Source organism: Luteimonas terrae, from assembly GCF_031457535.1.
Taxonomy (GTDB): domain Bacteria; phylum Pseudomonadota; class Gammaproteobacteria; order Xanthomonadales; family Xanthomonadaceae; genus Luteimonas; species Luteimonas terrae_A.
Map to the genome: position 1 here is coordinate 57,672 of NZ_JAVDWO010000006.1, position 57,671 is coordinate 115,342.

Here is a 57,671-nt window from a genome sequence, read left to right on the forward strand (position 1 = left end):
GCGCCGCCGCGCCCTACTACTCGCTGGTGCTGGAACTCGACCCGGCCGTCATCACCGATCTCATCGCGCAGATGGGGCCACCGCCCGCAGACGATTCCGGCCCGGTGCGCGTGCATCCCACCGAACCCGAAGTCGCCGACGCCGCACTGCGCCTCGTGCAATTGCTCGAGCAGCCCCACGCCCTGCCCGTGCTGCAGGCCCAGCGCGTCCGCGAGCTGCATTACTGGTTGCTCGCCGGCCGCCACGGACACGCGATTCGCCGTCTGGGCTGGCCCGACGGCCACGTGCAACGCATCGCCCGCGCGGTGAAACTGCTGCGCCGCGACTACACCCGGCGACTGCCCGTCGAAGCGCTCGCCACCGAAGCCGGCATGAGCGCCTCGTCCTTCCATCGTCATTTCAAGGCGATCACCTCGCTGTCGCCGCTGCAGTTCCAGAAGCGCCTGCGCCTGATCGAAGCGCGCCGACTGATGCAGTCGCAAAGCATGCCTGCGAGCAGCGCCGCCTACGCGGTGGGCTACGAGAGCGTGCCCCAGTTCACCCGCGAATACGGACGCATGTTCGGCCGCCCGCCTGTGACGGATGCGCGCGCTGCCCCCGGCTGACGACAGGCCGCGCACGCACCACTCACCAACCCGAACCTGCGTCGTGGCCGCCTGCTTCACCGCGCCTTGCGTATAGCTGGACGCTCTTTCGAACGGATGCGCCCGCATGGCCGACCCCTCGCCCGTCATCGCTCTGCCCGACGACATCGCAACCGCGATCTCCGACACCTGTGTCGAAAAAGCCACGCTTCCTGCGGGCAGGATGATCGGCCTTGGCCTGCTGGCAGGTTCCTACATCGGCTTCGGCAGCCTCGTCGCTGTATTGATCGGCGCAGGCGCCAGCGACCTGCCCTTTGGTCTGACCCAGATCGCCGCCGGCATCGGCTTCGCGCTCGGCCTGATCCTCGTCCTGTTGGCCGGCGCCGAGCTGTTCACCGGCAATACGCTGATGACCCTGCCGCTGGCGCAACAACGCATCGGCCCTGGCCAACTGCTGCGCGCATGGAGCCTGGTCTGGCTCGCCAACCTCGTCGGCGCCCTGCTGCTCGCGCTGCTCGCCATCGGCGCCGGTCTGCATCTCGCAGGCGACGGCGCTTTCGCCACATCCGCGATCGAACTCGCGGCAGAGAAGACGTCCAAGTCCGCCGGCAGCATCGTCGCCAGCGGCGCCCTCGCCAACATGCTGGTGTGCCTGGCCGTGTGGATGGCCGCCGGGGCGAAGTCCGCTGTCGACAAGGTCGCGGTGATCGTGCCGCCCGTCGCGGCGTTCGTCGCACTGGGCCTGGAGCACTCGATCGCGAACATGTCGCTGTTGCCGCTGGGCCTTCTGGTGCAGGCGACGACGGACGCAGCGATGCCGGCCGGACTGTCATGGGGGGCTGCAGGCGCCAATCTGCTGTGGTCGACGCTCGGCAACATCGTGGGAGGCGGCGTGATCGGGCTGGGGTATTGGGCCTTGTATCTGCGCGGCAAGTAATCGCTGACCGTCCGCCTACGGGCAATCGAGCTGCCCGCAATCGGGGCTTCGCTCAGCATGCAGCGGCATCGCGCTGACCGGGCTGTGGCCGCAGGCGCGTGCCCACCCAATCCCGCCCGATCGGCGCGTCTGGTCACCACCCGCTAACAGCGTAGCCACGCCCTTTGATGACGGCGGCGTCGCGCCGGCGCGTGCGCATGCACACATGACCGGGCCCCATTCGGCCGCCCGCCCGCATTTCGATTTCATCTGCAATCAACTCCGCGCTGGAGGACGAACGCACATCCCATTTCCGTCACTTTGTGACGGTCTGATGTTTTTTTTGTTGCCTGTCGAGTTAATAGCTGTTAACGATTGCTGCGGCGCAGCAAAGCTGCCCCGTCCACAAGTCGCAACAGGAAGTCCATTACCGACCCCACCAACACTCCAGGGATGCAGCATGCAGATCAATCAGGCACCACGTTCGCGATTCACGCAGGCGCCGTTGGCGTCGGCCGTTCGACTGGCGCTCGCCAGCGCAATCTTGATCAGCAGCAGTGCGGCTCTCGCCCAGACGGGCGCGCAGGAAGACCCCCCGGAGATCGAAGGCGCCGCCACGCTGGAGACGGTATCGGTGCTCGGCAGCCGCAGCCAGCCACGCTCGGTGTCGTCCTCGGCCGTGCCTATCGACATCTTCAGCAGCGAGGAATTCCGCAATCAGGGCGCGACCGATGCGCTCGACCAGCTGCGCGTGCTGGTGCCCTCGTTCAACGTCAGCACCATTCCCATCGACGATGCCGCCAGCCTGGTACGGCCCGCCAACCTGCGCGGCCTGCCGCCCGACAACACCCTGCTGCTGGTCAACGGCAAGCGCTTCCACCGCTCGGCGGTCATCACCTTCCTCGGCCACGGCCTGTCCGACGGCGCGCAGGGGCCGGACCTCTCGGTCTTCCCCTCGCTGGCGCTGGAGCAGGTGGAAGTGCTGCGCGACGGCGCGGCCGCGCAATACGGCTCCGATGCCATCGCCGGCGTCATCAACTTCGGCCTGAAGAAACTGCGCGAAGGCGGCACCGTCGAAGCCTTCGCCGGCCAGTTCTACGAAGGCGACGGTTTCACCACCACCTACAGCGCGCAGATCGGCCTGCCGTTGACCGAGCGCGGTTTTGCCACGCTGACCGCCGAATGGCGCCAGGCCGATGCGACCTCACGCAGCGTGCAGCGCGACGACGCCGCCGCGGCCGACGCCGCCGGCTATCCGGGCATCGCCAATCCCTCGCAGATCTGGGGCTCGCCGGAGATCAAGGACGACATCAAGTTCGTCGCCAACCTGGGCCTGGAAACCGACGCGCTGGAGTTCTACCTGTTCGGCAACTACGCCAAGCGCAGCATCGACGGCGGCTTCTACTACCGCGATGCGACCTCGCGCTCGGGCGTGTATTCCAACGATGGCGGCGAGACCCTGCTGGTGGGTGATCTCACCGGCGCCGGCGGCTGCCCCACCATCGCGCTGCGCGATGGCGCGGGCAACCTGCTGCCCTACAGCGTGGTCGGCGCGGCGGCGTCATCGATGCCCGCCAACTGCTTCAGCTTCCTGTCGATATTCCCCGGCGGCTTCACCCCGCGCTTTGGCGGCAAGCTGGAAGACAGCTCGGTGGTCGCGGGTGTCAAAGGCCTGTTCGGCGATGCCTGGCACTGGGATGCCAGTGTGACCTACGGCCGCAACGAGATCGACTTCCAGATCTACAACACCGTCAACGCCTCGCTCGGCCCGGACCAGCCGGCCGGTTTCCGCTTCAGCCCCGGCGGCAATGTGCAGACCGATTCCGGCGTCAACTTCGATGTCGGCCGCGATTTCGAAACCACGTTCACCGCGCAGCGGCTGCGCTTCTCGGCTGGCGCCGAGTGGCGCAAGGAAAGCTTCGAAATCATCGCAGGCGATGCCGCCTCGACCGGCATCGGGCCGCTCACGACCCAGGGCTTCGCGCTGGGCTCCAACGGCTTCAACGGGTTCAGCCCGCGCACCGCCGGCAAATTCGAACGCGAGAACTACGCCGTTTACGTCGACACAGAAGCCCAGTTCACCGAGCAACTGCTGCTGGCCGCTGCGGTGCGCTACGAAGACTTCCAGGATTTCGGCAACACCACCACCGGCAAGCTGACCGGCCGCTTCGACTTCACCGACAGCTTTGCGATCCGCGGCGCGGTCAATACCGGCTTCCGCGCCCCCACGCCCGGCCAGGCCAACATCAGCCAGATCACCACCGCCTTCGCCGGCACCGGCCTGACCGACATCGCTACCCTGCCGCCGACCAACCCCATCGCCGCGATCAAGGGCGCGCAGCCGCTGACGCCCGAAGAGTCGACCAACTTCTCGCTGGGCGCGGTGTGGAACAGCGGCAACTGGCTGGTCACCGCCGACGCCTACCGCATCGAAGTGGAAGACCGCATCGCCCTGAGTTCCAGCTTCGACCTCACCGACGCCGAACGCGCCCAGCTGGTCGCCTCCGGCAATCCGGAGGCCGCGTCGCTGACCTCCGTCACCTACTTCGGCAACGCCTTCGACACCACCACCACCGGCGTGGACCTGGTGACCAGCTTTGAAAGCGACCACTTCGGCGGCACCACCACGTATTCGCTGGCCGGCAACTGGAACCGCACCGAGGTCGACCGCTTCAACCCGGACTTCGTCGACGAGGCCCGCGTGTACAAGCTGGAAGAATCGCTGCCGCGCACCAAGGGCTATTTCAGCGTCAACCATCAGCGCGACGTCTTCCACGCCAATCTGCGTCTGAGCTACTACAGCTCGTGGTATGAGGACCACTTGGACAGCGCCGTGATCTCGATCGAAGACGGCGGCCTGCCGATCTACGACGACAGCGCAGTGATCGTCGATGCCGAGATCGGCTGGACTTTCGACTCCGGCCTCTACGTCAACCTAGGCGCGCAGAACCTGTTCGACAAGGTGCCCGACGACAACCCCTGGGGCGGCATCGCCGGCGCCCAGTACCCGGTGCATTCGCCGTACGGCTTCAACGGCGGGTTCTATTACGCGCGGGTGGGTTGGAAGTTCTAGCCGACAGCTGCATGCTGCAATGACGCATCGCTTCCACAATTTCCTGGGTGGATAGAGACTCAAAATGCCCGCAGCTGATGCTGCGGGCATTTCCAGTTCCGAGCTCAGCTTCGGTTGGATGCAATGGCAGTGCCCGCGTGCGCCTGCGGAAACACCCGCCTGACGCAGGCCTTCAACGAGCCTCATCGGCAAGCCAATCTCCATGGAGTTCCCTGCTCCTTGGACATCGGGAAGCCACGTGTAGACATACGTCAAGCCGTGATCCGCAGCCGAGACAACTCGCGTGAAGCACCCAGCCACGACTGGCAACTTGTCCCGCCAGCGACGGATGGCTCGGCACGAATCGCCCTGATTACGCGTCACTGAAATCAAAGGGTCGTACGACAAGCGCGCTGAAGGCGGGTATCGAACGATCCCAATCGATCAGAAAACGCGCCTTATATTTCTGGCCCTGTGCTGGAGATTTCTGGAGGCGCGATTGCTGGCGCCACCCGCGAAAGCCCCCTACTTCCCCACCATCTTCCGCAACCGCGGCGTCGCCATCGGAATCGTCAGCATCGTGCTCATCACCGCCATCAGCAGCAGCCCGGTGAACGTGGCGCTGGAGATGATGGCTTTGTCGAGCAGGATGTTGGCGAAGATGATCATGATCAGCGCCTTGGTCTGCAGCAGCCAGCCGATCAGCGAAGCTTCGCCGGGCTGCCATTTCAGGATGCGGCCGGCCATGTGCACGCCGGCCAGCTTGCCGGCCACCGAGGCCACCAGCAGCACGATGGCGGCGATGAAGACGGTGGCGCCGCCCACGTTCCATTCGGTGCGCAGGCCAGTGCTGAGGAAGAACACCGGCATCATCACCAGCAGCACGTTGTGGCGCAGGCGGTCCATGTCGTCCTGGTCGAACCAGTCCGCATCGATGACCACGCCGGCCAGGAACGCGCCCACCATGAAATGCAGGCCCGACCAGTCCGCGCCGAACGCGCAGACCGCCAGCCAGATCAGCATCACGTACCAGCGGTCGCGCTCCGGAATGGCGCGCATCAGGCGCCGGAACAGTACGCAGGCGACCGCGAACGCCAGCAGGAAGCCCACCTGACGACCGATGCGCTCCCAGTCCACCAGGACCAGGGCAAGCACACCCCAGATGGCGATGTCGTCGAGGCTGGCGTAACGCAGGATGCGCTGGCCGATCGGCTGGCGCAGGATGTCGAGCTTCTCCATCAGCAGGATCAGGATGGGCAACGCGGTCACCGCGCAGGCCATGCCCACGCCGACGATGAACTGCCAGTTGGCGCCCTCGGCGCCGATCCAGCCGGGAAAGCGCAGCATGCCGACCGCCGCCAGTGCGCCGAACACCAGCGGCACCCCAAGCGCGAGGCCCGCGGTAATGCCGCTCTCGCGGCGGTTGGTCCAGGCCTTGCTCAGGTCCAGCTCGATACCGGCGATCAGCACGAACAGCATCACCGCCCACGCGCCCAGGCCGTTGAGGATGGTCACCACGTCCGGAGTGAACACGAACGCGTAATAGCCTGGAAACGCCGCGCCGAGGATGCCCGGCCCCAGCAGGATGCCGGTGATGATCTGCACCACGACCAGCGGCGCGACGTAGTCGGTGCGGCCCAGCCGCCAGATCAGGAACGGCACGCAGAAAATGATCGCCATCGCGATCAGGAACACTTCCATGGTGGTGACGGCATGCATTGGTGGATCGTCCTGGGCCTGGCCGCGATCTGCGGACGGCGAAGTATGGGGAGCCAGGTGGATCGCCGCCAAGTGGGTATCGCAGCTGATGACAGTGCAGGTCTCAAGCGGTCCATGGCTGGTGACGTGCTGCGCGCCGCCGCGGGCTCTGAGAGACGTGGCCACGACGGGTGTCCTGGTGCTGGCCCGTCGCACGGACCCGACAATCACAAGCGGGCGTTCGCCAGAGGCGCGGACGCCTCACTCACTGGTTCGATCGCAAGCGCATTGTTTGCCAAGACCTTCCGCGGCCTGCCGCGTCGCGCCTGCGCGCGACACCGACTTCGCTGAGGGAAGAGCAACGCTGCTGTTGACAGCCAGTTCGGCGCTGAGACGAAGCGGGTGCCGCCGCTGCGGGCGGCCGTTCGAAGGCGTGGCGCTCGGCTTACTTGGGCGGCGATCCGTTTGGGGCGCGGTTTTTCAGCCCTGCTTATAGACAGACCGTTGACCGATCGCGCTGCTCTTCTTCGCGGTGGGTCGGCCGAGTCCAGGAATCAGGAAATCCGCAACGCTGCTCCCCCGCTTGGTCTTCTCGGCAAGCCAGCGCGGCATGCGGCCCCGACCCGACCAGGTATTCCGTTTGTTGTCCGGATCGCGGTACTTCGCCGCCACCTTCGCAAGTTTTTTGCGTTTGGCCGGTCTCTTGGCGGCTTCCGCGATCGGTGCGACATCGAAGACTTCCTCGATCTCGTAGCCGTGCGCGGCCGCGGCCTCGATCAAGACCTTGCGGACGACCGCGGGTGACCGGCGGGTCGTCACTATTTGCTTGCGCCGCTCAGCGGCGCTCACAAGCAAATCGAGCTCACGCAGGCTGAGCTTCTCGATATCGATCTTCATACCGTCGAGCCTTGGGCCAGGGGTGGGGTCTGTCAAGCAAATTCGCGGACAGCAGCGCAGTCCGAGATGTTCGCAAAGCGAAGGTGTTCCGACACGATCAGCGTGGAATCTCGCAACTCGTCTACGGCTACCAAAACGGCTGTCGGGCTTGCACCGGGAAATTCTCGTCGAATGGGCGATCGATCGAGCAACAACAAAAGGATCTGCCCAGCCCTCACGACGTCAGAGCCCAGACTGTCGACGGATCGTGCGCCAGGCGAATCGCGTCTCGTACTCGCCCAAATTGTCGTGCGCTGCCTGCTGCCGCAAACGCGTGCGAGCCGGCGTCGAATCCCGGACGTGAAACAGCAACGGCCCGGGATTGCCGGGCCGTTGCTCTGGAACAGGACGCGAGTGCGATCAGGCGAAGGGATCCTGCAGCACCATCGTGTGCGCACGGTCGGGGCCGGTGCTGACGATGCTGATCGGGCAGCCGGCCAGCTCTTCCAGTGCACGCAGATAGGCGCGTGCGGCTGCGGGCAGCTTGTCCCACTCGGTAATGCCGTGGGTGGTCTCTTCCCAGCCCGGGAACTCGAGGTAGACCGGCGTGCACTCGTCCCAGCCGGCGGCGTCGAGCGGCGCGTACTCGGTGCGCTTGCCGCGGTATTCGTAGGCGATGCAGATCTTCAGCGTCTTCATGCGGTCGAGCACGTCGAGCTTGGTGATGCACAGGCCGGAGATGCCGTTGATGGCGACAGCGCGCTTGAGCGCGACGATGTCCATCCAGCCGCAACGACGCGGGCGGCCGGTGGACGCGCCGTATTCCTGGCCGCGGTCGCGGATGCCCTGCCCGATCTCGTCGTCGAGTTCGGTCGGGAACGGGCCACCACCCACGCGCGTCGCATACGCCTTGGCGATGCCGAGCACGTAGTCGATCGCGTCCGCGCCCACGCCCGCACCGGCCAGCGCGCCACCGACGGTGGTGTTGGAGCTGGTGACATAGGGATAGGTGCCGTGGTCGATGTCGAGCAGTGCGCCCTGCGCGCCTTCGAACAACACGCGCTTGCCCTGCTTGCGCAGGTCGTGAAGGATGCCGGCGACATCACTCTTCATCGGCTCGACGTAATCGCCGAACGCCAGCGCTTCGTCGTAGGTTTTCTGGAAGTCGATCGCTTCGCCGCCGAGGTACTTGGTCAGCACGAAGTTGTGATAGTCGAGCGCGGTGCGCAGCAGTTCTTCGAGCTGCTTGGGGTAATGCAGATCGGCGACGCGGATGCCGCGACGCGCGACCTTGTCTTCGTACGCCGGGCCGATGCCGCGGCCGGTGGTGCCGATGGCCTTGCCGCCGGCGGCCTTCTCGCGGGCCTGATCGAGCGCGATGTGGTACGGCATGATCAGCGGCGTGGCCGGGCTGATCTTCAGGCGCGAACGCACTTCGACACCGGCGGCTTCGAGCTCGCCGATTTCCTTGATCAGCGCGGCCGGGCTCAGCACCACGCCGTTGCCGATCAGGCACAGCGCGTCGTCGCGCAGGATGCCGGAGGGAATGAGGTGGAGGACGGTCTTCTTGCCGGCGATCACCAGCGTATGGCCGGCATTGTGGCCGCCCTGGAAGCGCACGACGGCGCCGATGTCCTGCGTGAGCAGATCGACGATCTTGCCCTTGCCCTCATCGCCCCACTGGGCGCCGATTACGACGACTGACTGACCCATCTTGTGACTCCTGATATCGCATTGCGGCCATCGGGGCCGCAGGAAGGGACCGGTCAACCTTGCGCGGGGATTGGCCGCTCCATCGGGGAGACGACCGCCTCGCAGGGCCGGACACGGAAAAAGCCGGCAGTCCCCTCATGCGAGATGGCCCGTCCGGCTTTTCCGCATTATCCGGATAAGGGGGGACGGGGGCCACCTGTTTGTGGGGCGCGTTCATGGGGGATGGAGGGTCGATCGGTAGCGCCCTGACCCTCACCCGACGCGCAACGCGCGTCCGCCTCTCCCGGAGGGAGAGGCGGTGGGTTCGGACGTGCGTCGCCCTCTAGCTGGCCCTCGATGCACCTTGCTGACGTGCGGCCCGGGTGTTGAGCCCCTCTCCCCCAGGGAGAGGGGTTGGGGTGAGGGCTGACGCGCGCGGCAAAGCTCGAAGTCGCAGCCGGATTGCCGCCATTGGATTTCGCTTGGCCTACCGATCTACGAGGCCTCTACGCGACGGATCTCTGTGCTTCCCGCGATGGGTGCGCGTCGCCCCACCGAATATGCGCCGCTCGTTTCAGGCAAAGGCGCTGGGGCCGGGCCTTCGCCGGGACGACGGTAACGCGGCATGGATGGCCGAGGACCAACCGGGTGGCCACAGTTCGTTGCGGCCAGCACGCACCCGGCCCACGTTGGTTCGTGACTTGAAGTAGAGCCCGGAGAGCGCAGAGCAAAATCAAGATGGATCCCAGCGTTCGCTGGGATGACGGTCGGGGGCACTGACGACTGATCGCCACAGCTGTCTACCGCACGTCGCCCCAGTGAACGCTGGGGCCCAGTTTGATTTGACTCCACGTGCCGGTGGCGAGCGGAGGGCGGGTTCTGGCTGGATCGCAGCGTTCGCTCGGATGACGATTGACCCGACGCGGCTTCAGTGGAACGCGCTGAAGGCAGATCCAGAAGCAGTCAGTGAACCGTGCTCTTGCCAACTCAACCGCGGCATGGGCAATCAGACCCCATCAACCCCGCACGAAATACAGCGCGAGCAACCCGACCGCCAGCACGCCTGCGCCGATGCGGCGCAGCGTGGTGGTGGGCATCGTGAGCATCTGTTCGGCGTTGCGCTTCCAGAAGCCGGGGATGGCGAACAGGATCAGCCCTTCGATCACGAACACCAGGCACAACGCTGCCCACAGATCCGACATCAGGCGTAAACCATCAACGATCGCTGCGCATGTATTGCAGGAAGGGGTCGTCGCGCTCGAGCACGATCACGCTGTCGCCCTTCTCGAACGCGGCGCGATAGGCCTCGAGGCTGCGCTGGAACGCGTAGAACGAGGGGTCGCGGTTCGCGGCATTGCCGTAGATGCGGGCTGCTTCGGCGTCGCCTTCACCGCGCAGGGTCTGCGCGTCGCGTTCGGCTTCGGCGAGGATCACGGTCTGCTCGCGATCGGCCTGGCCGCGGATCGCGCGGGCGCGTTCCTCACCTTCGGCGCGCAGTCGCGTGGCCACTTCCTGGCGCTCGGCGCGCATGCGGTTGTAGACCTGCTGGATCACCTGGCTGTCGGTCGGCAGGTCGATCTGCTTCAGACGGATGTCGATGATGCGCATGCCCAGCGACTTGGCCGCTTCGTTGATGCCCGGCAGCTGGCGCTCGACGAACTCCGAGCGGTTGCCCGAGACGAGTTCGGTCAGCGTGCTGGCGTTGATCTCGTTACGCAGCGAGTTCTTGATGATCGGCTCGAGGCGCAGATTGGCGTCGGACTCGTTGCCGGTCGTGGCGCGGTAGAACGCGGCGACGTCGCTGATGGCGACGATCGCAACGAAGTCCACGCTGACGTCCTTGCGCTCGGAGGTCAGCGAGCGCTCCGGCGAGAACGCGCTGGCGTTGAAGCGGCGATCGAACACGCGTGCCGATTCGATCAGCGGCACCTTGAAGTGCAGGCCCGGGCCGATGTCGGTCCGCGCGACGCGGCCGAGGTTGAGCACCAGGGCCACCTGGCCTTCACGGACCACGTAGACCGAGCCCATCAGGCCCAGCAGCACGATGATGATCAGCGGAATGACGAAATTGAGTCTCATCGGGTGGCTCCTTCACGCGACGGGCGCGGCAGAGTGCGCGCGGGCGCGTCCGGCATCGCGGTGCTGTTGCTGCTGTTGCGTGTGGCCTCGACGGAGGGCGACAGCACCTCCGGCGGAATCAGCGAAGGCGCGGCTTGACCACCCGTGCCCTGCCCGCCCATCGGCACATAGATCAGCTGGCGACCATCGCCACCGACGACGATGCGGTTGTCGGCCAACACGCTCTGCACGGTTTCCAGCCACAGACGCTTGCGGGTGACCTCCCGCGCGCCGGCGTAGGCATCGACCAGCAGCGAGAAGCGGGTCGCGTCACCGGTGGCGCGGGCGATCTCGGCAGTCTTGTAGCCTTCGGCCTGCGAGCGGACACGCTCGGATTCACCGCGCGCTTCGGGCACGATCTTGGCCGCGTAGGCGCCGGCTTCCTTGACCAGCTGCTCGTTCATCTGCTGGGCGCTGTTGACGGCGTCGAATGCGTCCTTGACCTCTTCCGGCGGACGCGCGTCCTGCAGGTTGAGTTCGTTGACGAACAGGCCGGTGCGGTAGCTGTCGAGCGAGGCCTGCAGGGAGGTCTGCGCCGCGGTCGAGATCGGACCACGCGCATTGAGCGCGGCGTCGAGATTCACACGACCGATCTGTTCGCGGACCGCGCTGAGCGCGGTCTGCTCGAGCATCTCGCGGGCATTGCGGGTGCCGAACAGGTACTGCACGGCATCACCGACGCGGTACTGCACGTTGAACGACACGATGACGATGTTCTCGTCGCGGGTCAGCACCGGCACGGTGTTGCTGAAGGACTGGACCGTGGTCGCATCGACCTTGGTCACGCGCTCGACCGGCCACGGCAGCTTGAAGTTCGGACCCGGCTGCATGACGCGGGCGACCTGGCCGAAGCGCAGCACCACGCCGCGCTGGGTTTCACCCACCAGCACGAAACAGTTGAGCAGCAGCACGATGACCACGACGACTGCGATCCAGCGCAGCGGATTGCCGCCACCGAAGCCGCCACCGAAAAGTCCGCGGAACTGGTCGAGGATGCGGTCGAAACCACCACCGCCACTGCCGCGCCCGCCACGTCCACCACCGCCTGTCCGGCGTGGCGGCCATGGATTGCGCTCGCCCTGGCCTCCGGAATCCTTGCGGTCCGGAGAATCCTTGTCCTTGTTGTTGCCGGGAATGTTCCAGGCCATGCCTGCTCCAGTTCTGGGCGCGCAGCCTGCGTCGGCGGCGGCGCGGGGGTCGCATAGTCTAACCGGCTCGCGCCTGTCGCAGGCCACGTACCGGAGGTCATGCCGGGAATATCTGCGGGGGCGGTTTCGGTTGCGATCGAGCTTTCCCTGGAAAGCTTGTTCGCGCGCCAGCGCGCTCCTACAGATCAATTAGATGGTGTCGTCTTCGTCCGGAGGCAAGAGCGCGCGCAGCGGTTCGCCGTCCGGCTGTGCGGCCAGGCGCGCCGCATCGGCATGGGCGAGGTCTACCTGCAGCAGCCAACCGGACTCGTCGAGGGTTTCCTCGCGCACGCCTTCCAGCGCGTGCAGACGGGCATGCAGGCGACCGGATTCGGGCGGCAGACGCACTTCGCCGGTCACGCGGCGGATGCCGAGCCGGCGCGCCAGCGCCTCCGACAGCAGGTCGAGGCCCAGGCCCTCACGCGCGGAAATCCATACGCTCTCGCGCACGGCGTCATCAGCCAGCGCATTGGGATCCTGGTCGTAGCGCGGCGTGGCGCCTTCGATGCGGTCGATCTTGTTGAAGACCAGCAACTGCGGCAGGTCGCCGGCGCCGATCTCGGTCAGCACCGCATCGACCTGGGCGATACGCTCGTTCCGCAGCGGATCGGCGGCGTCGATGATGTGCAGCAGCAGATCTGCCTCGCGCGCTTCGCTCAACGTGGAGCGGAAGGCGGCAACGAGTTCGTGCGGCAGATCGCGGACGAAGCCGACGGTATCGGCCAGCACCACACTGCCGCCGGACAGGTCGACGCGGCGCACGGTGGGATCCAGCGTGGCGAACAACTGGTCGGCCGCGTAGGCATCGGCGCCCGACAGTGTGTTGAAGAGCGTCGACTTGCCGGCGTTGGTGTAGCCCACCAGCGCCACGCGCGGCATCTCGCTGCGGACGCGCGCGCGACGCATCTGGGTGCGCTGCACTTCCACCTTGTCCAGACGCGCCTGCAGCTGTTCGAGCCGCTTCTGCAGCAGCCGACGGTCGGTTTCGAGCTGGGTTTCACCCGGGCCGCGCAGGCCGATCGAACCACCGCGCTGACGTTCCAGATGGGTCCAGCCGCGCACCAGGCGCGTGGCCATATGGCGCAGCTGCGCCAGCTCGACCTGCAGCTTGCCTTCGTGGCTGCGGGCGCGCTGGGCGAAGATGTCGAGGATCAGCCCGGTGCGGTCGACGACGCGGCGCTCGAGAAATTTCTCGAGGTTGCGTTCCTGGCCCGGCGTGAGCCGGTGATTGACCAGCACCAGATCGGCGCCGGTCGCTTCGGCCGCGGCCTTGACCTCGTCGAGCTTGCCGCTGCCGAACAGCGTTGCGGCATTGGGCTTGTCGATGCGGGCCGGAATGACCGCGGCGACGCGGGCACCGGCCGAGCGGGCGAGTTCGGAAAATTCTTCCAGTGCGCCTTCGTCGGCCGGGCCATGCGAATGCGGCTGGATCAGCAGCGCGTTTTCACCCTTGCGGGAGCGTTCGAACAAAAGAGTTCACACCTCGGGTCAGTCGGTGGTTTCGGGCGCCTCGTCCTCGCCTTCACCGGACTGGACGAATCCGCCGCCTGGCACCACGCGCACATTGCGGGCCGGCACCACGGTGGAGATGGCATGTTTGTAGACCATCTGGCTCACGGTATTGCGCAGCAACACCACGAACTGGTCGAACGATTCGACCGTGCCCTGCAGTTTGATGCCATTGACGAGGTAAATCGAGACGGGCACACGCTCGCGGCGCAGTGCGTTCAGGAAAGGATCCTGCAAGGATTGCCCCTTGGACATGGTGTTTCCCCAGCGTAGTTGTTGTTCTGATGACCTGTTGGCCGGGCCGCTACCCGCTCCCCGGATGGCGACCGGCCGATGTTACACAACCGCGATGCGGTCTGGGCGGGAACGCCAGGCACGAATGCTGTGCGGGCGGGGATTCGTGACGGTGGTGGGTGATGCGGCCCGCGGCGGCGTCGCTTTTGAAAGCCTTGGCGCTGCTTGCAGGGCATTGCGCCTTTCACGGGTGCAGCGTTGGATGGGAAAGAACCGTCATTCACGGCGCGATCTGGATGCCCAGGTGGGTCGATGGATCGCTTGAGGGCGCATCTGCTCCACTGAGGGATTGCCCCCGTACACACATGGGAGGCTTGAGCCGATGCCTCTGCTCACCCCAGAAACGCGCCGACTTCAGCATCCAGCGCATGGCGTTGCGTTGCCGGATCGAACCAGCGCGCTCCGCCGCGTCCACGCAGCCAGGTGAACTGCCGCTTTGCCAGTTGCCGCGTCGCGGCGATGCCGCGCTCGCGGAAGTCTTCAGCGCTGCCCTGCCCGTCCAGGAATTCCCAGGCCTGGCGATAGCCGACGGCGCGAATCGCCGGCAACTCCAACGGCGCGGGATGCGCCTGCAGCTGCGGCAAGGCGCGCAACGCCCGTACCTCATCGAGAAAGCCGGCGGCCAGCATCGCGTCGAAGCGGGTGGCGATGCGCGCATGCAGGGTTGCGCGCTCGGTCGGCGCGATCGCCAGTGCCAGCACCTGCGCGGGAAACGGCGGCGATTCGCTCGGGCGTTTCTGCCATTCGCTGATCGGAATGCCGGTCAGTCGATGGACTTCGAGCGCCCGCTGGATCCGTTGCGCATCACCTGACTTGATGCGCGCGGCGGCGTCCGGGTCGAGCGTCGCCAGGCACGCATGCAGCGCGGGCCAGCCGAGTGCGGCAGCCTCGGCCGCGATGGCGGCGCGCGTGTCGGCATCGGCCTCGGGCATCGGCGACAGCCCGTCGAGCAAGGCGGCGAAATACAGGCCGGTGCCGCCGGTGAGGATCGGTACGCGGCCGCGATGCAGGATGTCCTCGACCGCAGCACGCGCGTCGTGGGCGAATTCGGCGGCCGAGTACGTCTGCCACGGGTCGCGCAGATCGAGCATGTGATGCGGCGCGCGCGCGCGTTCGCCCGCATCGGGTTTGGCGGCGCCGATCTCAAGCCCGCGATAGACCAGCGCCGAATCGACGCTGACGATTTCGCCGCCGAACCGCTCTGCCCAGTCGAGCGCGAGCGCGGTCTTGCCGGACGCGGTTGGCCCCATCAGGGCGATAGCGCGGGGATTTGAATCTGAAAAGATCTGATTTCTTGCGCTCATTGCGATCCAACTATCCCGTCATACCGATCCGCGACGTCACAGGCCGGACATGCGCCACGACAGCGCGTAGCGCCGGTCATCCAGCGACTTCGTCTTCGGTCACATTGAAGGGAAAGACACTGGATCCCAGCTTTCGCCGGGACGACGCTGCAGTGTGGGGGCTGCGTATGCACATCCCTCAGTACCCAGTCTCCTTGAGCGACAGCTGCACCTGCGCATGCGTGGCCTGCACCTCTGCGGACGGCGCGCGGCCCAGCAGGCTTACGGCGACGATTGCGACTGTCGCCGACAGGAACCCCGGGATGATCTCGTAGAGCTCGGCGTCCATACGGTTGACCATGATCTCCTTCCAGAAAATCACCATCGCCGCGCCGGTCAGCATGCCGGCGATCGCGCCATTGGCGGTCATGCGCTTCCAGAACAGCGCCAGCAGCAGCACCGGACCGAAGGCCGAGCCGAAGCCGGCCCACGCGTACGACACCAGGCCCAGGACGCGGCTGTCGGGATCGCGCGCCATGAAGATCGCGATCAACGCGACCAGCAGCACGCTCAAGCGCCCCACCCAGACCAGCTCGCGCTGCGAGGCCTGCTTGCGGAAGAGGCCGCGATACAGATCCTCGGACAGCACGCTGGAGCAGACCAGCAACTGGCTCGACAGCGTGCTCATCACCGCGGCCAGGATCGCCGCGAGGATGATGCCGGCGACCCAGGGATTGAACAGCAACTCGACCAACGTGATGAAGACGCGTTCGGAGTTCTGCAGCACGGGCGCCGCGACATCCGGATGGGCCTCGAAGTAGGCAATGCCGAAGAAACCGACCGACATCGCGCCGATCATGCACAGCGTCATCCAGCTCATCGCGATGCGGCGCGCGGTGGGAATCGTGTGCACGCCCTGCGCGGCCATGAAGCGCACCAGGATATGCGGCTGGCCGAAATAGCCGAGCGCCCACGCCAGCAGCGAGACGATGCCGATGAAGCCGACTTCCCCGCCGCGGAACCAGTCGAGCTGCAGCGGATCGTTGGCACGGATGAGATCGACGCTGGCCTCGAAACCGCCGGTGTGCATGAACACCAGAATCGGCGCCAGCAACAGCGCGAACAGCATCATCAGCCCCTGCGCGACATCGGTCCAGCTCACGGCGAGAAAGCCACCAATCAGGGTGTAGAGCACCGTGACCGACGCACCCAGGAAGATCGCCTGCCAGTAGGTCAGGCCGAACACGCTCTCGAACAGGCGCGCGCCCGCGACCACGCCGGACGCGCAATAGATCGCGAAGAACACCAGGATCACCAGCGCGGTGAAGACACGCAGGATGCGGCTGCGATCGTCGAAACGGTTGGTCAGGAAGTCAGGTAGCGTCAGCGCATTGCCGGTGCGCTCGGTGTACACACGCAACGGACCGGCCACGAACCGCCAGTTGAGATACGCGCCGAGCAGCAGACCCACCGCGATCCAGGCCTCGGACAGACCGCCCAGGAAGATCGCACCCGGCAGGCCCATCATCAGCCAGCCGCTCATGTCGGAAGCGCCGGCCGACAGTGCGGTCACGCCTGGGCCGAGGCTGCGCCCGCCGATGATGTAGTCGTCGAAGTTCTTGGTCCGGCGCCAGGCCACGACTCCGATCGCGACCATCATCGCCAGGTACACGAGAAACATGACGATGGTCGGCGTATTGGATCTGAGCACGAGGCCTCCTGGAGTGGATCGCGACACGACAAACGCCGCGGCGGCTGCCACGGCGGCGCGTCAGCCTAACGCAGAGCTGGGCCGCGGTCAGCCGTGCGCACCCGGACGCGTCTGCCGTCGGAGATGATGAGGGATGCTGATGCGGCAGGTCCGCGCCGGGCGTCGAGGGTGCATGGGCACGTGCTGGAAACCAGGCACATCATTGGCGTTCGGCGCGGGCGCCGTCTCGCTACAGCACCCGGCGCCGTGCAACTACCAGCGGGTCGCGAACCAGCCGCCCCCCCTGTCAGGCGTCGTCGGGCCAGCTGATCGCCGGCTTCGGCGTGGCCGCTCGAGGCTTGGGCACCGCGTCCACTGCGGCCCAGATCTTCAAGGCATCGACCGTGTCCGCGACATCGTGCACGCGCAGGATGCGTGCGCCGTGCTGCGCAGCGATCAGGTGCGCGGCGACGGAGCCGACCACGCGTTCGGCCGGCACATCACGACCGGTCAACTCGCCGATGCTGCGCTTGCGCGACAGACCGGCGAGCACCGGCACGCCGAGTTCGACGAAGCGCGACAACTGCGCCAGCAGCGCCATGTTGTGTGCGGTGGTCTTGCCGAAGCCGAAACCCGGGTCGACGATGATGCGCTTCTTGTCGATACCCGCCATTTCGGCGGTAAAAATCCGCTCGGCGAGGAAGCGGTGCACATCGCCGACGACATCGTCGTATTCCGGTGCTGTCTGCATGTCACGCGGTTCGCCGAGCATGTGCATCAGCACCACCGGTACGCCCAGCGACGCCGCGGCCTCAAGCGCACCGTCGCGGCGCAGGCCGTAGACATCGTTGATCAGGCCGGCGCCCGCAGCGACGGCGGCGCGCATGACCTCGGGTTTGGAGGTGTCGACGCTGATCGGCAGCGACGTGCGCGCGACCAGTGCTTCGATCACCGGCAGCACGCGTCGCAGTTCTTCTTCCACCGACACCGCATCCGCACCGGGGCGGGTGGACTCACCGCCGATGTCGAGCACATCGGCACCCGCCTCCGCCAGCCGCAGGCCGTGCGCGATCGCCGCATCGGCATCGTCGTGCGCGCCGCCATCGGAGAACGAATCCGGCGTGACGTTGACGATGCCCATCACGCGCGGGCGATCGAGCCGCAGGACGCGGCCGTTGCAGTCGAGCTGCGGCGCGGTGTCGAACATCATCGGTTTCTCCTGGGCATGGCGGGTGCGCCCGTCATCATCCGACGACGCGTGCCGAACGCCACGTCCAGCGGAGCGCCTGGCCCGACGGGCGACAGGGGATCGCGGGCTTCCGGCTTCGGGTCGGACATCGTCTGCTCCAAATGCGTTACGTCAGCGCAGACTCTGGCGACTCGTCGCGTGCACCGCAAGCAGTTGCATTACCGGCCTTGTGCATGCGCGCGTTGGAAGTCCACCAGCGCATGCATGCCCGCGCCCGATGGGATGCCATGTGTCCTGGCGAGGAACGCAGCTTGTTCCAAACTGTCGCAACCTCTGGAACTGCCGAGCACTCCGAACCCCTTGCGCGACCGGCTTGCCGCAAGTCTTCCCGATTGACGGAAAGCAGGGTGCAGGGCCTTTGACCTTTTCAGTCGTCATGTGCTCCATCGACTGGGCACATCGTCTCGTGCACCAGTGAAGCGCTATCGGACGAGGCGTTTCGCTGCGCGCCGCCCGTTCTACGAGGCATCGGCGCTTGCGACGAAAGCCTTCGCCAAATGAAAAAGGCCAGGAATTCTCCTGGCCTTTTTCGTGAACGCTGCGACTGCGATCAGGCCTGTTCGGCCGGACCTCCGATCGGCGGCTGCAACGGGCGGTTGCCCGTGTCGCCGCTGTCGTCGTTCTTGTTGGCGTTCGACTTCGCCCAGCCCATCGGCGGCGGCGGATCGCGGCCTTCCATGATCGCGTCGATCTGCGGCACGTCGATGGTCTCGTACTCGAGCAGCAGCTTGGACATCGCGTGCAGCTTGTCGATGTTCGCGGTCAGCAGTTCGGTCGTGCGCTCGTAGGCCTTGTCGAGGATCGTGCGCACGACCTCGTCGATGCGGCGCGCGGTGTCGTCGGAGACCGACTTGTGCTGGGTGACCGAACGGCCGAGGAACACCTCGTCATCCTCTTCGCCGTAGGCGATCGGGCCGAGCTCGTCGGACAGGCCCCACTTGGTGACCATGTTGCGGGCCATCTTGGTCGCACGTTCGATATCGTTCGACGCGCCGGTGGTGACCTTGTCGCCGCCGAAGATCAACTCTTCCGCCACGCGGCCGCCGTACAGCGAGCACAGCTGCGATTCGATCGCCACGCGGTTCATCGAGTAGCGGTCGCCTTCCGGCAGATACATCGTGACGCCGAGGGCGCGCCCGCGCGGAATGATCGTGACCTTGTAGACCGGATCATGCTCGGGCACGAGTCGACCGACGATCGCGTGGCCGGCCTCGTGATACGCGGTCAGCGTCTTCTCGTCTTCGCTCATCGCCATCGAACGGCGCTCGGCGCCCATCAGGATCTTGTCGCGGGCGCGGTCGAAGTGGTCCATGCGGACCGCCTTGCCGTTCTCGCGCGCGGCGAACAGCGCCGCCTCGTTGACCAGATTCGCCAGGTCCGCGCCGGAGAAGCCGGGCGTACCACGGGCGACGACCAGCGGCTGCACGTCTTCGTCCAGTGGCACCTTGCGCATGTGCACCTTGAGGATCTGCTCGCGGCCCTTCACGTCCGGCAGCCCCACGACGACCTGGCGGTCGAACCGGCCCGGACGCAGCAGCGCGGGATCGAGCACGTCGGGACGGTTGGTCGCGGCGACCACGATCACGCCCTCGCCGCCCTCGAAACCATCCATCTCGACCAGCAACTGGTTGAGCGTCTGCTCGCGCTCGTCATGCCCGCCGCCGAGACCGGCGCCGCGATGACGGCCGACGGCATCGATTTCGTCGATGAAGATGATGCACGGCGCCTGCTTCTTGGCCTGCTCGAACATGTCTCGCACGCGGCTCGCGCCGACGCCGACGAACATCTCGACGAAATCCGAGCCCGAGATCGAGAAGAACGGCACCTTGGCTTCGCCGGCGATCGCCTTGGCGAGCAGCGTCTTGCCGGTACCGGGCGGGCCGACCATCAGCACGCCGCGTGGAATCTTGCCGCCAAGCTTCTGGAAGCGCGACGGATCGCGCAGGAACTCGACCAGCTCCGACACTTCTTCCTTGGCCTCGTCGCAACCGGCGACATCCGCAAAGGTGATCTTGGTCTGCTCTTCGTTGAGCAACTTGGCGCGGGATTTGCCGAAGGACATCGCGCCCTTGCCGCCACCCTGCTGCATCTGCCGCATCATGAAGAACCAGAAGCCGATGATCAGCGCGACCGGCAGCAACTGGATCAGGATGTAACCCAGCGAAATGCCACTCGACGGCGGTGCCTGGTCGATCGCGACGTTGTGGTTCATCAGGTCGTCGATCATGCGATCGTCGCGACGCGGGGCGATGACCGTACCGCTCTGGCCGCCCTTGGTCTGGAACGTGATCGTGCGTTCGTCTTCGGCGATCTTCACCGAGCCAATCTGGTCGCGACGGACCTGCTCCATGAACTGCGAGTACTGGACGTCCTGCCCGCCTGCGCCGGTTCTGGGGCTGAAGCTCTGGAAGATCACCATCAGTACGACGGCGACAACCACCCAGAGCAGCAGATTCTTGACCAGATCGTTCATGTTTCGGGATTCTCGTGGAGAGTGCGGTGGAGCGCTTGAGACTGCAGGGCCATGCTACTTCATCGTCGCCAGCTTGCCCTGTGCGAGCGCATAGACTTCCGGCGAACGCTGCCGGGACGCAGCCGGCTTGCGGATCGACAGCTTGGTGTAACGCCGCCGGAGTTGCCGCACGTAATCGTCGAATTCGGTGCCCTGGAACAGTTTGATCAGGAACGTGCCGCCAGTGCGGAGGTGGTTGTCGGCGAAATCCATCGCCAGTTCCGCCAGGTGCATCGCGCGGGGCTGATCGACAGCATCTATCCCACTCTTGTTGGGGGCCATGTCGGACAACACAAGGTCGACCTGCTGCCCGCCGAGGGTGGACTCGAGCATCGAGAGGACCGCATCTTCACGAAAATCCCCGTGAAGGAACTCCACGCCGGCCAGTGACGGCATGTCCAGGATGTCGAGCGCGATGACCCGGCCCGAGTCGCCCAGGGCCTGGCGTACCCACTGTGACCAGCCGCCCGGCGCTGCACCCAGATCGACCACCACCATGCCCGGCTTGAGCAGGCGGTCGCGTTCGACCAGTTCCTCGAGCTTGTAGGCCGCGCGCGAACGCAGGCCGTCCTTCTGGGCCTTCTTCACGAAGGGATCGGAGAAATGTTCTTTCAGCCAGCGCTGGCTGCTTTTGCTGCGGGAGGCCATCAACGGCTCGAGTACGGGACAGGTGCGTCCGGTGGCCATGATATCCTGCCGGCCGCTTTCATTTCCCCGATCGGTTCATCCATGAGTAATGCCCTGACCGCTGCCCAGACCCGTTTTCTGCGCGGCCAGGCCCATGGCATCAAGGCCATGTTGCAGGTAGGCGGCAAAGGCATCTCCGAAGCGCTGATCGCTGAAATCAATGCCGCGCTCGAGCATCACGAACTGATCAAGGTGAAGGTGGGCGCAACCGACCGCGACGTGCGCGACGCGATGATCACCGACCTCGCCGCACGTACCGACTCGGCGCTGGTGCAGCGCATCGGCCACGTGGCCGTGCTGTATCGCCAAAGCACCGAGCGCCGCCAGATCGTGCTGCCGCGGTCCTGATCGCAGGGCGCGCCGGGCATGCAGCTCAATCTCGAATCGCCTGATTTCGATTACGTCCTGCGCGGCGCCGACGGGCGCCTGGCGCTGGTCAACGACCGCCGCCTGACCCGCAGCTTCATCGTCGCCCCGCGCAGCCTCGTCGAGGACTGGCCGGTCACCGATGTCCGCAGCCTGGATGTCGCCGCCCTCGATCCGGTGCTCGCACTCGAGCCGGAAGTGGTGCTGCTCGGCACCGGCGAGACCCAGGGCTTTCCGCCGCCTGCGACCATGGCCGCGTGCCTGTCGCGCGGCATCGGCCTCGAAGCCATGACCAACGCTGCCGCGGCGCGCACGTTCAATGTGCTGGCAGGAGAAGGCCGGCGCGTGGTCGCGGCGTTCGTGCTGGTCGAACGCGACGCGGCGTCGGACGCGTAGACGCTCCACGACACCGGCGCGGCGCGCTGCTCGTGTCTCCGGGCACACAGCCCTGACGGGGCGCAGTCTCCCTGCCGTCATCCCAGCTGGAAGTGCGCTTCAACAGCCGAGCGGGCGTTCATACATTTGGCTTTGCGCGTGTCGCGCAGCGACGACAAAAATCAAAATGGGCGCCAGCGTCCTCTGGAGCGACGGAGCGAACGCGTCTGCGGCCTGATCGTGACTGTGCCCCGCCCAATCAACGCGCCGGTAGATATGTCAGCGGATCGACCGGTTTGCCGTTGTAGCGGGTAAGACGATGCCGCTTGCGGTCCACTGGGCCGCGGCATCGACGTACGACCGGCGCGCTGCGCCGGGCCGGGGATCCGCCCGGTCAGAACGCGGAACCGATCCTCAGCGGGCAGGCAGATACGTCAGCGGATCGACCGGCTTGCCGTTGTAGCGGATCTCGAAGTGGAGCATGTCGCGGGCGGCGCCGGTACGGCCGAGTTCGGCGATCTTCTGGCCGGCGCGGACGCGTTCGCCCTCGTTGACCTTGCGACTGCGGTTGTGGCCATAGGCGGTCAGCCACTGCTCGTCGTGCTTGACGATGATCAGTTCGCCGTAGCCCACCAGGCCCGCGCCGGAATAGACGACCACGCCATCAGCCGCGGCGTTGACTGCTTGACCCGGCGTGCCTGCGATGTCGACGCCCTGCTTCGTCGGGTCGTTGCCAACGTAGCGGCCGACGATCTGGCCTTCAGTCGGCCACTGCCAGCGGAACGGGCTCCGCACGGGCGCGGCGGCAGGCGGCTGCGGCGTGGTCTGCGTAGGACGTACCGCTGGCTGCTGGGCCGTCGCGCTGCCTGCGCTCGCGGGGCGCGCCGGCGCAGCACTGCCGCTGCCGGGATACAGGCGCAGGCGCTGACCGGGATAGATCGTGTACGGGGCGCGGATATTGTTCCAGGTCGCCAGGTCGAGCGCGCTGATGCCATTGGTGGTGGCAAGCCTGTAGAGCGTATCGCCGCGCTGCACCGTCACCGACTGGCCAGGCCGCGGCGTCGAGGTCGGCGCACTGCTGCCCCCTTCGCGGACCACCGTACTGGTACCGCAGGCCGACAACAGTCCTACCGCGAGCCACACCGCCAGCTTCCTCATCCGCGCATCTCCAACCAGACCAGTCCAACCACCACCAGACCCACCATCAACCAGCCGAGCCATTCGATGTAGCGCTTGAGCATCGGCTCGAATTTCGGGCCGCCCCACGCCATCAGGCCGGCAACGAGAAAGAACCGCGCACCGCGTCCGAGCAGCGAACCGGCCACGAACGGTAGCAGCCCGACACCGAGCGAACCCGACGCGATCGTGAACACTTTGTACGGGATCGGGGTGAATCCCGCGATGAACACGAACAGCAGACCATGCGCGAGAAACAGCGCCTGGATGTTTTCGAACGCCGGCTGCCACCCCATGCGGACGATCCCCGGCCACACGAGATCCAGCGCGAAGTGGCCGATCAGATAGCCCAGCAGACCGCCCGCCACCGATCCCAGCGTGCACAGCAGCGCATAGCGCCACCACGACTTCGGCTGAGCCAGCGACATCGGCGCGAGCATCACGTCCGGCGGAATCGGGAACACCACGGATTCGGCGGCGCTCATCAGGGTGAGGTAACGCGGTGCGTGGCGGTGGCGCGCCCACGCGAGCACGGTGTCGTACATCCTTGCAAACAACTGCATCAGTCCACGTATCCCGACAGCAAAGGCACGAAGGCGACGGCGGCGACGTCCTGCTGCTCGATCTGCCCGTCCGCATGCTTGCGCAACACCAGCAGGCGTTGCGCGCCGGGCGCACCGACCGGCGCGACGAGCGTGCCGCCCGCAGCCAGCTGCTCGGTCAGCGCTTCGACCAGCGCGGGTCCGGCGGCGGTGACGATGATGGCGTCGAACGGGCCGTTCTCCGGCCAGCCGATCCGGCCGTCGTCATGTTTGCTGCGCACGTTGAGGCCCAGCGAGCGGAAGCGCTTGCGCGCGATCCGCAGCAGTTCGCCGATGCGCTCGACGGTATGCACTTCGATACCGAGCGCGGCGAGGATCGTCGCCTGATAGCCGGAGCCCGTGCCGACTTCGAGCACCCTGCCCGGCATGCCGTTCGCGAGCAGCGCTTCAGTCATGCGTGCGACCACCCAAGGCTGCGAAATCGTCTGCCCATGGCCGATCGGCAGCGCGGTGTCCTCGTAGGCGCGCGTGGCCAGCGCCTCGTCGACGAACAGGTGCCGCGGCACGGTGCGGATCGCGTTGAGCACGCGCTCGTCGGAAATGCCGCCGCCGGGATGCGCGCCATCGCGCAGGCGCTCGATCAGGCGGTCACGCACACGTTGCGAGGTCATCCCGACGCCGACCGCTTCGGGCTGCAGGCGCATCCGCGCCGTCACGCCTGGGTCGCCTTGAGGTCCGCTTCCAGTCCGCCGACCCAACTGGCGACGTGCTCGAGCGCCTGGTAGCGCGTGAGATCAACGTGGATCGGCGTGATCGCGATGTGCTGCGTGCGCACGGCGTGGAAATCTGTGCCGGGACCGGCGTCCTGCTCGGGACCGGCGGCGCCGATCCACCACCAGGTGCGCCCGCGCGGATCGTCGATCGACGTGCACGGCTCCGCGCGATGGCGGTTGCCCAGACGCGTGACCTCGAAGCCGGCGAGTTCATCCCACGGCACGTCGGGCACATTGACGTTGAGGATGGTGTCGGCAGGCAGCGGATCGGCTTTCAGGCGCGCGACGATCTCGACCGCTGCGCGCGCGGCGGTTTCGTAATGCTTGCCATCGTGGTTGCGCGTGACCAGCGACATCGCGACCGCAGGCAGACCGAGGAAACGCCCTTCCATCGCGGCGGCGACGGTGCCCGAATAGATCACGTCGTCGCCGAGATTGGCGGTGTTGTTGATCCCCGACACCACGATGTCCGGCTCGAGCTCGAGCAGGCCGGTGATCGCGACATGCACGCAGTCGGTCGGCGTGCCGTGCACGCGCCAGGTGCAGGCATCGACCTGCACGGTGCGCAGCGGCATGTCGAGCGTCAGCGAGTTGCTCGCGCCGGAGCGGTCGCGATCGGGTGCGACGACGAGCACCTCGTGGCCGGCATCGCGCAGACCCTGGGCGAGAATCCGGATGCCGGGGGCGTCGACGCCGTCGTCGTTGCTGACCAGTACGCGCATGGATCGTTCTAGAGGCACCGAGCCGTCGGACAAGGCGGCCATGATACCGGATGCATCTCCCCCACCCCAGTTCGGATCACGTGGACGACTGCACACGGACGCGCGCGCCGCTACGCTAGCGGCATGCAACGAGGACGCCATCGCCCCGATCCGCCTGCCGCGCCGCCGGATGACGACGATGCCGCGCTGTTCCGCAACGCGATCGGCCCGGTCCGCGAGTTGCCGGCCGCGCCATTGCCGCCGCAGACGCCGAAACCGCGCCCGTCGACGCGCATGGCCGAGCGTGACGATGCGCAGGCGCTCAGCGAATTCAGGCAACTGCTCGACGGTCCGCTGCTGGGAAGCGGCGACACGATGCAGTACCGCCGCGACGAGATCTCGCCGCGTGTGTTGCGGCGGCTCGGTCGCGGCGAGTACGCGGCGCAGGAAGAGCTCGACCTGCACCACAGCGATGCGAACCAGGCGAGCGCACTGCTGCGGCTGTTCCTGCGCGATGCGATCGATGCGGGCGTGGGTTGCGTGCGCGTGATTCACGGAAAGGGTCTGAATTCCTCGCCTGACGCACCGGTCCTCAAGAACCTCGTCGATCGCCTGCTGCGGCAACGCGCCGACGTGCTCGCCTTCCACAGTGCACCCGGCGGTCAGGGCGGCGCAGGCGCCGTGCTGGTATTGCTGCGACCGCGCCGCTGAGCGCTGGAAGCGCCGGAGTGCACGGGCACAGTCGACTCGCTCGCCTGGCTGCGGTTGCGACAAATAGGTAGCTGCGCGCGCCTCGTAACCCCACTCCAAAAAAAAGGCTGCAGTCGCCTGCAGCCTTTCCTTGCACTTTGCGCCTGTTGCGCGTCAGTGCTTGACGCGCGTCCGCTTGGCGCCTTCTGCGCGCGGTACGACCTTGCGTGCGGTCTTGCGTTCGACCTTCTGGCCAGGCGGCGGTGGCAGTGGGCGCTCCAGCGCGAGATCCAGCACCTCGTCGATGTACTTCACCGGCATGATCTTCATGCCGTCGGTGACGTTCTTCGGGATGTCGGCCAGATCCTTGCGGTTCTCCTCGGGGATGATCACGGTCTTGATGCCACCGCGCAGCGCGGCCAGCAGCTTTTCCTTGAGTCCACCGATCGCCGTGACACGGCCACGCAAAGTGATCTCGCCGGTCATCGCCACGTCCGCGCGGACCGGAATCTTGGTCAGCAGCGACACCAGCGTCGTCGCCATCGCGATGCCTGCACTCGGACCATCCTTCGGCGTTGCCCCATCCGGCACATGGACGTGGATGTCGTGCTTCTGCAGCACTTCGAGCTCGACCCCCAGACGCTCGGCGCGCGACCGCACGACCGACATTGCCGCCGACGCCGATTCCTTCATCACGTCGCCGAGCTGGCCGGTGAGGATGAGCTGGCCCTTGCCCGGCACCTGCGTGGCTTCGATCTGCAGCAGATCGCCGCCGACTTCCGTCCACGCCAGGCCCGTGACCAGACCGATCTCGTTGTCCTGCTCGGCGCGACCGAAATCGAAGCGCTGCACGCCCAGGTACTTGTCGAGATTCTTCTCGGTGACCTTGATCGTCTTGATGCCCTTGGCCTTGCCCTTGCCCACGGCGACCGGTCCGGCGAGCGCGATCTCCTTCACCACCTTGCGACAGATCTTGGCGATTTCCCGCTCGAGGTTGCGCACGCCCGATTCGCGCGTGTAGTAGCGCACGATGTCACGCACCGCGCCTTCGGACACGGTCAGCTCTTCGGCCTTCAGCCCGTTCGCCTTCAGCTGTTTGGGCAGCAAGTAACGCGTGGCGATGTTGAGCTTTTCCTCCTCGGTGTAACCCGGAATCCGGATCACTTCCATGCGGTCGAGCAGCGGCCCGGGAATGTTGAGCGAGTTGGACGTCGCCACGAACATCACTTCCGACAGGTCCATGTCGACCTCGAGGTAGTGATCATTGAACGTGTGGTTCTGTTCGGGATCGAGCACTTCCAGCAGCGCGGATGCCGGATCGCCGCGGAAATCCATCGACATCTTGTCGATCTCGTCGAGCAGGAACAGCGGGTTCTTGGTGCCGACCTTGTTCATGCTCTGCACGATTCGGCCCGGCATCGAGCCGACATACGTGCGGCGATGCCCCCGGATCTCGGCCTCGTCGCGCACGCCGCCCAGCGCCATGCGGGTGAACTTGCGGTTCGTCGCCTTCGCGATCGACTGGCCGAGCGAGGTCTTGCCCACACCGGGCGGACCGACGAGGCACAGGATCGCGCCCTTCATCTGCTTCACGCGCGTCTGTACCGCGAGATATTCGAGGATGCGTTCCTTGACCTTCTCCAGGCCGTAGTGATCGGCGTCGAGCACGTCCTGCGCGGACTTCAGATCCTTGCGCACCTTGCTGCGCTTCTTCCACGGCACGCCGAGCAGCCAGTCGAGATAATTGCGCACGACCGACGCTTCTGCCGACATCGGCGGCATCTGCCTGAGCTTGTTGAACTCGGCCTTGGCCTTGGCCTCGACTGCCTTCGGCATACCGGCTTCGGCAATCTTGCGCGCGATCTCGTCGATGTCGCTCGGCGCATCGTCGATCTCGCCCAGTTCCTTCTGGATCGCCTTCATCTGCTCGTTGAGGTAGTACTCGCGCTGCGACTTCTCCATCTGCGACTTCACGCGGCCGCGGATGCGCTTCTCCATCTGCTGCACGTCGATCTCGCCGTCGACAAAGCCCACCAGCAGCTCCAGACGATCAGCGGTGTCGGTCGCTTCGAGCAGGCGCTGCTTGTCGGCCAAGCGCACGCCCAGATGCGCGGCGATGGTGTCGGCCAGACGCGCGGAATCGTCAATGCCGGCCAGCGTCTGCAACAGCTCGGGCGGCAGCTTGCGATTGGTCTTGACGTACTGCTCGAACAGGCTCATCAGCGAGCGCGCGATGGCCTCGACTTCACGCGGCTCACGCGATTCGAGCGCGGCGATCGCCACGCCACTGCCGGCCAGCGCGCCGTCGTTGTCGCGTATGTCGCGCAGCCTGACCCGCTCGGTGCCCTCGACGAGCACCTTGATCGTGCCGTCGGGCAGTTTCAGCAACTGCAGCACGGTCGCCAGCGTGCCGATCTCATAGAGATCGTCGGCGGTCGGGTCGTCGGTTTCGGCCGACTTCTGTGCCACCAGCAGGATGCGCTTGTCGGCCTCCATCGCCAGATCGAGCGCACGGATGGACTTGTCGCGGCCGACGAACAGCGGGATGACCATGTGCGGGAACACCACGACATCGCGCAGCGGCAGAACCGGCAGTTCGTGGGTTTCGGGAGTGCTGCGTGGGGGCATCGTCGTTCCTCGGTGTGGCGCCGTCCGGCGGGACGGCCCTGGCGGCCGTGCGGCCGCCCTGCCCCCGTTTATGGGGCGGGGCCGGCCGGGATGCAAGCGCGTTTGAAGCGTCGGAGACAGAAGCGCCGCGGGCCCGGAGGCGCGCGGCGCGTCGTGAAGCGGTCTGCGTCTGGAAAACGCGAAATGGCACGCTGCCGGAACGTTTCGTTCCGGTGGTCGACTCAGTCGCCGGAGGCGACCTTCTGCTCGGTGGCAGGGGTCTCGTAGATCAGATACGGCTCGGACTTGTGTTCGATAACCGACTCGTCGACGACCACCTTGCTGACGTTCTCCAGCGACGGCAGGTCGTACATCGTGTCGAGCAGCACCGATTCGACGATCGTCCGCAGACCACGCGCGCCGGTCTTGCGCTTGATCGCCTTCTTGGCGATCGCAGCCAGCGCGTCCTGTCGGAACTCCAGTTCCACACCCTCCATTTCGAACAGCTTCTTGAACTGCTTGCTGATTGCGTTCTTGGGCTCGGTCAGGATCTGGATCAGCGCGGCCTCGTCAAGTTCCTCGAGCGTCGCCACGACCGGCAGACGGCCGACGAACTCCGGGATCAGGCCGAACTTGATCAGATCCTCCGGCTCGACGTCCGCCAGCACCTTGCCGACTTCCGCCTTGCGCTCGGAGCTCTTGAGCTTGGCGCCGAAACCGATGCCGCTGGCATCGGTGCTGCGCGCCTGGATCACCTTGTCGAGACCCGCGAACGCGCCGCCGACGATGAACAGGATGTTCTTCGTGTCGACCTGCAGGAATTCCTGCTGCGGGTGCTTGCGACCGCCCTGCGGCGGCACGCTGGCCACCGTGCCCTCGATGAGCTTGAGCAGCGCCTGCTGCACGCCTTCACCCGACACGTCACGCGTGATCGACGGGTTCTCGCTCTTGCGCGAAATCTTGTCGATCTCGTCGATGTAGACGATGCCCTGCTGCGCCTTTTCTGCGTCGTAGTCGCACTTCTGCAGCAGCTTCTGGATGATGTTCTCGACATCCTCGCCGACGTAACCGGCTTCGGTCAGCGTCGTGGCGTCGGCCATCGTGAAGGGCACATTGAGCAGGCGCGCCAGCGTCTCGGCCAGCAACGTCTTGCCCGAACCGGTGGGGCCGATCAGCAGGATGTTGGACTTGGCAAGTTCGACCTCGTCGTTCTTGCTGCGGCTCTCGATGCGCTTGTAGTGGTTGTAGACCGCCACCGCCAGCGTCTTCTTGGCCCGTCGCTGACCGATGACGTACTGGTCGAGCACCTCGAGAATCTCGCGCGGCTTGGGCAGCGAGCTGCGCGCCGACTGCGCCTTCTCCTCGAGCTCCTCGCGGATGATGTCGTTGCAGAGCTCGACGCACTCATCGCAGATGAACACGCTGGGACCCGCAATCAGCTTGCGCACCTCATGCTGGCTCTTTCCACAGAAAGAGCAGTAGAGGATTTTGTTGCTGTCGCCGGAACGACCCTGACGGTCTTCGCTCATGCCTTGGCCAAATCTGTATTGCGGTTTCGTTTCGAGAATAGCACAGCGTCCGGCGCCTCCACCGGGAGGGCGCCGTCACACAGATGCATGATGCATCAAGCGTTTAGCAGCGTCAGGCGGCAGTGATCGAGTCTTCGGGACGACGCTCGAGCACCTGGTCGACCAGGCCGTACTCGCGCGCAGCCTGCGCGCTCTTGAAGTTGTCACGCTCGGTGTCGCGGGCGATCGTCTCGAGCGGCTGACCTGTGTGGTGGGCCATGATCTCGTTCAGACGCTGCTTCATCGACAGGATTTCCCTGGCGTGGATATCGATATCCGTCGCCTGACCCTGGAAGCCGCCGAGCGGCTGGTGGATCATCACGCGCGAGTTCGGCAGCGCATAGCGCTTGCCTGCCGCGCCCGCCGAGAGGAGCAGCGCGCCCATGCTGGCCGCCTGGCCGATGCAGATCGTGCTCACGTCCGGCTTGATGAACTGCATGGTGTCGTAGATCGCCATGCCCGCGGTGACGATGCCGCCGGGCGAGTTGATGTACAGGTTGATGTCCTTCTCGGGGTTTTCCGCCTCGAGGAACAGCAACTGGGCGACGATCACGTTCGCCATATGGTCGTCGATGCCGCCGACGAGGAAGATCACGCGCTCCTTCAACAGGCGCGAATAGATGTCGTACGCGCGCTCGCCGCGGCTGGTCTGCTCGACCACCATCGGCACCAGGTTGAGGGCTTTCGTCTCGATGCTCATCAATCAATTCCCGTCGGTGGAGCGTCCGGCCCACATGGACCGGACGGGGTGCGCGTGGCTCAGCCCTGCGGGCCGATCGCGTCCTGGAAGCTCAGCGACTGCTCGGTGTGCTTGGCGCGCTCGGCGATCCAGTCGATCACCTGCTCTTCCATCACACGGTTCTGCAGACCCGACATCAGCTGGGGGTCGTTGCGGTACATCTCAATGACCTGCTGCGGTTCTTCGTAGGTCGAAGCGATCAGGCGCATCGTCTCGTTCACGCGCTTGGGGTCGAGCTTGAGCTGGTTGCGACGGGCGACTTCACCGACCAGCAGGCCGACGAGCACGCGCTTGCGCGCCGGCTCGAGGAAGTCGTTGTGCGCGTCGTCGGCGACGGTCGGGTTCTGGCCGTTGCGGCGGGCCTGCTCGACGGTCTGGCGCAGCAGCGACTTCGCCTCGGACTCGACCAGCTTCGGCGGCAGGTCGACGTGCGCGAAGGCCGCAACCAGCTGCTCGCCGACTTCACGACGCAGACGGTTCATCAGCGCGCCCTTGAGCTCGCGCTCCAGGTTGCTGCGGATTTCGGTACGGAACTGCGCCATATCGCCGCTCTTGACGCCGAAGCTGCGGATGAAAGCCTGGTCGACTTCCGGAAGCTGCTGCTCGGAGACCTGCTCCACCTTGACGTGCACGGTGGCCTGCTTGCCGGCCAGCTGCGGCACCCGCCAGTCGGCGGGGAAGCTGACCTCGATCGCCTTTTCTTCGCCCTTGGCCAGGCCGATCAGCGCGTCCTCGATCTCCGGGTACATCGCGCCCGAGCCGAGCACGGTGACGCCACGCTCGGCGCCTTCGGCCGGCAGACGCTCGTCGCCGATCTGCGACCAGGTCTCGACATCGACCGCGTCGCCCTTCTGCGCGCCGCGCGTGACCGCGCTCCAGCTGCGGCGCTGCAGGCGCAGGTTCTCGATCATGCGATCGATGTCGTCTTCCGCCACTTCGGCGGTGTGGCGCACGACTTCGAGCGTCTCGAGTTCGATGGAACCAAAGTCCGGCACGATCTCGAAAGTCGCGGTGAACGCCAGTTCGCCCTCGCCCGCCTCGCCTTCCGGCGCAATGCGCGGCTGGCCGGCGATCTGCAGCTCGTTCTCGCGGATGGCCTGATCGAAGCCTTCGCGCAGCAGGCGATCCAGCTCTTCGGCACGGACCTGCTCGCCGAAGCGCTGCTCGACAACCTTGGCCGGCACCTTGCCCGGACGGAAGCCCTTGAGACGGGTGGTCCGCGCGATCTCGCGCAGACGGCCACCGACCTGTGTATCCAGGCGTTCGGACGGCACGCGGAACGTCATCTTGCGTTCCAGGCTACCCAGCGATTCGACCGAAACTTGCATATCCACTCCTGCGCTTGCGGACGGTGCCGCATGACATCTGACTGTTGGGAATTGAGTTCTGTGCTCTGCCGGCCACCCACCTGTCCGAGGCGGGCGACGGAACGGACTAGTTTGGCGGATTCGGGGCCTGACCGCCACCGCCGCGGGCGCAATGCCTTGACAGCGGCACCTCCGCGATCAAGATGCGCAGCCGCTGGAATGCCAGCGAGCTCCGCTGGCGTCGCGCAATAGTCACGACGCGGTTTACGGCCCCGCCATCAAGCTGCGGCACATCCGTTCAGATGGTGCGAAAGGGGGGACTCGAACCCCCACGCCTTGCGGCACTGGTACCTAAAACCAGGGCGTCTACCAATTCCGCCACTTTCGCTTCGCGCCCGCCATCGGCGAGCCACGGAATGTTAGTCCATCCCCCTGTCGTTTTGGCAGCGCCCCAATGAACAACACCCGGCAGTGCCGGGCGCTTTCGTGGCACTGCCGGGCCGAGGGATGAGCGCGGGCAGCTTGCGAACCACCGGTTCGGGCCCGGGCGAACGCCGTGCGCAGCGCGCATGGCCGGACCTGCGCAGCAGGCGAACCGGAGGTTCGAATCCTGCCTGCAAACCCCGAACACGAAAATGCCCGGCCGAAGCCAGGCGTTTCGCGGAACTGGTGGGCCGTCAAGGGTGAGCTCGGGCGATTGCGAACCATCGGTTCGCGCCCGGGCGAACGCCATGCGCGCGGCGCATGGCCGGACCTGCGCAGCAAGCGAACCGGAGGTTCGAATCCTGCCTGCAAACCCCAAACACGAAAACGCCCGGCCGAGGCCAGGCGTTTCGCGGAACTGGTGGGCCGTCAAGGGTGAGCACGGGCAGCTTGCGAACCACCGGTTCGCGCCCGGGCGAACGCCGTGCGCAGCGCGCATGGCCGGACCTGCGCAGCAGGCGAACCGGAGGTTCGAATCCTGCCTGCAAACGCCGAACACGAAAACGCCCGGCCGAAGCCAGGCGTTTCGCGGAACTAGTGGGCCGTCAAGGGTGAGCTCGGCGATTGCGAACCATCGGTTCGCGCCCGGGCGAACGCCATGCGCGCGGCGCATGGCCGGACCTGCGCAGCAGGCAAACCGGAGGTTCGAATCCTGCCTGCAAACCCCGAACACGAAAACGCCCGGCCGAGGCCAGGCGTTTCGCGGAACTGGTGGGCCGTCAAGGATTCGAACCTTGGACCTATTGATTAAGAGTCAACTGCTCTACCAACTGAGCTAACGGCCCGATGAAGCGGGCGCGCATTGTAATAAAACTTTGCGCGCTTGGGCAACACTTTTTGTGTGTTACCCGGTGAAGCAATGGGGTGGAAGACGGGATTTGAACCCGCGACCCCCGGAATCACAATCCGGTGCTCTAACCAACTGAGCTACATCCACCACAGCAAACTTGTCTCGTACCGCGGGACGTGGCGCGCCCGACAGGAATCGAACCTGTAACCCCCGACTTAGAAGGTCGGTGCTCTATCCGGTTGAGCTACGGGCGCCAGTGCGTCGAATGATAAACGCGGCTGGTACCCGGTGGTCGGGGTAGAGGGATTCGAACCCCCGACATCCTGCTCCCAAAGCAGGCGCGCTACCAGACTGCGCTATACCCCGCCGGAACAAGCGGTCGAACCTGACCCCGACACGGCCAGGACCGTACGAAGGGCGCAATTGTACGACCGCCGCGCGTGCTGTCAATGCAGTGCAGCATACGGATGCAGGTGTATCCTCTCCTCCGATCCGAATCCATGGACAGACAGGGGCTTAGACCATGCGCAGCGGCAATCCCGCACTGAAGGAATCCACCTTCCTCGATCTCGCCAGCGGCAGCGTCGTTTCACGCGACGGCCAGGCGATGACTCTCAACGGCACCGTCAACAAGACCGGCTTTCTGCTGCTGTTGACGATTCTCACCGCGGCGTTCGCTTGGTCGCAGGTCGAATTCGGACCCGACGGCCGTCCACAGCCCGGTTTCGGCATCTACATGTGGGGCGGCCTGATCGGCGGCTTCATCCTGGCGATGGTCACCGTGTTCAAAAAAGAGTGGGCGCCGGTCACCGCGCCGGCCTATGCACTGGTGGAAGGCTTCTTCCTCGGCGCGATCTCGGCCATGTACAACTTCATGTACGAAGGCATCGTGCTGCAAGCCGTGATGCTGACCTTCGGTACGCTGTTCGCGCTGCTGTTCGCCTACCGCACCGGCCTGATCAAGGCGACCGAGAACTTCAAGCTGGGCGTCGTGGCTGCGACTGGCGGCATCGCGTTGGTGTACCTGGCGACAATCGTGCTGGGCTTCTTCGGCGTTTCGATCCCGCTGATCCACGAATCGGGCCTGGTCGGCATCGGCTTCAGCCTGTTCGTAATCGTCATTGCCGCACTGAACCTGGTGCTGGACTTCGACTTCATCGAAACCGGCGTCGAACAGGGCGCACCGAAGTACATGGAGTGGTACGGCGCGTTCGGCCTGATGGTCACGCTGGTCTGGCTGTACATCGAGTTCCTGCGCCTGCTGTCGAAGTTGCAATCGCGCTGAGCCTTGGCGCGCAGCACAGAAAAAGGCGCCTAAAGGCGCCTTTTTCTTTGGTGTCAGGCTCAGGGCGCGCAGCCCGACTCTGAAGATGATCCCAGCGTTCGCGTCTTGATGTCGCCGCATGACAGTCCGCACGCATGCGCCTTGTCGTCCGCTGCGCCGGCCATGAGAGAGCGGATTTTTGCAGCAACGCGCTGCGCGCTATGCGGTGTTACCGTTGTTTCGTCGCGCGCAAGCGCGCTCCTACAGAATGCGACACCTCGTGGCGCTCAGCCAGCCCTCAACTTCGCGTCGTCGGCGTCTCGACTGCGTCGATGTCCTTGCGGCCCGGCCACAGCATGAAACCGATCGCCACCACCGCCAGCAGCCAGCAGTAATACACGCTGCCGGCGAGCGCGAGCGGCGATACCGAGGCCAGCGACGCCGCCAGCAGGATCTGCGCGCCATAGGGCAGTACGCCTTGCGCGACGCAGGCGAAGATGTCCAGCAGGCTCGCCGCGCGCCGCGGGCTGATGCCGTGCTTGCCGGCAATGTCGCGTGCCACGCTGCCACTGACGAGGATCGCAACGGTGTTGTTGGCGGTGAAGACATCCGCCGCGCCTGACAGGGCGGCGATGCTGAACTCACCCGAGCGGCGTCCGCGGCGCCCGCGCGCGAGCTTCGCGATCAGGCCGGCCAGCCAGTCGAGACCGCCACTGGCCTTGGTCAGCGCGCCCAAGCCGCCGATCAGCAGCGACAGCAGCAGGATTTCGATCATGCCCTCGAAACCGCTCCAGATATCGCCCACGAACGGCACCACGCCGTAGTCGTCGGCCAGCGCCATCCCGAAGCCTCCGGCCAGCACGATACCCAGACCCAGCACGATCAACACATTGACGCCGGCCAGTGCGAGGGTGAGCACGATCAAGTAGGGCAGCATCAGCCACGCGGAGCCGGTGGGCGCAGCTTCGATCGGCGACGCGCTGCCGAGCACACCGAGCAGGACGAGGGTCGCCAGCGCCGCGGGCACGGCGATCCTGAAGTTCTCGCGGAACTTGTCGCGCATCTGCGCGCCCTGGGTGCGGGTGGCGGCGATCGTGGTATCGGAGATCACCGACAGGTTGTCGCCGAACATCGCGCCGCCGATCACCGCACCGACCACCAGTGCGCGATCCAGCCCCGAGGCTTCGGCGACCCCTAGTGCGATGGGCACGACCGACGCGATCGTGCCCATCGACGAGCCGATCGCCAGGGCGATCAGGCCGGACAGCAGGAACAGGCCGGGCAGAATCAAGCTTGCCGGGATCGCCGACAGGCCGATGGACACCACGGCATCGACCGCGCCGATCGCGCTCGAGACATACGCGAACGCGCCAGCCAGCAGGAAGATCAGGCACATCAGCACGATGTTGGGATCGCCCATGCCGCGCAGCAGGATGTCGCCAGCCTGCAGCCCGCGGCGATGCGCGATCCACGCGGCGAGGGCCAGCGCGGGCAGGATCGCGACCGGCGCGCGCAGCTGGTAGAAGCCCATCGGCTCGCCCTGCGCGGTGAAATACAGCCCGGCGCCGAAGAACAGCGCGAGGAACAGCAGGAGTGGCGTCAGCGCGAATGCGCTGGGGCGGACGGTCATGCGGTAGTTCCGGGGCGGCGAGCGTGTGCGCATTGTGCGCACGAGGCGTCGGCCCGTCATGACGACCGGCGGGATAGCCTGCAACTAAAAACGGGACGCTGACGCGTCCCGTTTTTCGTCACCGCGTCGCCGGTGCACGGCGCGCGTCGTGTAGGCGTGCCTTACAGGCGCGCCGCAATCGCCTTGGCGAACGCCATCGTATTGCCGGTGCCGCCGAGGTCCGGCGTCACGCCGTCCTTGGCCTCAAGCGTAGCGACGATCGCCTTGCGCAGGCGCTCGGCCTGGTCGGGCATCGCGAGATGGTCGAGCATCTGCGCGGCGGCGAGCAGCAGCGCACACGGGTTTGCGACGCCCTTGCCGGCGATGTCCGGCGCCGAGCCGTGCACGGCTTCGAAGATCGCCGCGTCGGTGCCGATGTTTGCGCCCGGAGCCAGACCCAGACCGCCGACCAGACCCGCGCACAGGTCGGAGATGATGTCGCCGAACAGGTTCGTGGTCACGATGATGTCGAACTGCTCGGGGCGCATCACCAGCTGCATGCAGGTGTTGTCCACGATCATCTCGTTGGCTTCGATGTCCGGATACTCGGCCGCCACTTCACGCGCGACCTTCAGGAACAGGCCCGAGGTGCTCTTGAGGATGTTCGCCTTGTGGACGATCGTGACCTTCTTGCGACCGGTCTTGCGTGCCAGCTCGAAGGCGTAGCGCACGATGCGGTCCGAGCCCTTGCGGGTGATGCGCGTCACCGACACTGCGGTCTCGCCGTCGGCCGAGGTCTCCTGGCCTTCGCTGATGTACGAACCTTCGGTGTTCTCGCGGATCGTGATCAGATTGACGCCGCTGTCGAAGCGCGAGCGCGTGTTCGGGAACGAGGTCGCCGGGCGCACATTGGCGTAGAGGTCGAACTGGCGACGCAGTTCCACGTTGATCGAGCTGAAGCCGCCACCGACGGGCGTGGTCAGCGGACTCTTGAGCGCGACCGCGTTGCGGCGAATCGACTCCAGCGTTGCGGCCGGCAGCAGTTCGCCGTGCTTCTCGAGCGCCATCAGGCCCGCGTCCGCGTCTTCGTATTCGAGGCCGAGCTGCATCGCGTCGAGCACGTGCAGTGTGGCGTCCATGATCTCCGGGCCGATGCCGTCGCCGCGGATGACCGTAATCGTGTGCGTCATGTGGGGTGGGATTCCGTGCGCAAGGACGACGCGCGAGGCGCGGCGTCGGGTGAAGGGGAAACCCGTGCATTATGCCCGAGGCGCCCCGCCCCACCCAAACGCAGCCATACCGGAGGCCCGCGTCCAGGCCCCGGCGCAGCAGGCCGCCGCGCCGTCAACGCACGCTCAGTCGTGCGGATGCGCCGCCGGTACACCGGCCTCGCCCTGCTCCAGTCGATCGAGAAAATCGACCGCGCGCCGCATGTGCGGAATCACGATACTGCCGCCGACGACGAGCCCGACGGAGAAGGTCTCGAACAGCTCCTCGCGGGTCGCACCAGCGTCCTTGCACTGCGCAACGTGATAGCTGATGCAGTCGTCGCAGCGCAGCACCATCGAGGCGACCAGACCAAGCAGCTCCTTGGTTTTCAGATCCAGCGCGCCGGCCTGGTAGGTCTGCGTATCGAGCGCGATGAAGCGCCGCACGACCTGGTTGGGCTCGGCCAGAATGCGCTCGTTCATGCGCTTGCGGTACGCGCTGAACTGGGCGACGCGATCGCCTTCGGTATCGCCGCTCATGCGCCTGCGCCCTCGATCAGGGGCAGGAATCCACCCTTGCGGTGCAGCGCCATCATGTCGTCGTAGCCGCCGACATGGGTCTCGCCGACGAAGATCTGCGGCACGCTGGTGCGGCGCGCAAGCGCCATCATGCGCTCACGCTCGGCCACGTCGAGATCGATGCGGACTTCGCGCCACTCGAGTCCCTGACTCTTGAGGAAGGTCTTGGCGGCCATGCAGTAGCCGCAGATCGCGCTGGTGTACATGACGATCTCCGGCGCGGCGCCGGTCGATGCGGGAACGGGGGAGTCGGGGGTCACGGCGGTCTCCGGAAACTTGTCGGGCGATTGTCGGTCAGATGGGGGGACGACGCCGTGTTTTCCACACGTCGGCGCTGCCGCCCGCCTTAACATGGCATTCATGCCCTCCGCGCATGCCCCCTGCATGCTGCACCGTCATCTCTTTTCTGCGAATCCACGATGCGCCGAGCCCAGACTCCCCGCCGCCCCGCCCGCTTCGCCCGGTTGCCGTTGATGACGGCGCTGGTGCTGGCGACGGCCGCGGTGGGCGCGCCGGCGCAGGAGACGCGCCTGCCGGACATCGGATCCTCCGCCGGCGCGGTGCTCAGCCCCGCGAAACAGTCCGAGTACGGGCAGATGCTGCTGGCGCAGCTGCGTCATTACGACTACGTGCTCGAGGATCCGCTGGTGGACAGCTGGTTGCGGGGCACCGGCAACCGGCTGGCATCGTCGAGCGACCAGCCGCAGCAGCCTTTCACGTTCTTCATGATGCGCGACCGCAGCATCAATGCCTTCGCCACGCTGGGTGGCTACATCGGCATGAACGCCGGACTGGTGCTGGCCGCCGAGACCGAGGACGAGGTCGCCGCGGTGCTCGCGCACGAAGTGGCGCACGTGACCCAGGCGCATGTCCTGCGCGGCGTCGAGCGCGCGCAACGTGACCAGATGCCGATGCTGCTGGCAATGCTCGGCGCGATCGCGGTCGCCTCCCAGAGCGGCAGCAATTCCTCCGACGACGCCGCGATGGCGGTGATCGCAGGTGCCCAGGGCCTGGCCCTGCAGCGCCAGATCGACTACACGCGTTCCAACGAATCGGAAGCCGACCGGCTCGGCATCCGTACCCTGTCGCGCGCTGGATACGACCCCGAAAGCATGGCCTCGATGTTCGAGCGGATGCAGGCGGTGTCGCGTACCAACCAGGGCGGTGACCGCGAGCGCCTGCCCGATTATCTGCGGACCCACCCGGTCACTACCACGCGTATCAGCGAGGCACGCGACCGCGCCGAGCGGATGGGCCGCGACACCGTGCAGGTCACGACGACGACGCCGGAAGGGTCGCGTACCGAACGCGTGCCGGTCGACGCCAGTTACGAGGCGCCTGAGCGTGGCTTCGGCAATCCGATGCTGCCGGCGGGCCTGCGTCTGCCGTCGGGCGCGACGGGCGGCATCGACGGCGCCCAGTTCGGCTGGGCGCGCGAGCGGCTGCGGGTGCTCAGCGCCAACACCCCCGCGCAGGCGGTCCGCGAATACGAGGCCATGCGCCGCACTGGCGCGTTGACCGACGCGCAGCGCTACGGCCTCGCCGTTGCCCGTCAGCGTCTGAACGAATTCGACGCCGCAGGCAAGGCCTACGCGGAGTTGCTGGCCGAATATCCCGGCGATGTCTGGCTGACCCTGGGCGTGGCCGAGATCGATGCGCGCGCCGGCCGGACCGCGGCGGCCGACCTGCGGTTCGAAAACCTGATCGACCGGATGCCGCGGCATCCAGCAGTGGTGCTGACCTATGCCGCCGCGCTGGCCGAACGCAATACACCCGAAGCGGGCTTACGCGCGCAGGCGATCCTGCGGCCGTTGCTCAACTCGTCCGGCGGCGATCCGGCCTTCCATCGGGCATTCGCCCGGGCCAGCGAAACGGCGGGCGATCCGGTCCGCGCTGGCGAGGCCTGGGCCGAGGCTGCGGTTCTGGGTGGCCGACCGGAGCAGGCGCTGATCCAGCTCAACACCTTGAAAAAGCGTGAGGATCTGGACTATTACGCCCGCACCCGGATCGACGCGCGGATTGCCGCGATCACACCGACGGTGCTGGAACTGCGCCGCCAGGGCATCCGCGACGAGGATCTGCGGCGGCGATGAGTCGAGGGCTGTCGATCTGCATGACTGATTGCCGCCCTGCCATCAGCGGACGCGCTGCGCACACCGACCTCTACCCAAGGCCTGATTAGCGTCGTGTCTCAGCTGGCGACTGAAACTGATGACTCGTGAATTCCCCCACGCCCGCCAGACACTTCGCCTAACTTCGCGTCAGAAACTAGCCCTTCGCTGAGACACGACACTGATAAGCCCCCAAAGAAGCGGTACTCGGGATCCCTCGACCTTTTGTGACTGTCGTTCGTGACACGGGGCCGCGCCTGTCGCCAAACCGTCACAAAACTGTCGTGTAATGGCGCCATCCCACCGGCGCTATGGACTGATCCATGCAGAAACGCATTCTCATCGTCGATGACGAACCGGCGATCCGCGACATGGTCGCCTTCGCGCTCCGCAAGGGGGAGTTCGAGCCGATGCACGCCGGTGACGCGCGCGAGGCACAGTCGGCGATCGTCGACCGCGTGCCGGACCTGATCCTGCTCGACTGGATGCTGCCCGGCACCAGCGGTCTGGAACTGGCGCGCCGCTGGCGCAAGGACGCGCTGACCCGCGACATTCCGATCATCATGCTCACCGCCCGCGGCGAGGAAAACGATCGTGTCGGCGGGCTGGAAGCCGGTGTCGACGACTACGTGGTCAAGCCGTTCTCGGCGCGTGAACTGCTGGCCCGCATCCGCGCGGTCATGCGCCGCGCCCGTGACGACGACGAGGACGGCAGCGTCACCGTCGGCGCCCTGCGCATCGACGGTGCCGCGCACCGCGTGTTCGCCAGCGACGCGCCGGTGACGATCGGCCCCACCGAGTATCGCCTGCTGCATTTCTTCATGACCCACCCCGAACGCGTCTACAGCCGCTCACAGCTGCTCGACCACGTCTGGGGCGGCAGCGTGTATGTCGAGGAACGCACGGTCGATGTGCACATCCGCCGGCTGCGCAAGACGCTCGAGCCGAGTGCGCTGGATGGGATGGTGCAGACGGTGCGGGGGTCGGGGTATCGGTTCTCGGCGTCGGTGTGACGCTGCATCTGCTGCGCGTTCCCGCCTCGCTCCGCTCTCGATCACTGATCGACTCGCACCTGACCGCTCTTGATCTTCGCAACGACTCGACGCACACCGCACACCCGGAGGGCGGCGGGCATGGATGCCCGCCGCTTTCCGACCGAGCCAGGATGGCGAGTCGGAAAATGCCGGAACGAACGACTGGCCGGGTTAGCTCCGTCGGGGCTGGCCCTTTTCTTTGGTTCAGTTTCTTTTGGGCCAGCAAAAGAAATGAACCCGCTCGCCGTGAGGCGAGTGGAAGCGTTTGACTTTGCTTTCCTGCCGGAGTCAAACGCGAAGACGTGGATCAAACGCTTTCGTCCGCTATCGCGGCCGAGTTCATTTCTTTTGGTGGACGCCAAAAGAAACGGAACCAAAGAAAAACGTCTCCCCGACACGTCCGAAGCCCGCGGCTTCGAGTGCGCAGGGATTTTCCGACTCGGCATCCTGCCTCGGTCGGAAAACGCCGCCCATCCATGGGCGGCGCCCTCCGGGTCTGCGTCTCGTGCGAAACGTCTGGTTCCTTGTCACAGCAACCGCAACAGCAGCAGAGCAACAACAACAGCAAAAACCAGAAGCACCTCGACATCCTGATTTCTTACGCCAACCTGTCACCTGACATTGCCTAGACTCAACGACATGCCACCCCGTATCCATGCCGCCTGGACCCGCACGCTGGTGCAGCTTGTTGCCGTACTCGGCGTGGCGGCTGTGCTGGGGGCGCTCGCGGGACATATCTGGATGGCGCTGGCGATTGCGGCGCTGGGGGTGCTGGCCTGGCACTACTGGAAGCTCTACGACCTGCTGACGCGCCTGACCTCGCGCAGCCGTGTGCCGCCGCCGCAGGGAGACGGCGTGTGGCAGGAGACCGATCGCATGCTGCACCGGGGACAACAGGACATGCGCGCGCGCAAGCGGCGGCTCATCGCAATGTTGCGCGCGTATCGCGCCGTAGCTGCGGCACTGCCGGATGCGGTGGTGGTGGTGGAGCGCAACAGCCAGCGCATCCAATGGTTCAACCGCGCAGCGACCAGCCTGCTGGGCCTGCAGATGCCGCGCGATGTGGGCAAGCCGGTCGGCGACATGCTGCAGCCGCTGCCGGTTGCGCACTGGCTGGCACAGGGTCGACGCGCCGAACCGATGCTCGACGTCCCCTCGCCGCACTCCTCCGGCACGCGGCTGGAGTTGCGGCTGATTCCGTATTCCGAAGATCTATGGCTGCTGCTCGCCCGCGACGTCACCCGGATCATGAAGCTGGAGCAGATGCGTCGCGACTTTGTCGCCAACGTCTCGCATGAACTGCGCACACCGCTGACGGTCGTCCATGGCTATCTCGACATGCTCGATCCGGCGGAGCAGCCCGAATGGGCGCCGATGCTGGCCGAGATGCAGAACCAGTCGCAGCGCATGACCCAGCTGGTCGAGGATCTGCTCACACTCTCGCGCCTCGAAGCGCAGGAAAGCGTGGGCGATGAGAGCGTGTCGATGGCCTCGATGCTGGCCACGCTGCGGCGCGAACTCGAGGTACTGAGCCAGGGCCGGCATACGATCGCGATCGAGGACACCTCAGCGACCGACCTCGTCGGTTCGACCCGCGAGCTGCACAGCGCATTTTCCAATCTCGTCAGCAATGCCGTGCGCTACACGCCGGCCGGCGGCCGCATCACCGTCCGCTATGCCGCGCTTGCCGGCGGCGGGGTCGCACTGTCGGTCGAGGACACCGGCTACGGTATTCCGGCCGCGCATCTGCCGCGCATCACCGAGCGTTTCTATCGCGTGTCGACCAGCCGCTCGCGCGAGTCCGGCGGCACCGGCCTCGGCCTCGCCATCGTCAAGCACGTGTTGCACCTGCACCAGGCGCGCCTCGAGATCGAGAGCGAAGTCGGCGCCGGCAGCCGCTTCGCCTGTCATTTCACCGCTGAGCGCGTCCGCGCCCGCGACAGCCAGTATTTCGGAGCCACCGCATGAGCGCCGCCCGTCCCCGTGTCCAGACATCCACGAAATCCACACGTGGCCTGGAGCCCGACGTCCTCGCCGACCCCATCGATCCATTACGCGACCCCGCGCTGTACCTCAACCGCGAACTGTCGCAGCTGGACTTCAACTTCCGCGTCCTCGCGCAGGCGCAGGACGAATCGGTGCCGCTGCTCGAGCGCCTGAAGTATCTGTGCATCGCCTGCACCAACCTCGACGAGTTCTTCGAAATCCGCGCCGCCACGATGCATCATGCACAGGACTTCGGCGTGCCTCTGCCGCCCGACGGGCTGACCCCGGCCACCGTGCTCAGGCGCATCCACGAGCGCACCGCGCAGCTGGTCGAGGCGCAGTACTCGTGCTGGAACCAGGTGTTGCGACCGGCGATGTCCGAAGCCGGCGTGCGTGTACTGGGCCGCGACCAGTGGACCGCGCGCCAGACGCGTTGGCTTCGTGCCTATTTCCGTGACGAAGTGATGCCGGTGCTGTCGCCGCTGGGGCTTGACCCCGCGCATCCGTTTCCGAAGATCCTCAACAAGTCACTCAACATCGTCGTCGTGCTCAAGGGCAAGGATGCCTTCGGCCGCGTGGGCAACCTGGCCATCGTGCGTGCACCGCGCTCACTGCCGCGAATCATCCAGCTACCCGAGAGCATTTCCGGCGGCGAGTACGACTTCGTGTTCCTGTCATCGGTGCTGTCAGAGTTCGTGCACGAACTGTTCCCCGGCATGGACGTCAAGGGCGCCTACCAGTTCCGCGTGACCCGCAATTCGGAGCTGATCGTCGACGACGAGGAAGTCGAGAACCTGGCCCTCGCGCTGCGCGACGAGTTGGCCGGGCGCGGGTATCTGCGTGCGATGCGGCTGGAGATTTCGGCCAAGTGTCCGAAGCCGATCGTGCGCACGCTGCTGCAGAATTTCGACCTGCCGGAAAACGCGGTCTATCGCATCGACGGGCCGGTGAATCTCAATCGCATCAGCCAGATCTTCGATCTGGTGCAGCGGCCGGATCTCAAGTTCCCGACTTTCCAGCAGCGGCTGCCCAAGGGCACCGATGCGATGTTCGAACTCATCGCCGATGGCGACATCCTGCTGCACCACCCCTTCGATTCGTTCGCGCCGGTGCTGGAGCTGATCAAGCAGGCCGCCGAAGACCCGAACGTACTGGCGATCAAGCAGACGCTGTATCGCACCGGCAAGGATTCGGGGATCGTCGAGCACCTGATCCAGGCCGCGCGCAACGGCAAGGACGTGACCGTCGTGGTCGAACTGCGCGCGCGCTTCGACGAGGAAGCCAACCTGGGCCTGGCCGACAGGCTGCAGGAGGCCGGCGTGCAGGTGGTCTACGGCGTGGTCGGTTACAAGACCCACGCCAAGATGCTGCTGGTGGTGCGCCGTGAAGGGCGCAAGCTGCGCCGCTACGTGCATCTGGGTACCGGCAACTACCACGCCGGCACCGCGCGGGTGTACACCGACTTCGGCCTGCTCACGACCGATCCGGACATCAGCAACGACGTGCACCTGCTGTTCCAGCAGATGTCGGGCCTGGCGCCAGCGATCGGGCTCAAGCGACTGCTGCAGTCGCCCTTCACCCTGCACGCCGGGGTGATCGCGCGTATCGAGCGCGAGACCGCGCATGTGAAGGCAGGGCGGCCGGGCCGCATCGTCGCCAAAATGAACGCGCTCAACGAACCGCAGGTGATGCGTGCGTTGTACGTGGCCTCGCAGGCCGGGGTGCAGATCGACCTGATCATCCGTGGCGCCTGCGCGCTGCGGCCCGGCGTGCCGGGCGTGTCGGAGAACATCCGGGTGCGCTCGATCGTCGGCCGCTTCCTCGAACACCACCGCGTCTACTGGTTCGCCAACGACGGTGACCCGGATCTGTTCTGCGCCAGCGCCGACTGGCTGGAACGCAATCTGCTGCGGCGGGTGGAGACCGGCTTCCCGATCCTGGACCCGGATATCGCGGTGCGTGTGCGCAGCGAGTCGCTGGACAACTACCTGGCCGACAACGTCAACGCCTGGGAACTGCGTGAGGACGGCACCTACGTCAAGATCGTGCCCGACGGCGACACGATGCCGCATTCCGCACAGGGCTGGCTGCTCGCGCATCTGTGTGGCTGAGCGGGGACCGGCATGCATTAACATGCGCGCTCCCCCAATGCCGCGGATGCGCCTCGCGCCGCGGCCCCCAGGAACGCCATGACCGGTCATGACACGCTCGCGCTCGCCGACGCACTGACGGCACCGCTCGAGGATGGCGAGATGCTCGCCGCGATCGACCTGGGCTCCAACAGTTTCCACATGGTCGTGGCCCGCTACACGCTGGGCCAGCTGCGCGTCGTCGATCGTCTGCGCGAAACGGTGCGCATGGCGGAAGGACTCGACGGCCGCGGTGGTCTCACGCCCGAAGTGCGCCAACGTGCACTGCAGTGTCTGTCGCGCTTCGGTCAGCGCATCCGCGATATCCCGCCGCAGCGGGTGCGCGCGCTGGCCACCAACACCGTGCGCCGGTTGTCCGCACCGCAGGCCTTCCTAGTACCGGCCGAAACCGCGCTGGGTCATGCGATCGAAGTGATCTCGGGCCGCGAGGAAGCACGCCTGATCTATCTCGGCGTCTCGCATGCGCAGCCACCCAAGCCCGGCGAGCGTCGCCTGGTGATCGACATCGGCGGTGGTTCGACGGAGTGCATCATCGGCAGCGGCTTCGACACGCTCGAGCGCGAAAGCCTGCAGATCGGCTGCGTGGCCAGCACGCGACGGTTCTTTCCCGGCGGCAAGCTGTCGAAGAAGCGCTGGCGCGAAGCGTTGGCGGAAGTCTCGGCGGAGTTCCAGCAGTTCGCCAGCACCTACCGCACGCTCGGCTGGCAGGAAGTGGTCGGCGCCTCGGGCACCAACAAGGCCATCGGCGAAATCTGCGCGGCGATGAAGCTCACCAAAGGTGCGGTCACGGCGCAGGCCTTGCCCGTCGTCCGCGACACCCTGCTGCAGGCCGGCAACATCGATGCGATCCACCTGCCCGGCCTGTCGGACGACCGTCGGCCGATCATCGCCGGCGGCGTGCTGGTGCTGGAAGCCGCGTTCCAGGTGCTGGGCATCGACCGCATGCAGGTCAGCAAGGCCGCGATGCGCGAAGGCGTGCTGCGCGACATGCTGGGCCGCGGCGGCAGCGACGACCCGCGCGGCAGCTCGATCGCCGCGCTGGAGCAGCGCTACGGCATTGACCAGGCGCAGGCCACGCGCGTGGAAAACACCGCGCTGCGCCTGTTCGACCAGGTCGCGCGCAGCTGGCACCTCGATGCCGACGATCTGCGCATGCTGGCCTGGGCCGCACGCGTGCACGAGCTGGGCCTGGTGATCGCCCACAGCCAGTACCACGTGCACGGCGCCTATGTGCTGGAGCATTCCGATATCGCCGGCTTCTCGCGCCAGGAGCAGCAGTTCCTCGCGACGCTAGTGCGTTGCCAGCGGCGCAAGGTGGGCAAGTCCGCGTTCGAGGCCCTGCCCGACCGTCTGCTGCTGCAGGCCCGACGTACCGCCGCGCTGCTGCGTCTGGCGGTGCTGCTGCACCGCAGCCATGAGGCCGACGAAATTCCGCGCCTTGAAGCGAGCGCCGACGGTCCATCGCTGCGACTGCGACTGCCGCGTCAATGGCTGGAAGCGCGCCCACTGCTGCGCACCGACCTGGAGGGCGAGCCCGACGACATGGCCGCGCTCGGCATCACGCTGGCACTGACGGCGGATTGAGTCTGCGCTGACGCCCTGTAGGCGCGCGCTCGCGCGCGACCGGGCTGTCCCGCGAGAGCCCATCGGGCGCAAGCGCGCTCCCACACACGTCGGCCCTGCTGTCACCGAAGCGTCAAACCCCGGTCATCGCCGCGGCATCGTCGGTCCGCAAGCTGCGCACAACCAGCGACCGGACCGAACGATGCGCTACGCGATCGTCACCGATACGTACCCGCCCGATATCAACGGCGTGGCCCTGACGCTGCAATCCTATGTCCAAGGCCTGCGTGCGCGCGGCCACGAGGTGGAGATCGTCCGCCCTGCCCGCGTCGGTGAACCGCCGGGCGCCGACGCCCAGTCCCTGCGCATCCGCGGCCTGCGGGTACCGCGTTATCCGGGCCTGCGGCTCGCGCTGCCGGCCGGCCAACGACTGCGTGCCCGCTGGCGCGCCGCTCGACCCGACGCCATTTACGTCGCGACCGAAGGCCCGCTGGGCTGGTCCGCGCTCAATGCCGCGCAGGCGCTCGACATCCCGGTTCTCACCGCGCTGCACACGCGCTTCGACCTCTACATGGGCGCCTACGGTGTGCCCTGGCTGCAGCCGGCTGCGCTGTCGTGGATGCGCCGCTTCCACGCGCGCGCCGAGGCGACGCTCGTGGCGACGCGCGCGCTCGCACTTGAACTGCGCGAGGCGGGCATCGGCCATCCGGTGGTGCTCTCGCGCGCGGTCGACTGCGCACAGTTCGATCCGGCGCGCCGCGATCTGGCGCTGCGCCAGGCGTGGGGCGTGGATGAGAACGGCCTCGTTGCGATCCACGTCGGTCGGATCGCCGCCGAGAAGAATCTGGGCCTCGCGGTCCGCGCATTTCGCGCCCTGCAAGCCGAGCGGCCCGATGCGCGCATGGTGTTCGTCGGCGACGGTCCCGAGCGCAGCGCGCTGCAGGCGGCCAATCCGGATTTCATCTTCAGCGGCTCGCAACGCGGCGACGACCTCGGCCGGCACTTCGCCAGCGCCGACCTGTTCCTGTTCCCCAGCCGCAGCGAGACCTTCGGCAATGTTGTGCTCGAATCGATGGCCTGCGGCGTGCCGCAGGTCGCCTTCGACCACGGCGCCACCGAACACCTGTGCGACGGCTTCCAGGGTGCGCGTATTGCCGGCGATGATGAAGATGCGTTCGTCGCTGCGGCGATCGGGCTGGCGCAAGACCCGTCCACGCGCCGCGCAATGGGTTTGGCCGGTCGCGAAGCCATGCGCCGCCTGACGCCCGCGCACGTCGCCGACGATCTCGACGCCTTGCTGGCCGGCCTGCGCGGCAGCGCGCCCGACGCGCACACACCGCTTTCCGCCCCGACCGATGCCGAGGATGCCGATGGACGCGCCGCCGCGTAGCCGACTGCTCCACCACGACACCGGCTGGTGCCTGCGCGCCAACCGCGCCTGCACCCGACTCTGGATCCGCCGCTACTTCTCGACGGTCAGCCGCCTCGGCGACGGCGTGTTCTGGTACCTACTGATGGGCGCGCTGGTGCTGGTCGACGGTTTCGACGGCCTAGTCGCGGCGACGCACATGGCCGCGACCGGTGCGGTCGCCCTGCTGCTCTACAAAACCCTCAAGCGCTGGACGAAACGTCCCCGCCCCTTCGCCGCCGACGGCCGCATCCGCGCCTGGGTCGCCCCGCTCGACGAGTTCAGTTTTCCATCCGGGCACACCCTGCACGCGGTGTCGTTCTCGATCGTCGCGGTCGCGTGGTATCCGATGCTCGCCGGTGTGCTGGTGCCGTTCGCGGCGAGTGTGGCGGTGTCGCGGGTGGTGCTGGGCCTGCACTATCCGAGTGATGTCTTGGCGGCGACGGCGATCGGGAGCGTGCTCGGCGCCACTTCGCTCTGGGCGGGTGGCGTCATCTGATCCGACTTGATGTCGACAAAGCAACGCTCCGCTTTCCGCTTTCCGCTTTTCGCTCTCCAGATCGCCGCCGGGCAGCCCGCAGACCCGTAGGGCGCCGCACATGGATGTGCGGCGTTTTTCGACCGAGCCAGGATGGCGAGTCGAAAAATCCCGGAACGAATGACTTGCCGGATTTGCTCCGTCGGGGCTGGCCCTTTTCTTTGGTTCCGTTTCTTTTGGGCCAGCAAAAGAAATGAACCCGCTCGCCGCTAGGCGAGTGGAAGCGTTTGATTTTGCCTATCGCCTCAGGCAGCGAAACGAACAGCTACGTCAAACGCTTTCGTCCGCTGACGCGGCCGAGTTCATTTCTTTTGGTAGACCCCAAAAGAAACAGAACCAAAGAAAAACGTCTCCCCGATACGTCCACACCCCGCGGCGTCACGTGCACCGGGATTTTCCGACTCGGCATCCTGCCTCGCTCGGAAAACGCCGCCATCCATGGGCGGCGCCCTCCGGGTGGGTGTGCGCAGCGCGGCGGATCGTAGATCAAAAGCTCGGCTCTAAGCCCGCTTCGGCGTCAAAGCAGAATCGAAGATGTTGTCTTGCCCGCAGTGGAGTCGGCGACTACTTCTTTCCAGGCTCAGAAAAACTAACGGGACGACTCAAAAGACGACAACACCGCCCGCGCCAACGCCGGCCTTACCTGCCCCACCCAATCCCGATCATTGTCGACCTGCGCATCCACACGCGCAGCTTCAAGCGCGTCGACATCGACGTCCGCGATCGCCCAGACGTCCGCGTCGCCGGTCTCGATCAGCACCCCGTCCGACGGAAACCCCACATCCATCGGCGCGAACAGCCCCGCGCGGCCCGTGTTGACGTCGAGGATCGGTGTCCACGACGCCTCGCCGGCCGTCACTGACTGGACGACGAAACAGCGGTTCTCCAGCGCGCGTGCCAGGCAGCCCACCCGCACGCGCGTCGCACCCGCGGCGGTATCGGTGCAACTCGGCACCAGCAGCAGGCGTGCGCCGGCTTCCCATTGCGTGCGCGCCGGCAGCGGGAACTCGATGTCGTAGCAGACCGCGATGCCGGCGCGCACGCCGCCGAGGTCGAAGACCTTCAGCGTGTCGCCGGGTTCGATCACACCGGTCTGTTTCTCGAAGCCGGTCAGCTGCAGCTTGTCCTGCCAGCCGTGACCGCCCGCCGGCGAGAACAGGTCGGAACGATTGCGGTAGCGGCCACCTCCGATGTCGACCAGGAACGAGCCGGCGACGATGTGCATGCCGGTGTCGTGGGCGATCCCTGCGAACAGCGCGAGCCAGTCGCCGCGGTAGCGCTGGACCGCCGCCATGGAGGCGAGCGTGTCGCCCCGCACGCTGTCGTCGAAGGTCGCGGCCAGTTCCAGTGCGAGGTATTCCGGCAGCACCGCGACCTGCGCACCCAGCGCGGCGGCGTCACCGAGCAGGCGTCTCTGATGTGCGGCGAAGGCGTCGAAATCCGGCGGCATGCCGATCGCATAGCGTGCAGCGGCGACCCTCATGCACTCGCCTCCAGCGGACGGGTCCAGAAGGTCATCGGATGCGCTACATCGCCGACATCGACTTCGTTCCAGCGCAGCAACATGGTCATGCCCGGCTGCCGCACATAGCCGCGTTTGTGCCAGAACACCTCGTTGTCGTGATGCGCGCCGGGACGACGCGGGTCGTCCTCGGCGCGATCGACAGCGGCGAAGGCGGTCAGATCGAAATCGCCAAGCGCGCGCGCATGTGCCTCGCGCAGATCGAAGAACCGGTGACCGATCCCGTGTCCGCGCCATTGCGGCAGCAGCAGCGATTCGCCGAAATAGAACACGCGGTCGACCGCGACATCCTGATCGACGAACGGCGCCTGGAACTCGGCCGTGTCGTCGGCCAGCGGCAGGCCGGTCGACGCGCCGACAACGGTGTCGCCGTCGAAGGCCAGCACAAACACGCTGCGCGACGAGCGTGCATACGCGGCCAGATAGGCGCGTTCGTAGTCGGCGTCGCCCGCATAGAGATAAGGCCAGCCGCGGAACACGGTCATGCGCAACTGCGCGACCGCCTCGAGCCAGGGCTGCAGGGCATCGCCGGACAGCGCGCGCACGGTGAGAGCTGAAGACGTCATGGCGGGAGTTTCGCATGGGTGCAGTCGGCGCTTCGTCTGCACCACGGAACGCAGCGTGGCCGCAGGCAGGCCGGCGGCCACGTGCACAGAACCGTTCGATCAACGCGACGGCAAGGGCGGCGGCGCCGTCGGCGTGGCCGCGACCTGGTACCAGTCCACCCGGCGCGTCACCAGCATGATCGCCGCAAGGATCGCGAACAGCAGGCCGGCGCCCAGCACCAGCGCGTTGTCCTCCGAGATCAGCAATCCGTACAGCGCGGCGTAGAGCAAACCGAGCCCGGCCGCGAAGCCCAGCCCCCGCAGCCGGCTTCGCAGCACTGCGGCCAGATACACGCCGATCAGGCCGATGCAGGCGCCGCTGGCGGCGAGGTAGGCCCAGTCGAACGCGATGTGCTCCGACAGGCCGAGCAGCAGCAGGAAGAAGATCGCCAGCGCCAGGCCGACCAGCCCGTACTGGATGGGGTGGATGCGCAGGCCGCGCAGCATCTCGAACATGAAGAACGCGGTGAAGGTCAGCAGCACGAAGACGATGCCGTACTTGCTGGCGCGGTCGGCCCGTGTGTACGCATCCACCGGGTCCACCAGGGATATGCCGAGCACGTCGACGCCCGCGTCGCCGTGTCCGCGCAGCATCGACGCGGTGTGGGATTCGGCACGCGTGCCGTTGCGGTACTGCAGCTGCGCGTCACTGGCCAGCGACGAGACCGCCCACTCGGCATGGAACCCCCCCGTACCGACATCGCGTGCGCGCGGCAGGAACCGGCCATTGAACTGCGGGTGCGGCCACGGCGAATCCAGCGTCACGGTGTTCTCGTCGGCCAACGGCACCACGGCCAGCGTCTCGGCGCCACTCAGTTCGAAATCCAGCACCGTGCGCAGGCGCACCGGCGCACCGGCCAGGACAGGCTGCGCAAGCAGCGCATGCACGCCGCTGCCACCATCGCTGCCCGCGCCCTGATGCAATGCGACCCCGGCGCCGTCGATCCGCAGCCGCGGCGCGCCGCGCAGGCCGCGCACGTCGGCAATCGTGTAGCCGACCCACGGCGTCCCGATGCGCCGTGGCGGCAGGTCTGCCGCGTCCTCTGGAATCTGCACGTCGAAGTCGGCGGACAGCTGACCGCCGAGCGCGTACATGCGCACATCGTGCAGACCAAGCTGGCGCAGATAGGGCGACATCGTGCCGGTCATCTCCATGGTCTTGGGAAAGAACGTCCATGCACCGCTGCGGTCACGCCAGACGCGGCCGGTCGACCGGCCTTGGTCGTCGGTCTGCTCCACCTCCACGCGCTCGGTATAGGGCACCACCAACACCGGCGCGCTCAGCGTCTGCGCGCCCGCCTCGCTCGAGGCGATGCGCGAGACTGCCGCCGCGCGATGCTGCTCGCGGTCGTGGATCACGGCGCGGATCAGCACCAGTGGTATCAGGATCGCCAGGCTCAAGCCGGCGATGATCAGGATCTTCAGCATCAGTCGCATCGCGACGCTCCGTGTTGGGGTGCGCGCAGATTGCACCCCCTGCGTGGCGGCACGCGGGCGGCTGTGTGAAGCGAACAAGAAGTCTCAGCCGATGGCGGGCAGCGGCAATTCGACGATGGCGCGCGTGCCGCCGCCCTCGCGGTGTTCCAGGCGCACGTCGCCGCCGTGCAGCGCCGCGACCTCGGCGGCGAAGGCCAGCCCGAGACCGCTGCTGCGGCTGCGCCCGCCGGGCCGCGGCAACGAGAAAAAGCGCTCGAACACGCGCGGCAGCGCATAGTCCGGCACGCCGGGGCCCCGATCGGACACGCTGATCCGCAGTCGGGCGCCGTCGCTGAGCGCCTCGACCTCGACCACGCCACCGGCCGGCGAGAACGCGCAGGCATTGTCGACCAGGTTGGACAGCAGCTGCCGCAGCAGGAATGCATCGCCGCGGATGCGTAGCCCCGCCGCATCACCTGTGTGCAGGCGCACCTGCACGCCGCAATCCGCGAACGGCGCCACTGCAGCATCGATGAGGGTGGGCACGTCGATAGCGGTCGGCTGTTCGATCCGCTGGCGATGCTCGACCGCCGCCAGCGCGAGCAGTTTGTCGATCATCTGTGCCATGCGCTCGCTCTGTTCGCGCACGCTGGTTGCGAAGCGCACGCGGTCGGCCTCGGGCAATGGCGATTCGAGCAGTTCCGACGCGCCGCGCACCGCCGCCAGCGGCGCCTTGAGTTCGTGGGTCAACGCGTGCACGTAGCGCTCGACGTACTGCTTGCCTTCCAGCCGCTCGCGCATCGTTTCCAGCGCGCGGCCGAGATCGGCGAACTCGCCAGCGGCATCCGGCAGCGTCGCGCGCTCGCCTGCCGTGACCTTGTCGGCATAGCGCCGCAGGCCGCCAAGCTGGCGCGACAGCCACCAGGCTGCGAGCAATCCGACCGCTAGCGCGGTGCCGAGCAGCACGAAGCCCCAGCGCAGGATCGTACGTTCGCTGCGGGCGATGAACGGCGCGATCGCGCTGTTGGGCTTGGCCACCGTCAGTACGCCGACGACGCGGTTACCGTCGCGGATCGGCGCGGCGACATACATCACCGAGGAACTGTCGTCGTCAGGATCACTGAGGGTGGACCGTGCGCCGTACTGGCCGCGCAGCGTCAGCAGCACATCGTTCCAACGTGAATAGTCGCGGCCGAGATCGCGGCCGGCCGAATCGAACATCACAATGCCGCTGGCATCGGTGACGTAGATGCGGTACTCGGCCTGCGCCTTGCGGAAGCCCCAGATGTTGGCGCCGATATCGCGCTCCCGCAGCGCGCGCACGCGGGCGGCGAAGCGACCGTCATCGATGCGCCCGGCGAGAAAATCATCGGTGGCCAGCTCCGCGAGCACGTTGGCGGTATCGGCCAGCGTGTCCTCCATCGCCTGCCGCACACCCGGCTTGATCTCCTGGGTGAAGACGCGCATCAGCAGGAACGCCGCCAGCGCGACGATCAGGAAATACCCGAGCAGGATGCGCAGCCCGATCCGCACCTCAGTCGATGTCCAGCGAATAGCCAATGCCGCGGTGCGTGCGCAGCGGGTCGATGGCGGGCGCGACCGTGCGCAGCTTTCCGCGCAGCGTCTTGATGTGCGTGTCGACGGTCCGGTCGCCACTGTCCGGCGCATCTTCCCAGACCCGCTCCATCAACTGCATCCGCGACAGCACCGCGCCCGGCCGCGCCAGCAGCGCTGCCAGCAATCCGTACTCGTAGCGGGTCAGATCCAGTGCGCTGCCGTGATAGCGGATCCGGCGGCCGTCGACGTCGTGCTCGAACGCCCCGGCGCGCTTCGCTTCGGGGATTGCCGTCTCGGGCACACCACGGCGCACAACCACACGCACGCGGGCGACCAGCTCGCGCAACGAAAAAGGTTTGGCGATGTAGTCGTCCGCGCCGAGATCGAAGCCGAGCACGCGCTCCGACTCCGCCGCCTGCGCGGTCAGGAAGATCACCGGCAGCGGCGCGTACCGGCGCAGTTCGCCGCACAGCGCGAAGCCGCTGATGTCCGGCAGGCCGACATCGAGGATCGCCAGATCGAATGCGGTCTCGAGCACGGCAGCCCGCGCCTGCTGCCCATCGAGGCTATGGCGCACCGTGTGCCCGTCGGCCTGCAACGCATAGACCACGGTCTCGGCGATCGCGATTTCGTCCTCGACCAGCAGGATGGCGCTCATGGAATCCACGACGTCGGAAGTCGGCGAATCCTAACCTGTGGCGACGAATTGCCGCCGCGTGCGCGCCTCATCGTCCGGTCCTTTGCCCACGAAACGTCAGTCCGCTTGCGGTCCCGGATAAGCTGTCGCAATGAACTATCAACACGCCTTCCACGCCGGCAACCATGCAGATGTCCTCAAGCACATCGTGCTGCTCGCGATCTGCGATGCGCTGACGGCCAAGCCCGCGCCCTGCTTCGCGCTCGACACCCATGCGGGCGGCGGTATCTATCGCCTGCGCGAGGAACGGGCCCGGCGCACCGGCGAAGCCGACGACGGCATCAGCCTGTTGCTCGCCACGGCGCCGAGGCAGCCGCTGATCGCGCGCTATCTCTCGGCGGTCAACGCCTGCCGGGCCGAGCACGGCGCCGATGCCTATCCCGGTTCGCCGTGGCTGCTGGCCCATGCGCTGCGCGAGCAGGACCGCATTGCCTGTTGCGAGACCGAACTCGCCGCGGCGGGCGCGCTGCGTCGCGCACTCGGTAGTGATCCGAGGGTGGCCATCCACAGCGGTGATGGCTATGCGGCGTTCAAGTCGCTGTTGCCGCCGAAGATTGGCGATCAGCGCTTCAATCGCGGTCTGGTGCTGGTCGACCCGCCCTACGAAGCGCAGGCCGCCGAATTCGAAATCGCGCTCAAGGCAATGCGCGAGGGTCTGGCGCGCTGGCCACAGGGCATCCAGATGCTCTGGTATCCGATCAAGCAGCGCCGCACGCTGACGCCGTTCCTGCGTTCGGCCGCGAAACTGCAGACCAAGGCGTCCCTGCTGGTCGAACTTCTGGTCCGCGCCGATGACTCGCCGCTGCGCATGAACGGCAGTGGCCTGCTGATCCTCGATCCGCCCTGGCAACTGGCCACTGCGCTCGCCCCGGCGCTCGACGCGCTCAAAAGCGCGATCGGCGAGGCCGGCGCCGACACCCGCCTGCACTGGCTGCGCGAACCGGCCTGAACGCTGCGCGGCGCGACACCACATGAATGGGGAAACTTCGCGCAACGCGCGCTTTCCCTTCACGGTTCGTGAATAGACGGTCCGGGTAAGGTCGCCCATACCCGTTCAGACCCGACTCTCGATGACTGCACGCAACAGACTCCCGCCGTGGCACGAGGAAATCCGCCTCGCCAATGGCCGCCAGGTGCTGATCCGCCCGATCCGTCCCGCCGATGCCGAACCGCTGCGTGCGTCGTTCGCGTTGCTCGAGCCCGATGAAGTGCGGCAGCGTTTTCTCTACGCCAAAGCGGAGCTCTCGCCGGAAACGGCGAACCGCCTGACCCAGCCGAATCCGAAGTCCGAGTTCGTGCTGGTCGCTGCCGAGCCCTACACCCCGGGCGATGCCCTGGTCGGCGCCGTGGCCCGCGCCGCCGTACTGCCCGGCACGCGCCAGGCCGAGTTCCATATCCTGGTCAGCCATTACGTGGCCGGCATGGGCTTGGGCCGGCACATGCTCCGGCGCCTCGTGCGCTGGGCCAAGGGCAAGCGTCTGGAGCGCATCTTCGGCGATGTGCTGGAAGAGAACGAGCCGATGCTTGCGCTCGCCAAGTCGCTGAGCTTCCAGCAGCAGGCCGTCGACACGCCCGGCATGGTCCGGGTGTCGCTGGAACTCAAGCGCCAGGTCGTCGACACCACGCCCAACGTGCGTCTGGGCTGATCGCCTGATCCCGCCGCGCCTCTTTGCGGCGCGGTCTTCGCAGCGCGATCGCAGTTCCTGCGACGCGCTCGTCTAGACTTCACACCCTGATTCGCGCCGGCCCCTTGGCTTTCGGCGCTGCCGTTGTTTTGTGTTCCGCCATCCGGACCTCTCCATGCCGCACGCTGTCGCCGCTTCGCCTCCCCTGCCCACCGCCGGTCATGCACGTGCATGGTGGCGCGCGCCCGCCAGTCGCAGCGCCTTGGCGTGGGCCGTGCTGCAGGCGGCGCGCACGCACGACGGTCCCCTGTTGTTGGTCGCCCGCGACAACCATGGCGCGCAGCAGCTCGAACACGATCTGCGTACGCTCGGCGGGCCGGACGCCGATCTGCCGGTGGTGCCGTTCCCGGACTGGGAGACCCTGCCCTACGACCGCTTCAGCCCACACCCGGACATCGTCTCGCAGCGCCTCGCCGCCCTGCACCGCCTGCCGTCGCTGAAGCGCGGCATCGTCGTGGTGCCGGTACAGACGCTGATGCAGCGGCTCGCGCCGGTGCGCCATGTCGCCGGTGCCAGCTTCGATCTGGATGTCGGGCAGCGACTGGATCTCGACGCCGAAAAACGCCGGCTCGAAAGCGCCGGCTACGCGCACGTGCCGCAGGTCCACGATCCGGGCGATTTCGCCGTGCGCGGCGGCCTGCTCGACGTCTATCCGATGGGCGCCGACCAGCCCTATCGCATCGAGCTGTTCGACGACGCGATCGAAACCATCCGCGCCTTCGATCCCGAATCGCAGCGCTCGCTCGACAAGATCGCCGCGCTGCGGATGCTGCCCGGCCGCGAGGTCCCGCTGGACGACGCCGCGACCGCGCGCGCCATGGACACGCTGCGCGAGCGCTTCGACATCGACACCCGCCGCAGCGGTCTGTACCAGGACCTCAAGGCCGGCGCCGCGCCGGCCGGCATCGAGTATTACCTGCCGCTGTTCTTCGAGGCGCCGCGGCGCACCCTGCTCGACAAGGGCGAGGCGCCACTGTCGACCGCGACGCTGTTCGATTACCTGCCGGCGAACACGCTGCCGGTCATCGACACCGGCGCGTCGCCGGCCAGCGACCATTTCTGGACGCAGCAGGTCACGCACCGCTACGACCAACTGCGTCACGACATCGAACGGCCGCTGCTGCCACCGGCCGAACTCTGGTTGACGCCGGATGCGCTGCGCGAACGCCTCAACCAGGGCGCGCGCGTCGAAGTCTGCGACGCCGAACATCCGCGCCATGCGCAGGCGTCCGCGCTCGGCGACCAGCCCGCCCCCGATCTGCCCCTCGCCGCACG

Annotated in this window: 48 protein-coding genes and 5 tRNA genes (2 of these 53 cut by a window edge); 18 read left to right on the top strand and 35 right to left on the bottom strand. The window is 66.6% G+C overall.

Annotation, left to right across the window (positions count from 1 at the left end; all coding sequences use genetic code 11):
- The 3 genes from J2W68_RS08425 to J2W68_RS08435 all read left to right on the top strand — a co-directional run.
- Window positions 1–605, top strand: partial view of an AraC family transcriptional regulator gene (locus tag J2W68_RS08425; protein ID WP_310234583.1) — the 3' portion only. 268 nt of this gene lie to the left of the window's left edge; only the last 605 of its 873 coding nucleotides appear in the window; the start codon falls outside the window, past its left edge; the stop codon is at window positions 603–605.
- Window positions 606–711: 106 nt separating this feature from the next.
- Window positions 712–1,521 (top strand): formate/nitrite transporter family protein, encoded by an 810-nt coding sequence (locus tag J2W68_RS08430; protein ID WP_310234587.1) that lies wholly within the window; start codon window positions 712–714, stop codon window positions 1,519–1,521.
- Between the two features lie 439 nt (window positions 1,522–1,960).
- Window positions 1,961–4,573 (top strand): TonB-dependent receptor plug domain-containing protein, encoded by a 2,613-nt coding sequence (locus tag J2W68_RS08435; RefSeq protein WP_310234590.1) that lies wholly within the window; start codon window positions 1,961–1,963, stop codon window positions 4,571–4,573.
- Between the two features lie 504 nt (window positions 4,574–5,077).
- Here J2W68_RS08435 and J2W68_RS08440 read toward each other — a convergent pair.
- The 13 genes from J2W68_RS08440 to rlmE all read right to left on the bottom strand — a co-directional run bounded on the left by J2W68_RS08440 (window position 5,078) and on the right by rlmE (window position 21,308).
- Complete coding sequence (locus J2W68_RS08440) at window positions 5,078–6,271, bottom strand: cation:proton antiporter (protein WP_310234592.1); 1,194 nt, start codon at window positions 6,269–6,271, stop codon at window positions 5,078–5,080.
- Window positions 6,272–6,730: 459 nt separating this feature from the next.
- A complete protein-coding gene (locus J2W68_RS08445) occupies window positions 6,731–7,147 on the bottom strand; it encodes an H-NS histone family protein (protein ID WP_310234594.1) in 417 nt (138 codons plus the stop codon).
- A 399-nt stretch (window positions 7,148–7,546) separates the two neighbouring features.
- Entirely contained in the window at window positions 7,547–8,839 is a 1,293-nt protein-coding gene (locus tag J2W68_RS08450) for an adenylosuccinate synthase (RefSeq protein WP_310234597.1), read from the bottom strand.
- Between the two features lie 995 nt (window positions 8,840–9,834).
- Window positions 9,835–10,020 (bottom strand): DUF2065 domain-containing protein, encoded by a 186-nt coding sequence (locus J2W68_RS08455; protein WP_310234599.1) that lies wholly within the window; start codon window positions 10,018–10,020, stop codon window positions 9,835–9,837.
- 13 nt (window positions 10,021–10,033) lie between these two features.
- Window positions 10,034–10,897: a protease modulator HflC gene (gene hflC, locus J2W68_RS08460; RefSeq protein ID WP_310234602.1), complete on the bottom strand. Its 864-nt coding sequence runs from the start codon at window positions 10,895–10,897 to the stop codon at window positions 10,034–10,036.
- The gene (hflK, locus tag J2W68_RS08465; protein WP_310234604.1) at window positions 10,894–12,084 is read right to left on the bottom strand and encodes an FtsH protease activity modulator HflK; all 1,191 of its coding nucleotides are present in this window, start codon (window positions 12,082–12,084) and stop codon (window positions 10,894–10,896) included. Before hflK ends, hflC begins: the two co-directional genes overlap by 4 nt.
- A gap of 189 nt (window positions 12,085–12,273) precedes the next feature.
- The gene (gene hflX / locus J2W68_RS08470) at window positions 12,274–13,593 is read right to left on the bottom strand and encodes a ribosome rescue GTPase HflX (RefSeq protein ID WP_310234607.1); all 1,320 of its coding nucleotides are present in this window, start codon (window positions 13,591–13,593) and stop codon (window positions 12,274–12,276) included.
- An 18-nt stretch (window positions 13,594–13,611) separates the two neighbouring features.
- A complete protein-coding gene (gene hfq, locus J2W68_RS08475; protein ID WP_310234610.1) occupies window positions 13,612–13,887 on the bottom strand; it encodes an RNA chaperone Hfq in 276 nt (91 codons plus the stop codon).
- A 371-nt stretch (window positions 13,888–14,258) separates the two neighbouring features.
- Window positions 14,259–15,230 (bottom strand): tRNA (adenosine(37)-N6)-dimethylallyltransferase MiaA, encoded by a 972-nt coding sequence (gene miaA / locus J2W68_RS08480; protein WP_310234612.1) that lies wholly within the window; start codon window positions 15,228–15,230, stop codon window positions 14,259–14,261.
- A gap of 178 nt (window positions 15,231–15,408) precedes the next feature.
- The gene (gene putP / locus J2W68_RS08485; RefSeq protein WP_310234613.1) at window positions 15,409–16,920 is read right to left on the bottom strand and encodes a sodium/proline symporter PutP; all 1,512 of its coding nucleotides are present in this window, start codon (window positions 16,918–16,920) and stop codon (window positions 15,409–15,411) included.
- Between the two features lie 286 nt (window positions 16,921–17,206).
- Complete coding sequence (folP, locus tag J2W68_RS08490; protein ID WP_310234961.1) at window positions 17,207–18,106, bottom strand: dihydropteroate synthase; 900 nt, start codon at window positions 18,104–18,106, stop codon at window positions 17,207–17,209.
- A 592-nt stretch (window positions 18,107–18,698) separates the two neighbouring features.
- Complete coding sequence (gene ftsH / locus J2W68_RS08495) at window positions 18,699–20,621, bottom strand: ATP-dependent zinc metalloprotease FtsH (protein ID WP_310234615.1); 1,923 nt, start codon at window positions 20,619–20,621, stop codon at window positions 18,699–18,701.
- A 54-nt stretch (window positions 20,622–20,675) separates the two neighbouring features.
- A complete protein-coding gene (rlmE, locus tag J2W68_RS08500) occupies window positions 20,676–21,308 on the bottom strand; it encodes a 23S rRNA (uridine(2552)-2'-O)-methyltransferase RlmE (protein WP_310234964.1) in 633 nt (210 codons plus the stop codon).
- Between the two features lie 81 nt (window positions 21,309–21,389).
- Between rlmE and yhbY the strand changes: the two genes are divergently transcribed.
- On the top strand, window positions 21,390–21,695 hold the full coding sequence (yhbY, locus tag J2W68_RS08505) for a ribosome assembly RNA-binding protein YhbY (protein WP_310234617.1): 306 nt from the start codon (window positions 21,390–21,392) through the stop codon (window positions 21,693–21,695).
- Between the two features lie 18 nt (window positions 21,696–21,713).
- The gene (locus tag J2W68_RS08510) at window positions 21,714–22,109 is read left to right on the top strand and encodes an Mth938-like domain-containing protein (protein WP_310234619.1); all 396 of its coding nucleotides are present in this window, start codon (window positions 21,714–21,716) and stop codon (window positions 22,107–22,109) included.
- A gap of 393 nt (window positions 22,110–22,502) precedes the next feature.
- On the opposite strand, the gene J2W68_RS08515 is transcribed toward J2W68_RS08510, so the two are convergent.
- Genes J2W68_RS08515 through surE form a run of 4 tightly spaced genes read right to left on the bottom strand, consistent with a single transcriptional unit; the run spans window position 22,503 to window position 25,301 of the window.
- Window positions 22,503–23,246, bottom strand: a complete 744-nt coding sequence (locus J2W68_RS08515) for a peptidoglycan DD-metalloendopeptidase family protein (RefSeq protein WP_310234621.1) — start codon at window positions 23,244–23,246, stop codon at window positions 22,503–22,505.
- A complete protein-coding gene (locus J2W68_RS08520) occupies window positions 23,243–23,827 on the bottom strand; it encodes a YqaA family protein (RefSeq protein ID WP_310234622.1) in 585 nt (194 codons plus the stop codon). The genes J2W68_RS08515 and J2W68_RS08520 overlap by 4 nt, the downstream gene beginning before the upstream one ends.
- Window positions 23,827–24,522 (bottom strand): protein-L-isoaspartate(D-aspartate) O-methyltransferase, encoded by a 696-nt coding sequence (locus J2W68_RS08525; RefSeq protein ID WP_310234623.1) that lies wholly within the window; start codon window positions 24,520–24,522, stop codon window positions 23,827–23,829. Before J2W68_RS08525 ends, J2W68_RS08520 begins: the two co-directional genes overlap by 1 nt.
- Complete coding sequence (surE, locus tag J2W68_RS08530; RefSeq protein WP_310234967.1) at window positions 24,519–25,301, bottom strand: 5'/3'-nucleotidase SurE; 783 nt, start codon at window positions 25,299–25,301, stop codon at window positions 24,519–24,521. The genes J2W68_RS08525 and surE overlap by 4 nt, the downstream gene beginning before the upstream one ends.
- A 123-nt stretch (window positions 25,302–25,424) precedes the next feature.
- Here surE and J2W68_RS08535 point away from each other — a divergent pair, with 123 nt between their 5' ends.
- Window positions 25,425–25,991, top strand: coding sequence for a Smr/MutS family protein (locus J2W68_RS08535; protein WP_310234624.1), 567 nt, complete (start codon window positions 25,425–25,427; stop codon window positions 25,989–25,991).
- 153 nt (window positions 25,992–26,144) lie between these two features.
- Here the strand turns inward: J2W68_RS08535 and lon are convergent, their stop codons facing one another.
- The 9 genes from lon to J2W68_RS08580 all read right to left on the bottom strand — a co-directional run bounded on the left by lon (window position 26,145) and on the right by J2W68_RS08580 (window position 33,830).
- Window positions 26,145–28,598, bottom strand: a complete 2,454-nt coding sequence (gene lon / locus J2W68_RS08540; protein ID WP_310234625.1) for an endopeptidase La — start codon at window positions 28,596–28,598, stop codon at window positions 26,145–26,147.
- 221 nt (window positions 28,599–28,819) lie between these two features.
- Entirely contained in the window at window positions 28,820–30,106 is a 1,287-nt protein-coding gene (clpX, locus tag J2W68_RS08545) for an ATP-dependent Clp protease ATP-binding subunit ClpX (RefSeq protein WP_310154978.1), read from the bottom strand.
- 112 nt (window positions 30,107–30,218) lie between these two features.
- Window positions 30,219–30,845, bottom strand: a complete 627-nt coding sequence (gene clpP / locus J2W68_RS08550) for an ATP-dependent Clp endopeptidase proteolytic subunit ClpP (RefSeq protein ID WP_310234627.1) — start codon at window positions 30,843–30,845, stop codon at window positions 30,219–30,221.
- Between the two features lie 59 nt (window positions 30,846–30,904).
- On the bottom strand, window positions 30,905–32,212 hold the full coding sequence (gene tig, locus J2W68_RS08555) for a trigger factor (RefSeq protein WP_310234628.1): 1,308 nt from the start codon (window positions 32,210–32,212) through the stop codon (window positions 30,905–30,907).
- Window positions 32,213–32,494: 282 nt separating this feature from the next.
- Window positions 32,495–32,579 (bottom strand) — tRNA-Leu (locus tag J2W68_RS08560).
- Between the two features lie 804 nt (window positions 32,580–33,383).
- Window positions 33,384–33,459 (bottom strand) — tRNA-Lys (locus tag J2W68_RS08565).
- A 75-nt stretch (window positions 33,460–33,534) separates the two neighbouring features.
- Window positions 33,535–33,611, bottom strand: a tRNA-His gene (locus J2W68_RS08570).
- 30 nt (window positions 33,612–33,641) lie between these two features.
- A tRNA-Arg gene (locus J2W68_RS08575) sits at window positions 33,642–33,718 on the bottom strand.
- A 35-nt stretch (window positions 33,719–33,753) separates the two neighbouring features.
- Window positions 33,754–33,830, bottom strand: a tRNA-Pro gene (locus J2W68_RS08580).
- Window positions 33,831–33,987: 157 nt separating this feature from the next.
- Here J2W68_RS08580 and J2W68_RS08585 point away from each other — a divergent pair.
- Window positions 33,988–34,749 carry a Bax inhibitor-1/YccA family protein gene (locus J2W68_RS08585; protein WP_310154943.1) on the top strand — a complete coding sequence of 254 codons (762 nt, stop codon included), beginning with the start codon at window positions 33,988–33,990 and terminating at the stop codon, window positions 34,747–34,749.
- 277 nt (window positions 34,750–35,026) lie between these two features.
- On the opposite strand, the gene J2W68_RS08590 is transcribed toward J2W68_RS08585, so the two are convergent.
- The 4 genes from J2W68_RS08590 to grxC form a co-directional block, all read right to left on the bottom strand.
- Complete coding sequence (locus J2W68_RS08590; RefSeq protein ID WP_310234630.1) at window positions 35,027–36,358, bottom strand: Na+/H+ antiporter NhaC family protein; 1,332 nt, start codon at window positions 36,356–36,358, stop codon at window positions 35,027–35,029.
- A 161-nt stretch (window positions 36,359–36,519) separates the two neighbouring features.
- Complete coding sequence (locus J2W68_RS08595; RefSeq protein ID WP_310234632.1) at window positions 36,520–37,527, bottom strand: isocitrate dehydrogenase; 1,008 nt, start codon at window positions 37,525–37,527, stop codon at window positions 36,520–36,522.
- Window positions 37,528–37,692: 165 nt separating this feature from the next.
- A complete protein-coding gene (locus tag J2W68_RS08600; RefSeq protein WP_310234634.1) occupies window positions 37,693–38,085 on the bottom strand; it encodes a carboxymuconolactone decarboxylase family protein in 393 nt (130 codons plus the stop codon).
- Window positions 38,082–38,330, bottom strand: coding sequence for a glutaredoxin 3 (grxC, locus tag J2W68_RS08605; protein WP_310234970.1), 249 nt, complete (start codon window positions 38,328–38,330; stop codon window positions 38,082–38,084). Before grxC ends, J2W68_RS08600 begins: the two co-directional genes overlap by 4 nt.
- 213 nt (window positions 38,331–38,543) lie before the next feature.
- Here grxC and J2W68_RS08610 point away from each other — a divergent pair, with 213 nt between their 5' ends.
- The 8 genes from J2W68_RS08610 (at window position 38,544) to J2W68_RS08645 (ending at window position 48,875) form a co-directional block, all read left to right on the top strand.
- Complete coding sequence (locus J2W68_RS08610) at window positions 38,544–40,217, top strand: M48 family metalloprotease (protein WP_310234636.1); 1,674 nt, start codon at window positions 38,544–38,546, stop codon at window positions 40,215–40,217.
- A 341-nt stretch (window positions 40,218–40,558) separates the two neighbouring features.
- Complete coding sequence (gene phoB / locus J2W68_RS08615) at window positions 40,559–41,248, top strand: phosphate regulon transcriptional regulator PhoB (protein ID WP_232138165.1); 690 nt, start codon at window positions 40,559–40,561, stop codon at window positions 41,246–41,248.
- 120 nt (window positions 41,249–41,368) lie between these two features.
- A complete protein-coding gene (locus J2W68_RS08620; RefSeq protein WP_310234638.1) occupies window positions 41,369–41,863 on the top strand; it encodes a hypothetical protein in 495 nt (164 codons plus the stop codon).
- 45 nt (window positions 41,864–41,908) lie between these two features.
- Window positions 41,909–43,237 carry a phosphate regulon sensor histidine kinase PhoR gene (gene phoR / locus J2W68_RS08625; protein ID WP_310234640.1) on the top strand — a complete coding sequence of 443 codons (1,329 nt, stop codon included), beginning with the start codon at window positions 41,909–41,911 and terminating at the stop codon, window positions 43,235–43,237.
- Window positions 43,234–45,366 carry a polyphosphate kinase 1 gene (ppk1, locus tag J2W68_RS08630; protein WP_310234643.1) on the top strand — a complete coding sequence of 711 codons (2,133 nt, stop codon included), beginning with the start codon at window positions 43,234–43,236 and terminating at the stop codon, window positions 45,364–45,366. The genes phoR and ppk1 overlap by 4 nt, the downstream gene beginning before the upstream one ends.
- A 78-nt stretch (window positions 45,367–45,444) precedes the next feature.
- Window positions 45,445–46,989 (top strand): exopolyphosphatase, encoded by a 1,545-nt coding sequence (ppx, locus tag J2W68_RS08635; RefSeq protein WP_310234646.1) that lies wholly within the window; start codon window positions 45,445–45,447, stop codon window positions 46,987–46,989.
- Between the two features lie 181 nt (window positions 46,990–47,170).
- Window positions 47,171–48,358 carry a glycosyltransferase family 4 protein gene (locus tag J2W68_RS08640; RefSeq protein ID WP_310234648.1) on the top strand — a complete coding sequence of 396 codons (1,188 nt, stop codon included), beginning with the start codon at window positions 47,171–47,173 and terminating at the stop codon, window positions 48,356–48,358.
- Complete coding sequence (locus J2W68_RS08645; protein WP_310234650.1) at window positions 48,339–48,875, top strand: phosphatase PAP2 family protein; 537 nt, start codon at window positions 48,339–48,341, stop codon at window positions 48,873–48,875. Before J2W68_RS08640 ends, J2W68_RS08645 begins: the two co-directional genes overlap by 20 nt.
- A 628-nt stretch (window positions 48,876–49,503) precedes the next feature.
- On the opposite strand, the gene J2W68_RS08650 is transcribed toward J2W68_RS08645, so the two are convergent.
- The 5 genes from J2W68_RS08650 to creB all read right to left on the bottom strand — a co-directional run bounded on the left by J2W68_RS08650 (window position 49,504) and on the right by creB (window position 54,672).
- Entirely contained in the window at window positions 49,504–50,397 is an 894-nt protein-coding gene (locus J2W68_RS08650) for a carbon-nitrogen hydrolase family protein (RefSeq protein WP_310234652.1), read from the bottom strand.
- Complete coding sequence (locus tag J2W68_RS08655; protein ID WP_310234654.1) at window positions 50,394–51,002, bottom strand: GNAT family N-acetyltransferase; 609 nt, start codon at window positions 51,000–51,002, stop codon at window positions 50,394–50,396. Before J2W68_RS08655 ends, J2W68_RS08650 begins: the two co-directional genes overlap by 4 nt.
- Window positions 51,003–51,101: 99 nt before the next feature.
- On the bottom strand, window positions 51,102–52,478 hold the full coding sequence (creD, locus tag J2W68_RS08660) for a cell envelope integrity protein CreD (protein WP_310234656.1): 1,377 nt from the start codon (window positions 52,476–52,478) through the stop codon (window positions 51,102–51,104).
- 84 nt (window positions 52,479–52,562) lie between these two features.
- The gene (gene creC, locus J2W68_RS08665; protein ID WP_310234658.1) at window positions 52,563–53,990 is read right to left on the bottom strand and encodes a two-component system sensor histidine kinase CreC; all 1,428 of its coding nucleotides are present in this window, start codon (window positions 53,988–53,990) and stop codon (window positions 52,563–52,565) included.
- A 1-nt stretch (window position 53,991) separates the two neighbouring features.
- Window positions 53,992–54,672 (bottom strand): two-component system response regulator CreB, encoded by a 681-nt coding sequence (gene creB / locus J2W68_RS08670; protein ID WP_310234661.1) that lies wholly within the window; start codon window positions 54,670–54,672, stop codon window positions 53,992–53,994.
- A gap of 130 nt (window positions 54,673–54,802) precedes the next feature.
- Between creB and J2W68_RS08675 the strand changes: the two genes are divergently transcribed.
- From J2W68_RS08675 to mfd, 3 genes are all read left to right on the top strand, one after another.
- Complete coding sequence (locus J2W68_RS08675) at window positions 54,803–55,660, top strand: 23S rRNA (adenine(2030)-N(6))-methyltransferase RlmJ (protein WP_310234663.1); 858 nt, start codon at window positions 54,803–54,805, stop codon at window positions 55,658–55,660.
- Between the two features lie 121 nt (window positions 55,661–55,781).
- Entirely contained in the window at window positions 55,782–56,357 is a 576-nt protein-coding gene (locus J2W68_RS08680; protein ID WP_310234665.1) for a GNAT family N-acetyltransferase, read from the top strand.
- Between the two features lie 154 nt (window positions 56,358–56,511).
- Window positions 56,512–57,671: the 5' portion of a transcription-repair coupling factor gene (mfd, locus tag J2W68_RS08685; RefSeq protein WP_310234667.1), read on the top strand. The gene runs 2,359 nt beyond the window's last position; 1,160 of the gene's 3,519 nt are visible here — the first part of the coding sequence; the start codon lies at window positions 56,512–56,514; the stop codon falls past the right edge of the window.

Bases quoted from the DNA above. Each gene is read 5' to 3' on its own strand.
- folP (WP_310234961.1), bottom strand. From the start codon at position 18,106: ATGTTCGACACCGCGCCGCAGCTCGACTGCAACGGCCGCGTCCTGCGG.
- J2W68_RS08650 (WP_310234652.1), bottom strand. From the start codon at position 50,397: ATGAGGGTCGCCGCTGCACGCTATGCGATCGGCATGCCGCCGGATTTC.
- phoR (WP_310234640.1), top strand. From the start codon at position 41,909: ATGCCACCCCGTATCCATGCCGCCTGGACCCGCACGCTGGTGCAGCTT.
- hflC (WP_310234602.1), bottom strand. From the start codon at position 10,897: ATGAGACTCAATTTCGTCATTCCGCTGATCATCATCGTGCTGCTGGGC.
- hflK (WP_310234604.1), bottom strand. From the start codon at position 12,084: ATGGCCTGGAACATTCCCGGCAACAACAAGGACAAGGATTCTCCGGAC.
- J2W68_RS08440 (WP_310234592.1), bottom strand. From the start codon at position 6,271: ATGCATGCCGTCACCACCATGGAAGTGTTCCTGATCGCGATGGCGATC.
- clpX (WP_310154978.1), bottom strand. From the start codon at position 30,106: ATGAGCGAAGACCGTCAGGGTCGTTCCGGCGACAGCAACAAAATCCTC.
- lon (WP_310234625.1), bottom strand. From the start codon at position 28,598: ATGCCCCCACGCAGCACTCCCGAAACCCACGAACTGCCGGTTCTGCCG.
- J2W68_RS08455 (WP_310234599.1), bottom strand. From the start codon at position 10,020: ATGTCGGATCTGTGGGCAGCGTTGTGCCTGGTGTTCGTGATCGAAGGG.
- J2W68_RS08640 (WP_310234648.1), top strand. From the start codon at position 47,171: ATGCGCTACGCGATCGTCACCGATACGTACCCGCCCGATATCAACGGC.
- J2W68_RS08585 (WP_310154943.1), top strand. From the start codon at position 33,988: ATGCGCAGCGGCAATCCCGCACTGAAGGAATCCACCTTCCTCGATCTC.
- J2W68_RS08520 (WP_310234622.1), bottom strand. From the start codon at position 23,827: ATGCAGTTGTTTGCAAGGATGTACGACACCGTGCTCGCGTGGGCGCGC.
- J2W68_RS08680 (WP_310234665.1), top strand. From the start codon at position 55,782: ATGACTGCACGCAACAGACTCCCGCCGTGGCACGAGGAAATCCGCCTC.
- J2W68_RS08450 (WP_310234597.1), bottom strand. From the start codon at position 8,839: ATGGGTCAGTCAGTCGTCGTAATCGGCGCCCAGTGGGGCGATGAGGGC.
- tig (WP_310234628.1), bottom strand. From the start codon at position 32,212: ATGCAAGTTTCGGTCGAATCGCTGGGTAGCCTGGAACGCAAGATGACG.
- yhbY (WP_310234617.1), top strand. From the start codon at position 21,390: ATGAGTAATGCCCTGACCGCTGCCCAGACCCGTTTTCTGCGCGGCCAG.
- J2W68_RS08510 (WP_310234619.1), top strand. From the start codon at position 21,714: ATGCAGCTCAATCTCGAATCGCCTGATTTCGATTACGTCCTGCGCGGC.
- J2W68_RS08590 (WP_310234630.1), bottom strand. From the start codon at position 36,358: ATGACCGTCCGCCCCAGCGCATTCGCGCTGACGCCACTCCTGCTGTTC.
- creB (WP_310234661.1), bottom strand. From the start codon at position 54,672: ATGAGCGCCATCCTGCTGGTCGAGGACGAAATCGCGATCGCCGAGACC.
- J2W68_RS08620 (WP_310234638.1), top strand. From the start codon at position 41,369: ATGGATGCCCGCCGCTTTCCGACCGAGCCAGGATGGCGAGTCGGAAAA.
- J2W68_RS08675 (WP_310234663.1), top strand. From the start codon at position 54,803: ATGAACTATCAACACGCCTTCCACGCCGGCAACCATGCAGATGTCCTC.
- hfq (WP_310234610.1), bottom strand. From the start codon at position 13,887: ATGTCCAAGGGGCAATCCTTGCAGGATCCTTTCCTGAACGCACTGCGC.
- J2W68_RS08600 (WP_310234634.1), bottom strand. From the start codon at position 38,085: ATGAGCGGCGATACCGAAGGCGATCGCGTCGCCCAGTTCAGCGCGTAC.
- J2W68_RS08435 (WP_310234590.1), top strand. From the start codon at position 1,961: ATGCAGATCAATCAGGCACCACGTTCGCGATTCACGCAGGCGCCGTTG.
- J2W68_RS08445 (WP_310234594.1), bottom strand. From the start codon at position 7,147: ATGAAGATCGATATCGAGAAGCTCAGCCTGCGTGAGCTCGATTTGCTT.
- ppx (WP_310234646.1), top strand. From the start codon at position 45,445: ATGACCGGTCATGACACGCTCGCGCTCGCCGACGCACTGACGGCACCG.
- J2W68_RS08655 (WP_310234654.1), bottom strand. From the start codon at position 51,002: ATGACGTCTTCAGCTCTCACCGTGCGCGCGCTGTCCGGCGATGCCCTG.
- J2W68_RS08515 (WP_310234621.1), bottom strand. From the start codon at position 23,246: ATGAGGAAGCTGGCGGTGTGGCTCGCGGTAGGACTGTTGTCGGCCTGC.
- phoB (WP_232138165.1), top strand. From the start codon at position 40,559: ATGCAGAAACGCATTCTCATCGTCGATGACGAACCGGCGATCCGCGAC.
- J2W68_RS08645 (WP_310234650.1), top strand. From the start codon at position 48,339: ATGGACGCGCCGCCGCGTAGCCGACTGCTCCACCACGACACCGGCTGG.
- ppk1 (WP_310234643.1), top strand. From the start codon at position 43,234: ATGAGCGCCGCCCGTCCCCGTGTCCAGACATCCACGAAATCCACACGT.
- J2W68_RS08595 (WP_310234632.1), bottom strand. From the start codon at position 37,527: ATGACGCACACGATTACGGTCATCCGCGGCGACGGCATCGGCCCGGAG.
- rlmE (WP_310234964.1), bottom strand. From the start codon at position 21,308: ATGGCCTCCCGCAGCAAAAGCAGCCAGCGCTGGCTGAAAGAACATTTC.
- ftsH (WP_310234615.1), bottom strand. From the start codon at position 20,621: ATGAACGATCTGGTCAAGAATCTGCTGCTCTGGGTGGTTGTCGCCGTC.
- J2W68_RS08430 (WP_310234587.1), top strand. From the start codon at position 712: ATGGCCGACCCCTCGCCCGTCATCGCTCTGCCCGACGACATCGCAACC.
- creD (WP_310234656.1), bottom strand. From the start codon at position 52,478: ATGCGACTGATGCTGAAGATCCTGATCATCGCCGGCTTGAGCCTGGCG.
- J2W68_RS08610 (WP_310234636.1), top strand. From the start codon at position 38,544: ATGCGCCGAGCCCAGACTCCCCGCCGCCCCGCCCGCTTCGCCCGGTTG.
- grxC (WP_310234970.1), bottom strand. From the start codon at position 38,330: ATGTACACCAGCGCGATCTGCGGCTACTGCATGGCCGCCAAGACCTTC.
- surE (WP_310234967.1), bottom strand. From the start codon at position 25,301: ATGCGCGTACTGGTCAGCAACGACGACGGCGTCGACGCCCCCGGCATC.
- J2W68_RS08535 (WP_310234624.1), top strand. From the start codon at position 25,425: ATGCAACGAGGACGCCATCGCCCCGATCCGCCTGCCGCGCCGCCGGAT.
- miaA (WP_310234612.1), bottom strand. From the start codon at position 15,230: ATGAGCGCAAGAAATCAGATCTTTTCAGATTCAAATCCCCGCGCTATC.
- clpP (WP_310234627.1), bottom strand. From the start codon at position 30,845: ATGAGCATCGAGACGAAAGCCCTCAACCTGGTGCCGATGGTGGTCGAG.